Annotated in this window: 38 protein-coding genes and 1 tRNA gene; 9 read left to right on the top strand and 30 right to left on the bottom strand. The window is 69.0% G+C overall.

Annotated elements, in window-relative coordinates:
• Positions 1–12: 12 nt before the first annotated feature.
• Positions 13–1,055, bottom strand: a protein-coding gene (locus ABSF49_RS03875; RefSeq protein WP_424111317.1) for an IS630 family transposase whose coding sequence is annotated in 2 segments (ribosomal slippage) — positions 13–573 and positions 576–1,055 — 1,041 coding nt in all. Because the reading frame shifts where the segments join, the coding sequence is not laid out codon by codon here.
• A 401-nt stretch (positions 1,056–1,456) separates the two neighbouring features.
• Between ABSF49_RS03875 and ABSF49_RS03870 the strand changes: the two genes are divergently transcribed.
• Entirely contained in the window at positions 1,457–1,858 is a 402-nt protein-coding gene (locus ABSF49_RS03870) for a hypothetical protein (RefSeq protein ID WP_424111316.1), read from the top strand.
• A 59-nt stretch (positions 1,859–1,917) separates the two neighbouring features.
• On the opposite strand, the gene ABSF49_RS03865 is transcribed toward ABSF49_RS03870, so the two are convergent.
• From ABSF49_RS03865 to ABSF49_RS03840, 6 genes are all read right to left on the bottom strand, one after another.
• Positions 1,918–4,002, bottom strand: coding sequence for an FUSC family protein (locus ABSF49_RS03865; protein WP_424111315.1), 2,085 nt, complete (start codon positions 4,000–4,002; stop codon positions 1,918–1,920).
• 27 nt (positions 4,003–4,029) lie between these two features.
• Positions 4,030–4,155 (bottom strand): hypothetical protein, encoded by a 126-nt coding sequence (locus ABSF49_RS03860; RefSeq protein WP_424111314.1) that lies wholly within the window; start codon positions 4,153–4,155, stop codon positions 4,030–4,032.
• A 109-nt stretch (positions 4,156–4,264) separates the two neighbouring features.
• On the bottom strand, positions 4,265–4,756 hold the full coding sequence (locus ABSF49_RS03855) for a MarR family winged helix-turn-helix transcriptional regulator (RefSeq protein ID WP_424111313.1): 492 nt from the start codon (positions 4,754–4,756) through the stop codon (positions 4,265–4,267).
• Positions 4,746–5,198, bottom strand: a complete 453-nt coding sequence (locus tag ABSF49_RS03850) for an acyl-CoA thioesterase (protein WP_424111312.1) — start codon at positions 5,196–5,198, stop codon at positions 4,746–4,748. Before ABSF49_RS03850 ends, ABSF49_RS03855 begins: the two co-directional genes overlap by 11 nt.
• 10 nt (positions 5,199–5,208) lie before the next feature.
• A complete protein-coding gene (locus ABSF49_RS03845; protein ID WP_424111311.1) occupies positions 5,209–5,970 on the bottom strand; it encodes an SDR family NAD(P)-dependent oxidoreductase in 762 nt (253 codons plus the stop codon).
• Between the two features lie 31 nt (positions 5,971–6,001).
• Positions 6,002–6,826 (bottom strand): crotonase/enoyl-CoA hydratase family protein, encoded by an 825-nt coding sequence (locus ABSF49_RS03840; protein WP_424111310.1) that lies wholly within the window; start codon positions 6,824–6,826, stop codon positions 6,002–6,004.
• Positions 6,827–7,116: 290 nt separating this feature from the next.
• On the opposite strand from ABSF49_RS03840, the gene ABSF49_RS03835 reads away from it, so the two are divergent.
• On the top strand, positions 7,117–7,479 hold the full coding sequence (locus tag ABSF49_RS03835) for an endonuclease domain-containing protein (RefSeq protein ID WP_424111309.1): 363 nt from the start codon (positions 7,117–7,119) through the stop codon (positions 7,477–7,479).
• A gap of 152 nt (positions 7,480–7,631) precedes the next feature.
• Here ABSF49_RS03835 and cobT read toward each other — a convergent pair whose 3' ends face one another.
• From cobT to ABSF49_RS03815, 4 genes are all read right to left on the bottom strand, one after another.
• Complete coding sequence (gene cobT, locus ABSF49_RS03830; RefSeq protein WP_424111308.1) at positions 7,632–9,554, bottom strand: cobaltochelatase subunit CobT; 1,923 nt, start codon at positions 9,552–9,554, stop codon at positions 7,632–7,634.
• A 40-nt stretch (positions 9,555–9,594) separates the two neighbouring features.
• Positions 9,595–10,533 (bottom strand): DMT family transporter, encoded by a 939-nt coding sequence (locus ABSF49_RS03825; protein WP_424111307.1) that lies wholly within the window; start codon positions 10,531–10,533, stop codon positions 9,595–9,597.
• Between the two features lie 149 nt (positions 10,534–10,682).
• Positions 10,683–11,693: a cobaltochelatase subunit CobS gene (gene cobS, locus ABSF49_RS03820; RefSeq protein WP_424111306.1), complete on the bottom strand. Its 1,011-nt coding sequence runs from the start codon at positions 11,691–11,693 to the stop codon at positions 10,683–10,685.
• Between the two features lie 130 nt (positions 11,694–11,823).
• The gene (locus ABSF49_RS03815; protein ID WP_424111305.1) at positions 11,824–12,423 is read right to left on the bottom strand and encodes a J domain-containing protein; all 600 of its coding nucleotides are present in this window, start codon (positions 12,421–12,423) and stop codon (positions 11,824–11,826) included.
• 109 nt (positions 12,424–12,532) lie between these two features.
• Here ABSF49_RS03815 and ABSF49_RS03810 point away from each other — a divergent pair, with 109 nt between their 5' ends.
• The 3 genes from ABSF49_RS03810 to ABSF49_RS03800 are packed head-to-tail and all read left to right on the top strand — an operon-like array spanning position 12,533 to position 14,717.
• Complete coding sequence (locus tag ABSF49_RS03810) at positions 12,533–12,802, top strand: BolA family protein (RefSeq protein WP_424111304.1); 270 nt, start codon at positions 12,533–12,535, stop codon at positions 12,800–12,802.
• A complete protein-coding gene (locus tag ABSF49_RS03805) occupies positions 12,799–13,377 on the top strand; it encodes a hypothetical protein (RefSeq protein ID WP_424111303.1) in 579 nt (192 codons plus the stop codon). The genes ABSF49_RS03810 and ABSF49_RS03805 overlap by 4 nt, the downstream gene beginning before the upstream one ends.
• 32 nt (positions 13,378–13,409) lie before the next feature.
• A complete protein-coding gene (locus tag ABSF49_RS03800) occupies positions 13,410–14,717 on the top strand; it encodes a UDP-glucose dehydrogenase family protein (protein WP_424111302.1) in 1,308 nt (435 codons plus the stop codon).
• Positions 14,718–14,738: 21 nt separating this feature from the next.
• Here ABSF49_RS03800 and ABSF49_RS03795 read toward each other — a convergent pair whose 3' ends face one another.
• A complete protein-coding gene (locus ABSF49_RS03795) occupies positions 14,739–16,145 on the bottom strand; it encodes a glycosyltransferase family 2 protein (RefSeq protein ID WP_424111301.1) in 1,407 nt (468 codons plus the stop codon).
• Between the two features lie 206 nt (positions 16,146–16,351).
• Positions 16,352–19,393 carry a toll/interleukin-1 receptor domain-containing protein gene (locus ABSF49_RS03790; RefSeq protein ID WP_424111300.1) on the bottom strand — a complete coding sequence of 1,014 codons (3,042 nt, stop codon included), beginning with the start codon at positions 19,391–19,393 and terminating at the stop codon, positions 16,352–16,354.
• 409 nt (positions 19,394–19,802) lie between these two features.
• Between ABSF49_RS03790 and ffh the strand changes: the two genes are divergently transcribed.
• The 3 genes from ffh (at position 19,803) to rimM (ending at position 22,362) form a co-directional block, all read left to right on the top strand.
• A complete protein-coding gene (ffh, locus tag ABSF49_RS03785; RefSeq protein WP_424111299.1) occupies positions 19,803–21,356 on the top strand; it encodes a signal recognition particle protein in 1,554 nt (517 codons plus the stop codon).
• Between the two features lie 81 nt (positions 21,357–21,437).
• Entirely contained in the window at positions 21,438–21,815 is a 378-nt protein-coding gene (rpsP, locus tag ABSF49_RS03780; RefSeq protein WP_424111298.1) for a 30S ribosomal protein S16, read from the top strand.
• A gap of 7 nt (positions 21,816–21,822) precedes the next feature.
• Positions 21,823–22,362: a ribosome maturation factor RimM gene (gene rimM / locus ABSF49_RS03775; protein WP_424111297.1), complete on the top strand. Its 540-nt coding sequence runs from the start codon at positions 21,823–21,825 to the stop codon at positions 22,360–22,362.
• On the opposite strand, the gene ABSF49_RS03770 is transcribed toward rimM, so the two are convergent.
• The 10 genes from ABSF49_RS03770 to ABSF49_RS03725 form a co-directional block, all read right to left on the bottom strand.
• Positions 22,359–23,768 carry a porin gene (locus ABSF49_RS03770; RefSeq protein WP_424111296.1) on the bottom strand — a complete coding sequence of 470 codons (1,410 nt, stop codon included), beginning with the start codon at positions 23,766–23,768 and terminating at the stop codon, positions 22,359–22,361. The genes rimM and ABSF49_RS03770 overlap by 4 nt on opposite strands.
• A 34-nt stretch (positions 23,769–23,802) precedes the next feature.
• Positions 23,803–24,258, bottom strand: coding sequence for a hypothetical protein (locus tag ABSF49_RS03765; protein ID WP_424111295.1), 456 nt, complete (start codon positions 24,256–24,258; stop codon positions 23,803–23,805).
• 30 nt (positions 24,259–24,288) lie between these two features.
• Positions 24,289–24,615 (bottom strand): hypothetical protein, encoded by a 327-nt coding sequence (locus ABSF49_RS03760; protein ID WP_424111294.1) that lies wholly within the window; start codon positions 24,613–24,615, stop codon positions 24,289–24,291.
• A gap of 131 nt (positions 24,616–24,746) precedes the next feature.
• On the bottom strand, positions 24,747–25,019 hold the full coding sequence (locus ABSF49_RS03755) for a hypothetical protein (protein ID WP_424111293.1): 273 nt from the start codon (positions 25,017–25,019) through the stop codon (positions 24,747–24,749).
• A gap of 497 nt (positions 25,020–25,516) precedes the next feature.
• Entirely contained in the window at positions 25,517–26,158 is a 642-nt protein-coding gene (locus tag ABSF49_RS03750) for an NADPH-dependent F420 reductase (protein WP_424111292.1), read from the bottom strand.
• Positions 26,159–26,238: 80 nt separating this feature from the next.
• Positions 26,239–27,309 (bottom strand): branched-chain amino acid ABC transporter permease, encoded by a 1,071-nt coding sequence (locus ABSF49_RS03745; RefSeq protein WP_424111291.1) that lies wholly within the window; start codon positions 27,307–27,309, stop codon positions 26,239–26,241.
• Entirely contained in the window at positions 27,306–28,316 is a 1,011-nt protein-coding gene (locus ABSF49_RS03740; protein ID WP_424111290.1) for a branched-chain amino acid ABC transporter permease, read from the bottom strand. The genes ABSF49_RS03745 and ABSF49_RS03740 overlap by 4 nt, the downstream gene beginning before the upstream one ends.
• Entirely contained in the window at positions 28,313–29,035 is a 723-nt protein-coding gene (locus ABSF49_RS03735; RefSeq protein ID WP_424111289.1) for an ABC transporter ATP-binding protein, read from the bottom strand. Before ABSF49_RS03735 ends, ABSF49_RS03740 begins: the two co-directional genes overlap by 4 nt.
• The gene (locus ABSF49_RS03730; RefSeq protein ID WP_424111288.1) at positions 29,032–29,796 is read right to left on the bottom strand and encodes an ABC transporter ATP-binding protein; all 765 of its coding nucleotides are present in this window, start codon (positions 29,794–29,796) and stop codon (positions 29,032–29,034) included. Before ABSF49_RS03730 ends, ABSF49_RS03735 begins: the two co-directional genes overlap by 4 nt.
• An 82-nt stretch (positions 29,797–29,878) precedes the next feature.
• A complete protein-coding gene (locus ABSF49_RS03725; RefSeq protein ID WP_424111287.1) occupies positions 29,879–31,066 on the bottom strand; it encodes a substrate-binding domain-containing protein in 1,188 nt (395 codons plus the stop codon).
• 236 nt (positions 31,067–31,302) lie between these two features.
• Here ABSF49_RS03725 and ABSF49_RS03720 point away from each other — a divergent pair.
• Positions 31,303–31,379 (top strand) — tRNA-Pro (locus tag ABSF49_RS03720).
• Between the two features lie 44 nt (positions 31,380–31,423).
• On the opposite strand, the gene ABSF49_RS03715 is transcribed toward ABSF49_RS03720, so the two are convergent.
• The 7 genes from ABSF49_RS03715 to ABSF49_RS03685 form a co-directional block, all read right to left on the bottom strand.
• On the bottom strand, positions 31,424–32,932 hold the full coding sequence (locus ABSF49_RS03715) for an FGGY-family carbohydrate kinase (RefSeq protein WP_424111286.1): 1,509 nt from the start codon (positions 32,930–32,932) through the stop codon (positions 31,424–31,426).
• A 31-nt stretch (positions 32,933–32,963) separates the two neighbouring features.
• Positions 32,964–33,632, bottom strand: coding sequence for a D-lyxose/D-mannose family sugar isomerase (locus ABSF49_RS03710; RefSeq protein ID WP_424111285.1), 669 nt, complete (start codon positions 33,630–33,632; stop codon positions 32,964–32,966).
• Positions 33,633–33,797: 165 nt separating this feature from the next.
• Positions 33,798–36,731: a bifunctional [glutamine synthetase] adenylyltransferase/[glutamine synthetase]-adenylyl-L-tyrosine phosphorylase gene (locus ABSF49_RS03705; protein WP_424111284.1), complete on the bottom strand. Its 2,934-nt coding sequence runs from the start codon at positions 36,729–36,731 to the stop codon at positions 33,798–33,800.
• Positions 36,728–38,152: a sensor histidine kinase gene (locus ABSF49_RS03700; protein WP_424111283.1), complete on the bottom strand. Its 1,425-nt coding sequence runs from the start codon at positions 38,150–38,152 to the stop codon at positions 36,728–36,730. Before ABSF49_RS03700 ends, ABSF49_RS03705 begins: the two co-directional genes overlap by 4 nt.
• Complete coding sequence (locus ABSF49_RS03695; RefSeq protein WP_424111318.1) at positions 38,136–38,819, bottom strand: response regulator transcription factor; 684 nt, start codon at positions 38,817–38,819, stop codon at positions 38,136–38,138. Before ABSF49_RS03695 ends, ABSF49_RS03700 begins: the two co-directional genes overlap by 17 nt.
• Positions 38,820–38,985: 166 nt before the next feature.
• Positions 38,986–40,497: a Do family serine endopeptidase gene (locus tag ABSF49_RS03690; protein ID WP_424111282.1), complete on the bottom strand. Its 1,512-nt coding sequence runs from the start codon at positions 40,495–40,497 to the stop codon at positions 38,986–38,988.
• Between the two features lie 209 nt (positions 40,498–40,706).
• Positions 40,707–41,627, bottom strand: a 921-nt coding sequence (locus ABSF49_RS03685; RefSeq protein ID WP_424111281.1) for a methyl-accepting chemotaxis protein, incomplete at its 5' end; no start/stop codon positions are given.

The following is a 41,627-nucleotide window of genomic DNA, read 5'->3' as shown; positions in this document are numbered from 1 at the left end:
AAGACTCTCTGATCACGACCTGTAGGCCCAATCTCGCAGGCCGATGGACATGATCTTCCAGGGTTGATCGACGAGCTTGTTCCAGGCGTCGCAGCAATGGTCGACGATGTCGTCGAAGGATTTGAAGATCCGGTTCGAGAGCCAGTTTTCGCGCATGAACTGCCAGATGTTTTCCTGCGGGTTCAGCTCCGGGCATTTGGCCGGCAGCGGGATCAACGTGATGTTGGGCGGGACGATCAGGCCAGCCGAGAGATGCCATCCGGCCTGATCGACCAGGATCGCGGCGTGCGCGCCCGGCGCGATCTGCGTGGCGATCTCGGCCAGGTGAAGGTTCATCGCTTCGGTGTCGCATCGAGGCATGACGAGCGCCGCGCCCTTGCCGTCCTTGGGACAGATCGCGCCGAAGATATAGGCCGAGGCGGTTCGTTGGTCTTTCGGCGCGCTCGGGCGCGTGCCGCGCTTAGCCCAGCGACGGGTGATCTTGTTCTTCTGGCCGACGCGCGCCTCGTCGGCAAACCAGATCTCTATGGCGTCGGGCTCGACGCCTTTTTCGTCCCCGATCTGCGCCAGGCGCTCGGGCAGACTTTTTTAAAATCCTCAATGGCGCCGGCGGCTTGCGCGTGATGACGGGGACGCGCCGAGAGCTTGCGGTAACCCATGGCGCGCAGTTCGCGGCTCAATGTCTGTTTGGCGACGACGACGCGGAATTCCTCCCAAATCCATTGGCAGAGATCGACGATCCGCCAGCGTACGACGCCGTGAACCGCGGGGATCGGACCGCTCTCAATGATCGAGGCCAGCGCGGCCCGATGCGCATCGTTCAGCCGAGGCGCTTGCCCGGGCGGCTTTCGGTCGATCAAGCCGTCCGGCCCATGAGCGTTGAACTTGAGAACCCAATCACGAATGATCTGAAGCGTCACGCCGCCAATCTTGGCCGCCTCGGTGCGCGAGGCGCCTTCGTAAATCGCCGCCAGAGCCAAAAGTCGCCGCGCCTGCGGTCCATCCTTCGAGCGTTTGGTCGGAGCATCAAAATCATCCCGGAGCGGAAGAGCCATGGCAAACCTCCTGGGTTCGCCACCTTGAATCAGCTCGCCGATGATTTGGGAAGCCGAGAGTCACGCCCTTCGGGACTTGGTATAATTGCCCATTATGCAGCAACGCTAGAACAAAGCAAGAACGATCTGCCAATTTTGTAACGCCTTCGCTGCGCCACAGCTCTTGAGGTGATGACATCCGGGCGATCGCAATGGGCGCGAGATTCCCGCGTTATTTCAATGGCCTTGGCATTCCGCTTTCTGAAAATCAAAAATCGTGCTATTCTACCCACATCGCCCCACTTGCTCCCCAGACGCCCCCGATGCCCAAGCCCCGCAAGCCCTCCCGCCCCGCCGAAGTCCCGCCGCCGCCTCCGCCGCCCCGCCGCACCGCCATGCGGCGGGCGACGGCGGAGCGGAAGTTGCGCATCCTGGAGCGGCTGACGGCGGGCGTCTCGGTCGCCCATATCGCGCGGACGGAAGACCTCACCATCCGCCGCGTGCGGCAGATCATCGCCGAGATGCTGGCCAAGCGTGAGGTCGATCCGCCCGCCGGCTTCGTCCAGTTGCAGATCGCGCGGCTCGGCGACGCGATGCAGGTCGCGCACACGCTGATGATGGAGGGCGACCTCAAGGCGATGGACCGGGTGATCAAGCTCGCCGGCGAACTCGACCGCTATCACGGCTACGGCCGCGCCGAGATCGCCGCCGCCCCGGCGCCCGCGCCGCCGCCTCGGCTCAGTGCGCCGACGCGCGAGCTGCTGCTCGCCAAGCCGGCGCCCGAGAAAGACGAAGCGGAAATTTTCCGCCCCGCAACCCGCTGACAAGTCTCGAAACGCGGCAGGAAACGCGGCGGCGGGCGTCGCCCGACGGCAAGCGCGTCTCAGCTTGCCGCCGCAGCTTTCCGATAAGCCTGCGCCGCCGCCGTCAACCGTCGCGTCGCGCGCTTCAGGTCCGAGAACGGCTCGGCGCGATCAATCTCCGTCTGCGCCGCCGCCGCGCCGCCGGCGGCGAGTTCGCCGCTCAGCCAGCGCTGCGCCGCCGCCGCTTCGACGCGCGCCTGGTCGGCTTCGGCGGGGTCGGCGGCCTGCAGCGCGATGCGCGCCGCCGAGAGCTGCGCGACGACGCCGTGGGCGGCGATCAGCATCGTCGCCAGCTCTTCGAGCCCGCGCTGGGCGGCGGCCGGTTCGCCGCCCATTCGCGCCGCCGAGTCGGACAGCGCCGCGATCGCCTCGATCAGCGCCATGCGCGCCAGGCGGTAATCCTGCGCCGTCGCGTCGGGCCGCAGCGCGACCGCGGCGAAGGCGTCGATCCGCTTGAGCAGGCCGGTCGCCAGCCGCGGCGCTTCGGCGAATTCCCAGCGCGGCCAGAGGTGGCTGAAGAGATGGGCGATCGCCGCGCCGACCAGCGTGTCGGCGAGCCGGGCGATCGCCGGCGCCGCCTCGGCCGGGTTGACCAGATGCAGCGAGACGAGCGCCATCACCGAGGCGCCGACCGAGGCGAGGCGGTAGTTCGAGCGAATGAAGCCGTGGGTCAGCGCCAGCGCCGCGCCCTGGACCAGCACCAGCGCGCCGACCGGCAGATGGCCGACCAGCAGCGAAGCGACGACGCAGCCGATCAACGTTCCGGCGACGCGGTCGTCGCGCCGCTGGCGGGTCCAGCCGTAGCTCGCGCGCATGATCACGGCGATGGTCAGCAGGATCCAATTGCCATGGCCGGCGCCGCCGCCGAAGGTCTCAGCGATCACGGCGCCGGCGACCATCGCCGCGGTCAGCCGCACGGCGTAACGCAGCACCGGCGAACCGGCGCGAAAGTGCTGGGCGAGCTGGCGCGGATCGTAGTTGCGGCGCGGCGCGAAAGCGGAAAGGTCGACCTCGCCAATCGCCGCCGCAGCCGCGTCGTCGTCGGTGAGCGCGCGTTCGAGCCGGCCGATATGGCGGCGCGCGTCGAGCAGGCGCGCCACTGTCGCCGCCGCGGCCGCGCGCCGCTCCGGCCCGAGTTCGTCGCTCGTGGCGAGCCGCGCCGCCTCGCGCCGCATCGCATCGGTCGCCACCGCATGTCCGGGCGGCAGCCGCGGCTTGGCGCTGGTCAGCAGTTCGAGGCTCAGGAACTGCAGGTCGAGCGCGGCGGCGCGCAGCGCGACGCCGATGCGCGCGCTCAACGTCTGCGCCCCCGGCCAGTCGCGTAGGGCGGGCAGGTCGCATTGCGCCGCCACCACCGCATCGAACGAATCGAGCAGCACGCCGATCGTTGCGGCGAGCCGCACCCGCTCCGGCGTCGCGCGCGGCCGTTCGAGCAGCAGCGCGCGCGCCGCCTGCAATTGGTCGGCGAGCGCCGCCTGTTGGCGGATCGCCGCACCGTAGACTTCCTGCACGTCGATGGCGGGATCGGTGAAACGGGCGATCGCGCGCAAATAGGCGGCGTGCTCGCGGATCGACTCGCTCGCCATCAGGCGTCGGTCGTTGCGGCTGACCAGCCTTGTGGCGACGATCGCCAGCGCGATATAGGCGAGGCCGCCGCCGATCAGCAGCAATTCAGCTTGCAACGCGCGCGCCGGATCCAACGGCGGCAGGCCAAGCACGAACACCATCGGCACCAGCAGTTGCGCGCTCAGCGCCAGCGCCCAGCGGCCATAGCCGGTGATCATGCCGGCGGCGAAGGCGGCCAGACCGATGACCGCGACCAGCGCCGTCGGCGAGGGGCTGGCGAGGAGGGTCAGCGTCGTCGAAACGATCGCCAGCCCGAAGCCGGTCAACAGCATGCGCAGTTTGGCGCGCCACGGCGCGGGAAAGTCGCTGATGCTGGCCGAGATGGCGCCGAGCGTCGCCGGCTGGCCGGCGGCGAAACCGAACAAAGCCGAAGCGATCGCCGCCACCGCCATCACGCCGAGGGCGACGCTCAGCCCGTTGAGGACGTGCTGGCCGACGAACAGCTTCAGCAGCGTCGGCGACCGCAGCCAGTTACGCATGGCCACGCGCGCCGCCGGCGCCTGGGTTCACGCCTTGACGAATGGGCATCCGCCTTTGTCGAGAGGCCGCCACGCGTCCTCCGGTTTGATCGTCGCGACGAGCTTGAAATAATCCCAGTCGCCCTTCGATTCGGCAAGCGTCTTCGTCGTCATCAGGCGCCTCGGGCGCCGCTTGCGCCCGTCGATGCGGATTGAACCCCTGCCGAGCGGCGGATCGTCGGCGAAGTTCCGGCAGAACGGCGTTCAGCCGCTCCGCGCGGCTTCATGTTCCTAGCTCGGCGAGTCGCGCCAGCGCGGCGAGCAACTGCTGCCGGCCTTCGCGGCCGATGAGCCGTTCGACTTCCTGTTCCTGCTCGGCCTGGACGCGGCGCGCGCGCGCGACCAGGGTCGCGCCGGCCGCGGTCAGCGCCAAAGCGCGCGAGCGGCGGTCGACGGGCGTGCGCAGCCGTTCGGCGAGGCCGCGGCGCTCGAGTTCGTCCATCATCGCAACGAAGTTCGGCCGCTGGATGCCGAGCGCGCCGGCGATCTCCGACTGCTTGCGGCCGGGATTGGCGGCGATGACCACCAATGCGGAATATTGCGCCGGCGACAGCTTGAGCGCGAGGAAGCGGCGGTTGAAATCCTCGAACACCGCCAGCTGGGCGCGCCGCAGCGGATAGCCGACGATCGAAGTCAGCGCCGAGAGGTCGAGCGGCAGAGGTTCGTCGGCCGGGTTTGACCCGCGCGACGGCGCCTTCGTATTCTTAGCCGCCATGCTTGGCCTCGTTTGAACCCAGCAGCCGCGCCGCCACCAGCGGCGGGATCGGCCGTGACTTGAGCCGGGCGGGGTCGTGCGGATGCCGGCCGACCCATACCCGCGTCTCCCACGCTTCGATCGCCAGTTGCTCGCCTTCGGGCGCGGGCTTGAACACTTTGTGCTCGATGTCGAAACTCGAATTGCGGATCGCGGCGACGTGGGTCTCGATGACGATGTCGTCGCCGAATCCGGACGGGATGATGAACCGCGCGCGGGTGTCGACCATCGGATAGCCGAGAATGTCGAATTCGCTCAGCAGGTCGCGCTTCTTCCATCCCGCCGCCTCGAACAGATGGTGCGTCGCGGTGTCGAACATGGCGAAATAGCGCGGGTAATAGACGATGCCGGCCGGATCGCAATCGGCCCATTCGATCCGCACGCGATGACGGTTGACGAACATCGGCTTGCCTTTAGCGCGGCGGCAGGCGCAGCGCGCCGTCGATACGGATCGTCTCGCCGTTGAGATAGGGATTCTCGACGATGAAGGCGGCGAGCGCGGCGTATTCGGCCGGGTCGCCGAGCCGCGCCGGATACGGGACCGAGCGGCCGAGCGAATCCTGCGCTTCCTGCGGCAGGTCGAGCAGCATCGGCGTCAGGAACAGGCCCGGCGCGATGGAATTGACCCGCACGCCAAACTGCGCGAGCTCGCGCGCGATCGGCAGCGTCATCGCGACGACGCCGCCCTTGGAGGCCGAATAGGCGGCCTGGCCGATCTGACCTTCATAGGCGGCGACCGAAGCGGTGTTGACGACGATTCCGCGCTCGCCGTCCTCGAGCGGCTCGAGCCGGCTCGCCGCCGCGGCGAACAGCCGGATCATGTTGAACGTGCCGATCAGGTTGACGCGGATCACCGTCTCGAAATCGCCGAGCGGCTGCGGTCCGTCGCGGCCGACGACGCGCTTGGCGACGCCGATGCCGGCGCAATTGACCAGGATGCGTGCCGGCCCATGCGCCGCCGCGGCGCGAGCGAGGGCCGCTTCGGCCGAGGCCGAATCGGCGACGTCGCCGGCGAGCGCGAGGCCGCCGATCGCCTTGGCCACAGATTCGGCCGCCTCGGCGTTGCGGTCGAGAACCGCGACGCGCGCGCCTTTGGCGGCGAAGGCCTCGGCCGTCGCCTTGCCCAGTCCGGAACCGCCGCCGGTGACGATCGCCGCCGCGCTCGCCAATTTCATCGCCCTTCCCCTTTTTCAGTTCGATTTCGGCTTAGGCCTCGCCGCGACGGGCCCGCTCCGGCCGCGTCTTGGCGGCGCGTTTGTCGAGGAAGGCGCGCACCCGCGCCTTCGCTTCGCCGTCGCTCTGGGCGGCGGCGGCCATCAGCGATTCCATCAGATAACCGACGCGCGGATCGCTGTCGGCGATGCGCGGCAGCGCCTGGATCACGGCGAAATTGGATAGCGGCGCGTTGCCGGCGATCGCCTCGGCGAGCGACAGCGCCCTGGCGAAGCCTTCGCCTTCGCCGACCAGATATTGAGCCAAGCCGATTTGCGCGCCTTCCTCCGCCCGATAGACGCGGCCGGTCAGCATCATGTCGGTCATGCGGGCGACGCCGATCAGCCGCGGCAGCCGCACCGAGCCGCCGCCGCCGACGAAGATGCCGCGCTGGCCTTCCGGCAGCGCGTAATAGGCGGAAGGCTCCGAGACGCGGATATGGGCGGCGGCGGCGAGTTCGAGCCCGCCGCCGATCACCGCGCCCTTGAGCACGGCGACGACCGGGGTCGGGCCGAACTCGATCTTTTCGAAGCAACGCTGCCAGGCGCGCGAGTGGTTCACCGCCGCCGCCATGTCGCGGTCGCCGATTCCGTTGAGATCGAGGCCGGCGGAGAAATTGGGGCCGAGCCCGTGCAGCACCATTGCGCGCACGTCGTCGGCGATATCGGAGACAACCCGCTCGAGCGCGTCGATCGTCGCCTCGTTGATCGCGTTGCGCTTATGGGGACGGTCGAGGCCGATCGTCAGCACTGCGCCCCGCCGCTCGACGACCAGCGATTCGAACGCGCGCGCTTTTGCTTCCGCCCTGGATTTGGCCACGCCCGTCCTCCCCGCGCCATCGAGCGCGGAGATAGTTATATGGAATAACGATTATCGGCGTCAAGCGCGGGATCGACCTCCTTCCCCAGCGAAGCTGGGGAAGGTGTCTCGCGAAGCGAGACAGATGGGGTGCGGGCCGTCGCGCAGACGTCGGCCGGACTGCGCGATCATTTCCGCGAATCCCCCCAGGTTTCGAACGGCCTTCCTCTTTCAACTGGCCGTTCCCGTGCCGCCTGCGCGAACTCTGAGCTCGATACGACTCACACAGCAGCCCGTGCTCTGTGTCGAACATGGGGGAGCCGCGCTCCTTACCTCAGTCCTCGCGCAAGTTCGCGCGCGGACAGCGTCGCCAGATGACAAGGGCGGAAGCCACGCTTTGGCGCGCGCTGCGCGGTCATCGACTCGAAGGCCACAAGTTTCGCCGGCAGACGCCGATCGGACCTTACTTCGCCGACTTTGTTTGCCTTGAAAGGAAGGTCATCGTCGAAGCGGACGGCCGAACGCGCGAAAGCGAGGACGCCATATTGAGGGACGCTGAGAGAGATGCGTGGCTTCGTCGTCAGGGCTACCGCGTCCTGCGGTTCGCTGACGATTTGATCATCGGCGGCTTGCCGATCGTGATCGAACGCATACGCGCCGCTCTCGCCGCGTGACGCCTTAGCTTCTTCTCCGGCGATGCCGGGGACGGCGCTTCAGACAAATAGATCATCGATCGGCGCGCCGACACTGTGGCCGCCATTATTGTTCGCCACACCCCATCCGGCTGCTCACGCGGCCACCTTCCCCAGCTTCGCTGGGGAAGGGCCTAAGCCGCTCGCTTCTTCCGCTGACCCCGCGTCGGCTTGGGCGGCGCCGCCTTCTCGTCGAACAGCTCGGCGAGCTTCTCGGTCATCGCCCCGCCGAGTTCCTCGGCGTCGACGATCGTCACCGCGCGGCGATAGTAGCGGGTGACGTCGTGGCCGATGCCGATCGCGATCAGCTCGATCGGCGAGCGGGTCTCGATCTCCTCGATCACGTAGCGCAGGTGGCGCTCGAGGTAGTTGCCGGCGTTGACCGACAGGGTCGAATCGTCGACCGGCGCGCCGTCGGAGATCATCATCAGGATGCGCCGCTGCTCGGCTCGTCCGAGCAGGCGCTTGTAGGCCCAGTCGAGCGCCTCGCCGTCGATGTTCTCCTTCAGCAGGCCCTCGCGCATCATCAGGCCGAGGTTCTTGCGCGCGCGCCGCCACGGCGCGTCGGCGGCCTTGTAGACGAGGTGGCGCAGATCGTTGAGCCGGCCGGGGTTGGCCGGCTTGCCCGCCTGCAGCCACGCCTCGCGCGCCTGCCCGCCCTTCCAGGCGCGGGTGGTGAAGCCGAGGATCTCGACCTTGACCCCGCAGCGTTCGAGCGTGCGGGCGAGGATGTCGGCGCAGGTCGCAGCGACCGTGATCGGTCGGCCGCGCATCGAGCCGGAATTGTCGATCAGCATCGTCACCACCGTGTCGCGGAAGTCCATCTCCTTCTCGCGCTTGAACGACAGCGGCTGTTGGGAGTCGATGACGACGCGCGACAGGCGGGCGGCGTCGAGGACGCCTTCCTCGAGGTCGAACTCCCACGACCGATTCTGTTGCGCCATCAGCCGCCGCTGCAGCCGGTTGGCGAGCCGGCCGACGACGCTGGAGAGGTTCTGCAACTGCTTGTCGAGATAGTCGCGCAGCCGCTGCAATTCCTCAGGCTCGCACAGGTCCTCGGCGTTGACGATCTCGTCGAACTTGGTCGTGTAGGCCTTGTAGTCCGGTCCGCGCCGCTCGCCGGTCGGCTGCGGCGGGCGGTTCTCCGCCGCTTCGTCCGATTCGCCGGCCGAAGCCTCGTCGGGGAAGTCGGTCGAGGGCGCTTCGTCGGCTTCGGTCGCGCCTTCCTCGAGTTCGTCGGTGGAGTCTTCCGACGCCTCCTTTTCCATCGCGTCGGCCGATTCCTCGCGCTCGCCTTCGCCCTCCGCGTCCTCGGCGCGCTCGGGGGGCGTATCTTCTTCAGACGATTCCGAGTCGTCTTCCTCGTCGGCCTCGGAGTCGCTCGGCAGGTCGAGCGACTGCAGCAGGCGGTGCAGCGAGCGGGCGAAGGCGCGCTGGTCGTGGATCGACGCGCCGAGCCCGTCGAGCGCGGCGGCGGCCTTGCCTTCGACGACCGGACGCCACAGTTCGACCACCCGCGCCGCGCCGCTCGGCGGCTTCAGGCCGGTCAGGCGTTCGCGCACCAGCATCGCCACCGCGTCTTCGAGCGGCGCGTCGTCGCGCTCGCGCGCTTCGGAATAGGGAGCGCGATGATAGCGGTCGTCGAGCATCGCCGTCAGGTTGGCGGCGACGCCTTCCATCCGCCGCGCGCCGATCGCCTCGACCCGCGCCTGCTCGGCGGCGTCGAACAGCGCGCGCGCGGCCGGATTGTGTGGCGCGTGGCGACGATGGATGGCGTCGCTGTGGCAAGCGAGGCGCAGCGCCATCGAATCGGCGACGCCGCGCAGGATCGCCGCCTCGCGCGCGTTGGGCTTGCGCGGCGGCTCCGGCAGCCGCGCGCGCGCGCCCTCCGGTCCGCTGACCAGGGCCGGCTTGTCGGCGGCGAAGGCGACCTCGAGGTCGGGCCGGCGCGCCATCGCGCGCGTGCAGGAGGCGAGCGCGCGCTTGAACGGCTCGGCGGGCGACTCGGCCTTGCCGGACGGTTTGCGATTGGTCGGTTTGACGTCGACGGTCGACATGAGGCCTGGGTTCGGGCGTCGTAAGGGGGGCGAGCGTCCTCTATAGGCTCGGCCCGACTTTGCCGGCAAGGCGCTCGTTGGCGGTCGGGCGCCCGAGCGAATTCACAATCACGACGCCGAGAATAGCGATTGCGCCGCCGACCAGCGTCAGCGCGCTCAGGCTTTCGCCGAGCGCGGAATATCCGACCAGCGCCGCGACCGGCGGCACGAGGTAGAGGAAATTGGCGGCGCGCGCCGCGCCGAAGCGGCCGAGCGCGTAGGTCCAGGCGGCATAGCCGATCGCCGCCGGAAAGACGCCGAGCGCGACCACTGTCGCCGCCGCGCGCGTGGCCCCGGGCGCGACGAGAATCGGCAGCGCGCCGGGCAGGAACGGCGAAAGAAACAACGCCCCGGCAAGCAGCGTGTAGGCGGTGCAGGCGAGCGCGCCGTAGCGGGGGACGAGCGGGCGCTGCAAGACGAAGTAGCTCGCGGTGCATAGCGCCGCGCCGGCGACGAGGCTCGCGCCGCCGCCGAACGCCAGCCCGCCCGGCTGGCCGAGCGCGATCAGGCCGACGCCGGCGAAGCTCACCAGCGCGCCGCCCCAGCCCCAGGCCGAAAACCGTTCGCGCAGAAAGACGGTGGCGAGAATGGCGGTCAGGATCGGCGCGACGTTGACGATGAACGCCGCCGCGCCGGCGCTGACGGTGAGCTCGCCCTGATTGAGCAGGCCGTTGTAAAGCGAAATGCCGATCAGGCCGCAGACGAGGAAGCGGCCGGCGTCGGCGCGGGTCGGCGGCGGCGGGCGGCGGAACGCCAGCCAGGCGAGCGCCAGCGCGCTGGCGACCGCGAACCGCGCCGCCGCCAGTTCGAGCGCGCCGAAATCGCGCATGGCGACGCGAATCATCGGGAAGGCCGAGCCCCAGGAGAGAACCGTGACGGCGACGGCGAAGATCGCGGCCGCATTGGCGCGGCGGACGGCGGCCGAAGAAAGGGAGGTCATGGCGCCTTATCGCCGAGTTGAGGCGATCGCCATAGCGGCAAGTTGACGCCGCGGCGGTTCCGCCCGCTTTCGCCAAGGTCGAGAGGCCGTTCGGCCGCCGAGACGCTGCGGCCTGATCGTCGCCCAGCTGTCGGGTCGTCGCCCGGGCTTCAGGTCAGCGCGACGTTCAGCGCGCTTTCCGGCAGTTCCTGGCCGAAGCAGCGTTGGTAGAACTCGGCGACCAGCGTGCGCTCGAGTTCGTCGCACTTGTTGAGGAAAGTGAGGCGGAAGGCGAAGCCGATATCCTTGAAGATGTCGGCGTTCTCCGCCCAGGTGATCACCGTGCGCGGGCTCATCACCGTCGACAGGTCGCCGTTGACGAAGGCGTTGCGGGTGAGGTCGGCGACGCGCACCATCTTGTTGACGATGTCGCGGCCTTCCTTGCCGCCGCGATAATGCGGCGCCTTGGCCAGCACGATGTCGACTTCCTTGTCGTGCGGCAGGTAGTTGAGCGTGGCGACGATCGACCAGCGGTCCATCTGGCCCTGGTTGATCTGTTGCGTGCCGTGATAGAGGCCCGACGTGTCGCCGAGGCCGATCGTATTCGCCGTGGCGAACAGGCGGAAGCCCGGATGCGGGCGGATGACGCGACGCTGGTCGAGCAGCGTCAGCCGCCCCGAAACCTCGAGCACGCGCTGGATGACGAACATCACGTCGGGGCGGCCGGCGTCGTATTCGTCGAAGCAGATGGCAATGTTGTTCTGCAGCGCCCATGGCAGCATGCCGTCGCGAAATTCGGTGATCTGCTTGCCGTCCTTGAGCACGATCGCGTCCTTGCCGACGAGGTCGATGCGCGAGACGTGGCTGTCGAGATTGATGCGCACCAGCGGCCAGTTCAGCCGGGCGGCGACCTGTTCGATGTGGGTCGACTTGCCGGTGCCGTGGTAGCCGGTGATCATCACCCGGCGGTTGAAGGCGAAGCCGGCCAGGACCGCGAGCGTGGTGTCGCGGTCGAACAAATAATCGGGATCGAGGTCCGGCACGTGCTCGTCGGGCGCCAGATAGCCCGGCGCCCTCATGTCCGAATCGATGCGGAACGCCTCGCGCACGGAAATCAGCGCGTCCGGGGCGCCGGGGGCGGCGGGCGTCACGGTCGAAGGCGGAACAGGCGCGGGTCTCATTGGTCCTCCATGCCCCGGCGCGGCGGGCGGCGGGGTGACGCTTCACACTATAGGCGCGCCCGCGGACAGGCGAAACGCCGATCGGCCCATGCAATTAACGTGAAAATCGCCCGGGGGCCGCGGCGGGCGGTCAAACCAGCTTGTTGGCCCTGAGGTAATTATAGGCCTGAATGATTTCGCGCAATTTGTCTTCCGAGGAGCGGTCGCCGCCATTGGCGTCGGGGTGGTGGCGTTTGACCAGCTCCTTGTAGCGCGCCTTGATCCCGGCCTCGGTGGCGTTGGCGTCGAGGTCGAGGACGAACAACGCCTTCAACGCCAGCGCGTTGTAGCGCGGGGCAGGGGCCTGGCCGTCGGCGCGGCGCGCGCCGCGCCGGCGCATATTCCGCGCCTCGGCGTAGATCGTCTCGTCGATATGGCGCCCGCCGGCCCCGCCGCGCGGCCCCATCTTCCAGGTCGGGCGGTGGCCGATCACCTCCGCCTGGCGGAACTTGGCCAGCGATTCGTCGTCCATGCCGCGGAAATAATCGTAGGTCGCGTTGTATTCGCGGACGTGCTCCATGCAGAAGCAGAAGTACTCGCCTTCGCGCTCGCGCCCTTTGGGCGCGCGGAACACGCCTTCGTTGGCGCAGCCGGGAAACTCGCAGCGAATCGTCGTCGTCGTCGCCGGCGCCTCGCTGGCGCGGCGCGGTTTGATCCGAATGCGGTCGAAAAGGCGTGAATTGAGATCCATCGACGAACCTTAGGCGCCGACTCGCCCAAGCGGCAAGAGTCGAGTCGACGATCGTGTCTTTGACAACTCGCGCGCCGCGAGGCAAGTCGGGCGCGCAAGGAACGCGACAATGACCAGAAAAGACCGCATCGCCGCCGCTCTGACAGAAGCGCTGCGCCCGACCCGACTGGACGTCGTCGACGAATCAGACCGCCATGCCGGCCATGCCGGCGCCCGCCCCGGCGGCGAAACCCATTACCGCCTCCATATCGTCAGTCCGGCCTTCGTCGGCAAGACCCGGGTCGAGCGCCATCGCATGGTCAACGCGCTGCTCGCGGCGGAATTCGCCAGCGGGCTCCATGCGTTGGCGATCGCCGTGGCGGCGCCCGACGAAGCATGAGCGCGCCGGAGACGAGCGATTTCGGCCCCTATTCCTTCGCCCTCACCGCTGACGAAGCGCGAATCGCCGCGGCGCGCGCGGGCCTCAGGCGCGCGCTCGCCGGCGGGCTGACCGCGGCCCATTTCGCGCCGCTCGCCGCCTTCGTTCTGGCGATCCTGTTCGTCGCCATTCTGGCGCTGACCGGGCTCCTCGGCCGCCGCCCGGCCGAGGCGGCGCTGCTCGTCTGCGCTGCCGCCTTTCTCGTCCAACGACTGGCGACGCGGCGACGCTTCTTCGTCAGCCGCCGTCTCGCCGAGGCGGAAATCGAGCGCTTGCGCGCCGCCGGGCCGCTCGTCCTCAGCGTCGAAGCCAACGGGCTCAGACTCGACGGCGGCCCCGCGCCGACGCGCTGGCGCTTCGATGATTGCCTCGATGCCGAGGACGCCGGCGGCCTCGTCTATCTATGGCCGCGCCAGGGCGCGCCGGCGATCGCGCCGACCCGCATTTTTCGCGACGAGGCCGAAGCGTCACGCTTCGCGCAATTCCTGCGATCGCGGCTGCCGCGTCGCCTTGCCGGGTCGCCGACGGACGACTAGAACGCTGCAGCAAGGCTTGGGGGCCGGGATCGATGCGCATCGCGATGATCGGCGCGGGTTACGTCGGCTTGGTCTCGGGGGCCTGTTTCGCCGACTTCGGTCACGACGTCGTCTGCGTCGACAAGGACGAAGGCAAGGTCGCGGCGCTCAAGGCCGGCCGGTCGCCGATCTACGAGCCGGGCCTGAGCGAGCTCGTCGCCGCCAACCAGCGCGCCGGCCGACTGTCGTTCACCGGCGACATCAGCGAAGGGATCCGCGGCGCGCAGGCGGTCTTCATCTGCGTCGGCACGCCGACGCTGCCGGGCGACGGCGGCGCCGACATGCGTTCCGTCTATCAGGCGGCGCGCGAGATCGGCGAAGCGATCGAAGGCTTCGTCGTCGTCGTCAACAAGTCGACCTCGCCGATCGGCGCCTGCGACGAAATTCAACGCATCCTCGCCGAATGCGCGCCGCGCGATTCGTTCGCGGTCGCCTGCAATCCGGAATTCCTGCGCGAAGGCGCGGCGATCGACGATTTCAAGCAGCCCGACCGGGTGGTGATCGGCGTCGAGGACGACGCGTCGCGGCGCGTGATGCGCGAGATCTACCAGCCGCTCGAGCGCAACGGCAGCCCGATCGTCTACACGACGCGCCGCACCGCCGAGCTGATCAAATACGCCGCCAATGTCTTTCTGGCGATGAAGGTCACCTTCATCAACGAGATGGCCGACCTGTGCGAGAAGGTCGGCGGCGACGTGATGGACGTCGCCCACGGCGTCGGCCTCGACAAACGCATCGGCCGCCGCTTCCTCAACCCCGGTCCCGGCTTCGGCGGCTCGTGCTTCCCGAAGGACACGCTGGCGCTGACCAAGCTGGCGATCGACGCGCGCTCGCCGATGCGGCTGGTGGAGACGCTGGTCGACGTCAACGACAAGCGCAAGGTGGCGATGGCCGGCAAGATCGTGCGCGCCTGCGGCGGCTCGGTGAAGGGCAAGCGCATCGCCGTGCTCGGCCTGACCTACAAGCCCAACACCGACGACATGCGCGACGCGCCGAGCCTGGTGATCGTGCCGCTGCTGCAGCAGGCGGGAGCGACGATCGTCGCCTTCGATCCGGAAGGGGCGAAGCAGGCCGCCAGGCTGCTGCCCGGCGTCGAGTTCGCCAGCGGCCCCTACGCCTGCCTCGAGGGCGCGGACGCCTTGGTGGTCGTCACCGAATGGGACGCCTTCCGCGCCCTCGATCTCGCCCGCGTCAAGGCGGCGCTGCGCGACCCCGTGGTGGTCGACCTGCGCAACATCTACCCCCAGGGCGCGATGCGGGCGATGGGGTTCAAATACCAGGGGATCGGACGAGGAGCGTAGCTCGGAGCGCGCCGCCGCCGCCTATTTTTTCACGACCTCGAACCCATTCGCCTGACTGGCCAGTCCCCACAACACGCCGAGCCCTTCCAAGGCGCAAAACACCGGCAGCAGAAGTATCTGCAACAGCGTAAGCTGGACGCGTTTCCAGAAGTCCTTGATGCCGTGTTCGTCCATATTCGCTTTCAGTCCCGTGACGTACCACACGGCAAACGTCGCGAACGAGTAGCTCGAGAAGATCCGCACGGCGGACGGGATTTCAACGCCGTAGAAGAGCTTGCAGACCGTATAGACCACGGCGAACGGCGCCAGCGCCCAAAGCGTCGTGTTCACCCCGAGGCCAAGGCGCCAACGCAGCTTGACCGGGGCGTAGAGGACGGTTTTCACCAGTCCGTGAAACCAACGCCGCCGCTGGCGCAGAAAATCAATGACGGACATACAGGACTGTTCTTCCAAGAAACCCTCGACCCAGGCGCAACGCAGGCCGTCCTGCATCGCCTTTACCGCCCAGAACGCGTCCTCGGTGATGTCGCCGTGCGGGCCAAAATCAAAACCGCCGGTCGCCTTCTCGACGTCGTTGCGAACGACGATGAAAGAACCATGAAGGCCGAATATGGTGACGCCCAGGCGATGCTGCAGATGAAACCTGGCGAAATCGTCTCCCGTTCGGACATTGTCGGCCAATGTGAGAAAGGGGTGCCGCTCCCATTCGCGATGATAAAGCAACGCCCCCTGGCCGATGCGCAAACGCCTTGACGCTTCCTCTTGACCTATGAATTTGCAAACGCCCTTGATCGCCGATTGCGTCGGCTGTGTTTCTTCGTCGAGATGCACGATCCAGGCCGTCGCGGATATTTGCGAATTCAAAAGGGCGTAATGCAGCGCCCTCGCCTTGAAACGAGAATTGTTCGGCGTCAGATATTCCCGCGGGACGACGATGACGCGCAGGTCGACATCCTCGACCGGCAGCAGGGCGACATTCCTGCACTCGTCGATCACGACCTCGATAATGTATGGCGCCAAAGGCGTCTTGGCCATTTCGGCTTGGCAGCGGCGAATCGTGCTCAGGACGACGTCGATGTTCTTTCCCGCCGTGACGATGCGCCAGCAGATCATACTGTTGATCGGCTGTATGTCGTCGAGGTCGGACGGGAAACGATAGAGAAGCGTGCCGATCAAGCCGAGAGAGCCGGGCAGCAAGGCGCCGAGCCAAAGGACGCTCGCCCATGAGACGACTTCCTCGGCAAGGGTCTGAGGCGGTGCGCCGGCCGGCGACAGTGAATGCGACGCGAGCAGAATCGCGATCGTGGACACCGTAAAAACGATCACGCGCGCTCGATGCCCGGTCATCCAGCCCAAGCTCCAGTCCCGAACCGGTTCGCGCGGGATTGCCGTGCAGCCGTGTTGTCGCCTGAAGTTGGGGTCGCGCACGGACGGCTCCGGGATTGCGCACGAAGCAGCGCTGACGTCGGCCTGCGATTTCGCTCCGGGCCGGGACCCCTCCTTCCTAATCACAAAACCGTTGATCGGAAAGACGGCCCGCTCGGGATTAGCGGATTGCGATGACGGTCCGATAATTCCCCCAATCGGCGTCGTTGCCGACGGCGGCCCCGGTTCGCGCGGCCGCTCCGCCGCCTTCACTTCTTGACGGTCACCGCCTGGCCGGTCAGCCGCTTCACCGCTTCGGCGGCGCCGGTGTTGCCCTGCTCGGCGGCGCGGCGGTACCAGCTCACGGCCTGGTTGACGTCGACGGCGGTTCCCTGGCCGTGCTCGAGCAGCGAAGCGAGGTTGAACTGGCCGTCGGGGTTTCCCTGCTCGGCGGCGTTGCGATACCAGTTGAGCGCCTGGGCGTAGTCCTGCGCCACGCCATGGCCGTCGCGGTAGAGGTCGCCGATGTCGACCGCCGCCAGCGCGTTGCCCTGGTCGGCGGCTTTGCGATACCAGGTCATCGCCTGGGCGTAATCCTGCGCGACGCCGTGGCCCATGGCGTAGAGATAGCCGATGTTGTCCTGCGCCGCGGAATTGCCCTGCGCGGCCGCCTTCTGGAACCAGGTCATCGCCTCGGCGTAGTCCTGCTGGACGCCCTGGCCGTTCATCAGCAGGACGCCGAGATTGTTCTCGGCGATGGATTGGCCCTGTTCGGCCGCCTTGCGGTACCAGACGGCGGCCTGACCGTAGTCCTGCGCGACGGCGCGGCCTTTCTCGTAATAGTAGCCGAGGTTGTTCTCGGCCGAAGCGTTGCCCTGGTCGGCGGCCTTGCGATACCACGACAGCGCCTGGGCGAAGTCCTGCGCAACGCCCTGGCCGTTGGCGTAGAGGTCGCCGACGTCGGCCTGGGCGACCGCGTTGCCGAGGTCGGCGGCCTTGCGATACCAGGTCATCGCCTGGGTCCAGCTCTGCTGCACGCCGAGGCCGTTGGCGTAGAGATAGCCGACGTTGTCGACCGCCGAAGAATCGTTCTGGTCGGCGGACTTCTTGAACAACGTCATCGCCTGCGCGTAATCGCGCGTCACGCCCTGGCCGTTCATGGTGAGCAGGCCGAGATTGTTCTCGGCGATCGCGTTGCCCTGGTTGGCGGCCTTCTGGTACCACGCGACCGCCTGCGCATAGTCCTGCGCGACGCCGCGGCCGCGCTCGTAGAAATAGGCGACGCTGGTCTCGGCCGGCGCGTAGCCCTGGTCGGCCGATTTGCGGTACCACGCCAGCGCCTGGACGTCGTCCTGCGGCACGCTTTGGCCGTTGGCGTAGAGATCGCCAAGATTGTTCTGAGCCGTCGCATCGCCCTGATCGGCCGCCTTGCGATACCAGTCGGCGGCAAGGGCGAAGTCCTGCGCCACGCCGCCGCGGCCGTTGGCGTAGAACAGGCCGAGGTTGATCTCAGCGGCGGCGAGGCCCTGGTCGGCCGCCTTGCGGTACCAGCTCAACGCCTGCGCGTCGTCGCGCGTCACGCCCTGGCCGTTGGCGTAGAGATCGCCGACGGCGCTCTGCGCGAGCGCGAAGCCCTGGTCGGCGGCGCGGCGATACCAGCTCATCGCCTGCGTGTAATCGCGCGTCACGCCGCGGCCGTCGGCGTAGAGCTTGCCGAGGTTGTTCTGGGCCGCCAGATTGCCCTGGTCGGCGGCGCGCCGGTACCAGGTCACCGCCTGGATATAGTCCTGCGCCACGCCGTGGCCGTCGGCGTAGAGCTTGCCGAGGTCGTTCTCAGCGCCCGGGTTGCCCTGGTCGGCGGCCTTGCGAAGCCACTCGGCCGCCAGCGCGTAGTCCTGCGGGACGCCCTGGCCATGCTCGTAGAGCGAGCCGATGTTGGCCTGCGCCACGGCATAGTTCTGATCGGCCGCCTTGCGGTACCAGGTCATCGCCTGGGCGAAGTCCTGCGCCACGCCGAGACCGTTGGCGTAGAGGTAGCCGATGTTGTTCTGCGCCACCGCGTAGTTCTGATCGGCGGCCTTGCGGTACCAGCTCATCGCCTGCGCGGTGTCGCGCGTCACGCCGCGGCCGTAGGCGTAGAGATAGCCGACGCCGGTTTCGCCGGCCGGGTTGCCCTGATCGGCGGCCTTGTGGAACCAGGTCATCGCTTCGGCGTAATCCTGCGGCACGCCGCGCCCGGTGACGTAGAGATTGGCGAGGCTCGCCTGCGCCGGCGCATAGCCCTGATCGGCGGCCTTGCGATACCACACCAGCGCCTGCGCCAGATCGAGCGCGACGCCCTGGCCGTTGGCGTAGAGATTGCCGAGGTTGTTCTCGGCCGCCGGATAGCCCTGATCGGCCGACTTGCGATACCAGATCATCGCCTCGACCGGATCGCGGCCGACGCCAAGACCGTTGGCGTAGAGATCGCCGACCGCGTTCTGCCCCACTGCGTCGCCCGCATCGGCCGCCTTGCGGTACCAGGTCATCGCTTGGCCGTAGTCTTGCGCCGCGCCCTGGCCGGTGCGGTAGCGGTCGCCGGCGGCCACCGCGCTCGCCGCGACGTCCTGCGGCGACGGAAACATCTTGTCCTTGAAGGCGAAAAAGCCGCCGCCGAGCGCAAGCAGCAGCACGATCGCCGCCGCTGCGGCGACGAGCTTGGTCCGATTCGCCGCCGTCGGGCTCACGACTGTGGCGCCGGCGGTCTGAGCCGGACCGCGCGCTTCGGCGGGCGGCGGCAGAGGCGGCGGCTTGGGCGGCTCGGCCGATGCGCCGGCGTTGATCGGACGGAGGGTCGCGTCGCCCGCTTCGCTGGCTTGGCCGTCGTCGGCGCCGCGCCGCGGCTCCGGCGCCAACGGCTGGACGAATTTGGACGCGAGCAGCCGCTTCACCGCGTCCGCCAGTCGTTCGAGATGGTGCTCGAGCGGCGGCGGGAAGGCGTCGAGCCAATGCGTCTCGCTGATAAAATATTCGAGCGTCGCGCTCGGGGCGACGTCCTCGACGCGGAACGGCACCACCGGCAGGCCCTTGTTGATCGCGCGCTCGACCTCGCGCTCGATCTGCGGCGAGTGGTTGGCGTTGCTGGAATAGACCAGCACCATCACCCGCGCGTTGTTGATCCCGCCGATGAGCGATTCCGCCCAGCCGACGCCCGGCAGGATGTCGCGCGGCGCGATCCAAACGCGCACGCCGTTGCGTTCGAGGACGTTGCAGGCGGCGTCGGCCGCCGCCTTGTCCTTCGAGGAATAGCTGATGAAGACGTCGTGAGCCACGGACCTGACAATAACCAAGGCGCTGCCGCTGGCAATATACTTAGCGCGCATGACAGTCGCTGTTCGCCCAAGATTTCGCCGAGGCGTCGCTTGGGCGCGGCGCCGACTGGAACGGCTGAAAAAGCCGGATTCGCCTCGCCGCGATTGACTTCTGCGCCCGGCGCGCTTAATTGCCGCCTGTTTTCGTCAGGTCTTGACCTCGTCGAGCAGCCGTCCGTCCCTTGAGAGGCCGGCGGTCAACGTCCGGCAGCGCGATGCGCCCCCGGGCGAGATGGGCGTTTGGTCGAGGAAGGCAGTCGGCAATGGGCAGTCGGCAGTAGGCAAGTCGAACGGGCGCGTCGGCGGACGGGCGGCCTCTCGTTCGCCCACCGCCTGCTGCCGACTGCCCGACGCCCCACAGGAGCTCGCCATGTTCGAGAGCCTTTCCGAAAAGCTCTCCGGCATATTGGATCGACTGACCGGCCGCGGCGCTCTTTCCGAGGAGGACGTCAACGCGGCGATGCGCGAAGTGCGCCGCGCTCTGCTCGAGGCCGACGTTTCGCTCGACGTCGTGCGTTCGTTCATCGATCGCGCCCGTTCGAGGGCGATCGGCGCCGCCGTGGTCAAGTCGGTCACGCCCGGCCAGATGGTGGTCAAGATTGTCCACGATTCGCTGATCGAGACCCTCGGCGGCGAAGGGGAGGCGATCGACCTCAATGCGCCGGCGCCGGTGGCGATCATGCTGGTCGGCCTGCAGGGCGCCGGCAAGACGACGACCGCCGCCAAGATTGCGCTGCGTCTCGCCGAGCGCAGCAAGGCCAAAGTGTTGATGGCGTCGCTCGACGTCAAGCGTCCGGCGGCGCAGGAGCAGCTCGCCGTGCTCGGCCGACAGGTCGGCGTCGACACGCTGCCGATCGTCGCCGGCCAAGACCCGGTGGCGATCGCCAGGCGCGCCGAGAGCGTCGCCCGCCTGCAGGGCTACGACGTCGTGCTGCTCGACACCGCCGGCCGCACCCATATCGACGAGCCGCTGATGGCGGAGATGGCTCAGATCCGCGACGCCGCCCACCCGCACGAGATCCTGCTCGTCGCCGACGCGCTGACCGGCCAGGACGCGGTCAATCTCGCCAAGTCGTTCAACGAGCGGGTCGGCGTCACCGGCATCGTGCTCACCCGCATGGACGGCGATGGGCGCGGCGGCGCGGCTTTGTCGATGCGCGCGGTCACCGGCCGGCCGATCAAGCTCATCGGCGTCGGCGAGAAGATGGACGCGCTGGAGGAGTTCCATCCCCGCCGTCTCGCCGACCGCATCCTCGGCATGGGCGACATCGTCAGCCTGGTCGAAAAGGCGGCGCAGGCGATCGACGCCGAACAAGCGGCCAAGATGGCCGAGAAGATGCGCAAAGGCGTCTTCGACCTCAGCGACCTTTCCGATCAGCTCGCCCAGATCGAGAAGCTCGGCGGCCTCGGCGGCGTCATGGGCATGCTGCCCGGCGTCGCCAAGATGAAGGACCAGCTCGCCGCCTCCCATCTCGACGAAAAGCTCATCCCCCGCCAGCGCGCGATCATCTCCTCGATGACGCCGATGGAGCGCCGCAACCCCGACATCCTCAAGGCGTCGCGCAAGAAGCGCATCGCGGCGGGCGCCGGCGTGACCGTCGAGCTGGTCAACCGCCTGCTCAAGCAGCACCGTCAGATGGCCGACATGATGAAGGCGATGGGCGCCTCGGCGGGCAAGCGCGGCCTGATGGGCCAGCTCGGCCAGATGATGGGGTTCGGCGGCGGCGCGGCCATGCCGACCCCGGAGCAGATCGCCGAGATGCAGAAGTCAGCGGGCGCGGCGGCGCCGACGGGCGGCATACCCAGCGCGCCGCCGCCCGGCGCTTTCAACCTGCCGCCGCAGTTCCCCGGTCTGCCGGGGCTCGGCGCGCCTAAGTTTCCCGGCCTCGGCGGCGGCCTTCCGTTCGGCGGGAAGAAGAAGTGATTCCCCTCTCCGGCAAGCGCGAGAAGGGCGTGATCTGGATTTTGAACCCAACGCAAACGTCAATCTGAAAGGAACCTGCCCATGTCTCTGAAAATTCGTCTCTCCCGCGGCGGCGCCAAGAAGCGGCCGTTCTATCGCATCGTCGTCGCCGACGCGCGCATGCCGCGCGACGGCCGCTTCGTCGAGCGGATCGGCGCCTTCGATCCGCTGAAGGCCAAGGACGACGCGACCCGCCTGGTGGTCGACCTCGAGAAGGCCAAAGCCTGGCTCGCCAAGGGCGCGCAGCCGACCGATCGCGTGCTGCGGTTGTTCGACGGCCTCGGCATCGCCAAGCGCGAGGCGCACAACAATCCGGTCAAGGCGCTGCCGAAGAAGAAGGCGCAGGAGCGCACCGCCGCCGCGGCCGCCGCGGCCGAGAAGGCTGCTGCGGCCGAGAAGGCGGAAACCGCCCCGGCTTGATCGAGCCATGGCTTCGTCGGCGCGCCTCGTCCAGCTCGGCGTCTTCGGCGCCGCGCAGGGCGTGCGCGGTGAAGTGCGGGTCAAATCCTTCACCGCCGATCCGAAGGCGATCGGCGGCTACGGCGTTCTGACCGACGAGAGCGGCGCGCGCGCGTTCCGCTTCGAATCGGTGCGGCCGCTGCGCGACGACATGCTGGTCGTCCGCGTCGCCGGCGTGACGACGCGCAATGCGGCCGAGGCGCTGACCGGGGTCCAAATCTTCGCCCGCCGCGACCAGCTGCCGCCGCCGGCGGCGGACGAGTTCTATTACGACGATCTCGTCGGCCTGACGGCGGTGACGACCGACGGCGCGCCGCTCGGGCGCGTCGTGGCCTTGCGCAATTACGGCGGCGGCGACATCCTTGAGATCGCGCCGGTCGCCGGCGGCGAGACGCTGCTGCTGCCGTTCAGCAAGACGGTGGCGCCGGAGATCGACTTCGCCGGCGGCCGCATCGTCGTCGCGCCGCCGCGCGAGATCGACGGCGAAGCGCCGCCGCCCTCTCCTTAGAAGAACTTGCGCACGTAGGCGGCGACGTCGGGGAAGCTGACGCTCAGCGGCGCCGAGGACGCGCCGGCGTAATTACCGGTCGCCGTGGTCCAGGTGTAGCCGGCCTCGGCGCCGAGGACCAGGCCGGGCTGAATCATGTCCTCGATCCCGCCCTGCAACAGCGCGCCGCGCACCTTGACGTCGAACCACATTGGCTCGTTCGGACCGAGCAGCTCCATGTCCGAGGCTTCCGAGGTGCCGAAGATCGAGTAAGTGATCGAGCTCTTCACCGTCGGCGTCCACAGATGCTCGTAGGAGGCAACCGCGGAATAGCCGGTCGTTTCTTTGAGGTCGCCGTCGCCGCCGACGACGTAGTCGGTGGCGAAGAACGGAATGCCGAGATAGCCGATCGCGCCGCGCGCCGCCGCGACTTGCAGCAGCAGGCGGCCGTAGGTGTCGCCCGCCGCCGGTCCGAATACGTTGCTCCACTTGAAGCGATATTCGCCGCCCGCGGTCGCCGCGGCCCCCCACAACGTGTGATCAGGCGAATAACAGCAGTCCCAGGCGGCGACGTCGTGGATCTCGTGCAGCGCGCCGCCGACGTGCAGCAGCAGGTTCGGCGTCCCGAACCGCGCCTGCGCGACCACGTCCGGCCGGTAGGTCTCGCCGTAGTCGGCGAGCACGCCGTCGCCCATGTCGCGTCGGCTGGGATCCTCGAGCGCGATGCTGGCCGAGACCGAATTGTTCGAGCCGGCGACATTGTCGACGCGATAGGTGTAGGAGACCGCCGGCGTGTTCACCAGCGACGAATAGCCGGGGGAGATCGAATAGCCCCAACGCGCGAAGCCGAACATCGACGGCTGAACGCCGACCTCGAGCCCGTCGAGGCGGACCCAGGCTTGATCGACCAGGCCTTGCAGGACCGAGCCGTTGACCGCGTTGTTGGCGACGTATCTCATGTCGCCGCTTTCGTCGTCCTGCAGCTGCCCCGCGGCGCGCAGGTTCACGTAGCCGATCAGCAGGCCGTAGTCGGTCTGGCGCATGGCGACAAAATTGACTTGCGCGTCGACGCCCGGATAGGGGTCACGCGTCTGTTTCGAGAAGTTCTTGTCGTAATAGTAGAGGATCGGCACGCCGGCGGCGTAGACGCTCGACGGCAGTCGCTGCCCGACCAGGCCGATGTCATGGCTCGCGAAATCCTTGGCGGCGAATCCCATGACGTCGTAGCCGGCCCTGCCGCAGAAGCCCGAGTCGCCGAGCTTGAAGAATCCCGTGCCGTAGTCGGAGCACTCGGACGCCGGCTTGCTCTCCTTCTGCGTCGCGGCGGCCTTCTTGGCCGCCGCGGGCGTATCCGCCGCGAAGCTCGCCGCCGGCGCGATCGCGCAGATCGCTCCGATTGCCCCCAGTAGCGCCCTTGCCCCTCTCATCGCCCGCCCCGCTTCAGCCTGATGGCTTCGAAATTCAGTGCGTCCTGCCGAAGCTGCTGATCAGCGTGTTGCCCGGACCGGTCAGCGCGAGGATGCTCACGCCGCCGCTGTTGAACTCGGACAGGAAGCCGACATTGGTCTGCTGCCCGGTGTAGCCGGGCGTCGCGCCGGGAATGCCGCCGAAGTTGTATTGCTGCGTCACCGCAGCGATGTTGATGACGCCGTCCTGATTGACGTCGGAGGTGTTGCCGCTCTTGGCGCGCTGGTTGACTTCGGCGACGTTGATGTCGCCCGACTGGTCGACGACCGTGTTGTTGTCGGCGCCGGTCTGGTCGACGGTGATTTCCGTCGAGACGCTTCCGGGCGCGATCAGCGCATAATTGTGGACATTGGTCTGCGTCAGCGTCGTCGACTGGATCTGGAGCGGATCGGCGCTCGCGGCGCCGCTCGCGCCGGCGACCAGCCCGACCAGGATCAACTTGCGCAACATCGTCGAACTCCTTGCTGTCGAACCGTCGTCTCAGTGATGGCGCGACGCGAAGCCGGCGCGCTCGCTCGAAGGCAGAAAAGACGGGATGCTGTCGCCGCAGATGAAGACGCGGCGTACGCCGGCGGCCAGCGCGGCGAAGGCTGGATAGTCGGCGACGGTGAGGTAGTCGCCGGTCGCGCCCTCATTCAGCACGCCGCCCAGGCATACGACCGAGCGGGCTTGAGCGGGCGTTTCCGCGTGAGGGTTGTGAACGTTGGTCCACGCATTGTTTGCCGCCGCGGCCGAGCCGCCGGCGATTGCAACGGAGGCGACCACAACACCGGCGACTGCGCGGAGGCCGTCGAGAAAGCGTCGCATCCGGGTCTCCTGAAACCGGTCGCTCGCCGCTGCGCGCAGGCTCAGGGCCCGCACGCAGCGGTGGATTCCTCAAGCGCCACAAGGTCGGCGAAACGCCGCCCCGGCCCCCCGCGGCAAAGCTCCGCCGCCGATCAGGGCGGCGTAGTTTCGGTCCAGGAGAACGAGCTGCCGATCGGCGCGTGGGCGTCGCCCGTGTTGATGACGACGGTCGGCGAGGATGTCGGGGCCTGAACGGTCGCCAATGCGCCCTGGGCGACGAGCGCGACGTCGGCGCTACCGTTTCTGCCGCCCTGGGAGACGAACGACGTGTTCTTCAGCACGACGTTCACGTTGATATGGTCGGACGCGAGCGCCGGCGTCGCCAACGCGGCGCTGGCGACCGCGACGAGAGCAAGTTTCTTCATTGCGTTCCCCATGTATAACCTTGAAGGGCAGGCTGAGCCGCCGTTAGCGAAGCGCGCTAACGCATAACGGGTATCGGTGGCCGCAATACGCGTCAAGATTGCATTCGCCGTAATACGTCACAAATCCTGCAGACCTGGGCAAGGCCGCGCCCGCTGTTCGCAGTTTCACAGCAATATCATCGAGATGTCGCGGGTGTCGCAAATCGGCCACACCCGCATGCAATTCACTCGCGATGCGCGTTCGGGCGCCGTTTCAGCGGTTGCAACCCAGGCGCGAATCAGCGGCGCGACGGTCTCGATCTCGTCGTAGGGCTTGAGCCGGCGGACGACGGCCGACGCCAGTCAGGCAAGGATGAAGACGCCGACGGCCATTTCGCCGAGGACGCCGAAATCGAGCGCGCCGCCGGCGCCCCGCAAGCCGACGCTTCCGGTCACGGAAGTCACCCCCCTTGGACGGGGCTAACCGACCGGCGCCCCCTGCCGTCCCGGCGGTTCCTTCAGCGCAGCAGCTTGAAGGCGTGCGGCGACCAGTCGCCGCGGGCGACGCCGGGGATGCACCACAACATGCACAAGGGCTCGATCGCCCGCGCCGCCTCGACCGCGCCCATGTCGGCGACCTCCCAGCCGAAGTCTTCGACCAGCTTGGCGACGGTTTTCTTGGCGCCGTCGTTATCGCCGCAGACGAACATCGTCGGCTTGCCGCCGGCGAACAGTGGATCGACCATCTGCCCCGCCCCGACCGAGTTGAACGCCTTGACGAAATGCGCCTTCGGGTAGGCCTTCTGCAGCCGCTCCATCAGCGAGTCGGTCAGGTTGGTGAAGTACGACAGCACGCCATGGACCGGCGGGCCGCCGCCGATCGGGTTGGCCGTGTCGATCACCGGCTTGCCGTCGATATTGGCGGCGCCGATCAGCTTCAGCGCGTCGAGCGCCGCCGCGCCGGCGACGGCGAGAACGACGACCTCGCCGAAGGCCGCGGTCTCGGCGAAGTCGGCGACTTTCGCGCCTTTGTGTTGGGCCGCCCAATCCTTCAGCTTGCCCGCCTCGCGCGTGCCGATCGTCACCGCGTGGCCGTGCTTCAGGAATCCGGCCGCGAGGGTCTTGCCGACCACGCCGGAGCCGATGACGCCGATCTTCATGCGTTCCTCCTTCGCCTTTTGGGACAGTCGCGCCCCGCTTCCGCCGATGTGGGGCGCGGCGCGCGCGCCGACAAGGCGCGCTAGGGCGTCGCCTCGTCCTTGGACCGAAGCGCGCCGACCAGGCCGGCGGGGGCGAAATAGACCGCGAGCACAAACAGCAGGCCGAGCCACAGCAACCAGCGGTCGGGGTGGAACAGGCCGGTGAGCAACGGCAGGCCGGCGTCGGCCGCCCCAGCCGAAAGCGCGCCGAGCAGCGCCTGCAGATAATTCTGCGCGACGACGAACACGGCGGCGCCGAGCACGGCGCCGTAGAGCGTGCCCATGCCGCCGATGACGACGACGACGAGAATGGCGATCTGGATTGAGCCGGCGAGCGCCGTGTCGGGGCCGACGTAGCGCAGCCACACTGCGTTGAGCGCGCCGGCCGCCGTCGCGCCGGCTGCGGCGAGGCAGGTCGCGAGCGTGCGGTGGAAAACGATGCGGTAGCCGAGCGCCTCGGCGCGCAGCGGATTCTCGCGGATCGCCTCCAGCACCCGGCCGAACGGCGAGTTGACGACGCGCAGCAGCGCCAGAAACAGCGCGAGGCTGACGAAGAAGACGAGATAGTAGCTGATCAGTCGGCCATTGAACGCGACGCCGAAGAGCGGCCCGCCGAACAGTCTGAAGCCCGGTTGCAGAACCTCGGGGACCCGGAACGAGCGGCCGTCCTCGCCGCCGGTCAGCCAGTCGAGCTGCGAAGCGAGCACGCCGAACGCATAGCTGACCGCCAGCGTCACCATGGTGAAGAAGATCGCCTGCACGCGCAGCGACAGCAGGCCGATCGCCAGCGCCAGCACGGTCGAGACGCCGAGCGCCGCGGCGAGGCCGAGCGCCGCCGCGCCCCAGCTCGGCCCGAGCCCGTAAAGCGCCAACCCGACGCCATAGGAGCCGACGCCGAAGAACATCACATGGGCAAAGGAGACCATGCCGGCGTAGCCGAGCAGCAGATCGTAGGACGCGCCGAGCAGGGCGTAGACGCAGACCTTGGCGGCGACGTTGAGCGGCTTGGCGCCGGGGAAGAGCAACGGCGCCAGCGCCAGCGCGAGCGTGACGACGACGATCAGCGTCTGCAGCGTCCGCCCGCGCGGCGGCGGACCGGAGAGGATCATCATCGCCCGCCGACCGGATAGAGGCCGCGCGGCCGCCACAGCAGAATGGCGACCATCAGCAGGATGTTGGCGACGAGCGCGAGCTTCGGCGCGAGGAAGCCGGCGTAATTGTCGATCAGCGCCACGAGGATCGCGCCGATGAAGCAGCCGCCGACCGAGCCGAGGCCGCCGATGATGATGACGATGAAACAGAGCACCAGCAGCTCGCCGCCCATCGAGGCGTGCACCTGCTGGCGATAGAGCGCCCACAGCACGCCGCCGATCCCGGCGAGCGCGGCGCCGGCCATGAACACGCCGACGAACAATCGGTCGATGCGGTAGCCGAGCGCCTCGACCATCTCGCGGTCCTGCACCCCGGCGCGGATCAGCAGGCCGATCCTGGTGCGGTTGAGCGCCAGCGTCAGGCCGACGAAGACGACGAGGCCGACCAGCGTCGCGACGACGCGGTATTTCTCGATCGCCGCATCGCCGATCACGAACGAACCGCGGAAGCTGGCCGGCGGCGCGAGCGCGATCACGTCGGGGCCGAACAGGGCGTAGAGCAATTGCTCGGCGACGATCGAGCCGCCGATTGTCGCCAGGATCTGCTTCAGATGCTGGCCGTAGACCGGCACGATCACCAGCCGCTCGAACACGAGCCCGAAGAGGCCGCAGACGACGACCGCCGCGGCGAGCGCCAACGCGAGCAGCGCCAGATTGAGCGGCCACGAATCGGCCTGCGCCCAGCTCGCCAGCGGCGTGAACACCAGCGTCGCGACATAGGCGCCGAGCGAGATGAAGGCGCCGTGGCCAAAGTTCAGCACGTCCATCATGCCGAAAGCGAGCGTCAGGCCGGAGGCCATGGTGAAGATCATCATCCCCATCGCCACGCCGGCGGCGGTGAGGGTGACGAAGCTCGAGGCCGAGCCGATGAACGGCGCGGCGATCGCCGCGACGATCAGCGGCGCGAAGATCGGCAGAAGGTCGCGTTTGGGCCGCGGCAGCGCGGCGCCGAAATCGCTGGCGGTCATTGGCGCCCATCCAGCGAAAGGCCGAGCAGCCGCGCCTGCAACGCCGCGTCCTCGGCGAATTCGGCCATCGGCCCGGCGTGGACGATGCGGCCGTTGTCCATCACCCGCACCCAGTCGCCGACTTCGCGCGCGACGCGGAAGTTCTGCTCGACAACCACCAGCGTCGCGCCGATGCGCTTGATCTCCTTCAGGCAGTCGATCAGGCCGCCGACGATCGCCGGCGCCAGTCCCTTGGTCGGCTCGTCGATCAGCAGCAACCGGCGCGGCTCGACGATCGCGCGGGCAATCGACACCATCTGCTTCTGGCCGCCCGACAGGCTGCCGGCGCGCGACAACCAGAACCGCTTCAGCGTCGGGAAGAAACCGAAGATCCATTGCAGGCGCGCTTCGTCGAGCGGCCCCTCGCGCGCGGCGAGCAACAGGTTCTCGCGCACGGTGAGGTCGGCGAACACCGCCATCGTCTCGGGCACGTAGGCGACGCCGGCGCGCGCGATCGCGCTCGCGCGCAGGCCGGAGATCGCGGAATCGCCGAGCGCGATCCGGCCGCGCGAGGGCCGCCACAGACCCATGATCGTGCGCAGGCAGGTGGTCTTGCCGGCGCCGTTGCGGCCGAGCAACATCGTCGTCGCGCCGGCGGGCGCGTCGAAATCGACGCCTTGCAAGATGTGATAGCGGCCGATGTGGGTATGGACGCCGTCGAGCGCGAGCCGGGCGGTCATGCGGCCGTCCCCCGCGCCACGCCGAGATAGGCCTCCTGCACGATCGGCGAGGCGATTACCGCCGCAGGCTCGCCGTCGGCGGCGAGCCGCCCCTGGTGCAGCACGACGATGCGGTCGGCGAGCGAGCGCACGACGTCCATCTTGTGCTCGACCAGCAGGATCGTCTTGGTCGCGTCGCGCTTCAGCCGCGCGATCAGGTCGAGCACGAGCGGAACCTCGTCGACGCTCATGCCGGCGGTCGGCTCGTCGAACATGAAGACGCTCGGCTCGAGCGCCATCATCATCGCCACCTCGAGCTTGCGCTGGTCGCCGTGCGACAGCGCCGCGGCGCGCCGGTCGCGCTTCGCTTCGAGGCCGACGCTCTCCAGCGCGGAATAGGCGCGTTCGATCAGCGCGCGGCGCAGCGTCCAGGGGCGCGTGAACTCGTAATGAACGCCCGCCGCCGCTTGGGTCGCCAGCCGCACGTTCTCGAATACGCTCAGCGCGGGGAAGAGATTGGTGAGCTGGAACGCGCGCCCGAGGCCGAGCCGCGCGCGCCGCGGCGCGCCGAGCGCGGTGACGTCGGCGCCGTTGACGAAGACTTCGCCGCTGGTCGCGCGCAACTGGCCCGACATCAGGTTGAAATAGGTCGTCTTGCCGGCGCCGTTGGGCCCGACGATCGCCGTCAGCTCGCCCGGCCGGAACGCGAGGCTCACTGCGTCGACCGCGACGTGCCCGCCGAAGCGGATGGTGAGATTGCGGGTTTCGAGCGAGGGGGTCATTGGGACTCGAAGCCGATAACGAAAGTCGACGGCGCCGCGTGTCCCCTCTCCCCGCAAGCGGGGAGAGGGGACACGCCGCCCCTCACCGCTTGTTGCGGATCGGGATCTGCATGTCGTCGATCTTCATTTCGCTGACGAGATCGAGCGCGGCCCAGGCGAGAGCGGGGTCGACGCGCACCTTGAAGTGGTACATCGACTGCAGCGCCTGGTGGTCCTCCTTGCGGAAGATCATCTCGCCTTTGGGCGTGTCGAAGCTCATGCCCTCCATCGCAGCGATCAGCGCTTCCGAATCGGTCGACTTCGCCTTCTCGACTGCGGCGACGACCGCCATCGCGGCGGTGAAGCCGCCGGCGGTGAACATGTCGGGCGGGCCGCCGAAGCGCTTCTGGTGCTCGGCGACGAACCAGTCGTTCACCGGGTTCTTGGGGATGCCGTAGTAATAGTAGGTCGCGCCTTCCATGCCGGGGAAGCGCTTGTAGGCGGTCAGCGCCGCGAAGATGTTGCCGCCGGTCGACAGCTCGACGCCGTAGCGGCCGGGGTCGAGGTCCATGAGCTTGTCCATCGGATCGCCGCCGCCGGCCCACAGCACCCAGATGATCTTGCGGTCCGGCTTGTCCTTGAGCGCGTCGAACAGGCGCTGGGCGACGGCGGTGAAGTCGGCGGTGTTGGCGGGGGCGTATTCCTCGTCGTCGAGAGTGGCGCCGGTCTTGGCCAGCGCCTCCCTGAACGCGGCGACGCCGTCGCGGCCGAAGGCGTAGTCCTGCGCCAGCGTCGCGACATGGACGCCCGGCTTGCCGATCGCCACCGCGTTCGAGATCGCGTCCTGCGACGAGTTGCGGCCGGTGCGGAAGATGTAGCGGTTCCACTTGTCGCCGGTGATCTGGTCGGCCACCGCCGGCTCGACGATCAGGATCTTCTTGTGTTCTTCGGCGACCGGCAGCATGGCGATCGCCGCCGCCGATGAGGTGCTGCCGATCGCGATGTCGGCATGGTCGTCCTCGTAGGCCTCGGCCAAGGCCGATTTGGCGAGGTCGGGCTTGCTCTGGTCGTCCTTGACGACGATGACGATCTTGCGTCCGTCGACCGTCATCGTCCCCTTGGTCGCGTATTCGAAGCCGAGCCTGAGACCGGTCTCGGTCTGCTTGGCGTAGGCTTCGAGCGGGCCGGTGCGGCCGTAGATCAGGGCGACAGTGAGGTCGTCGGCGCGGGCGCCAGCCGTCGCGCCGGCGACAATCGCGGCCGCCACGGCGACTTTCAGCAACGGATGCATCGTTTCTCCCTCGGCGCCGCAGGCGGCCGGGCGGACCCCGCGTCGACGGGGTCGTTCGGCCGGGGAAGGCGGGCGCGCCGCCGCGTTTCCTCGTTATGGGGCGAGCTAAACATCGCGCGCCCGGACCGGCAAGCGCGAAAATCGGGCGCCGGACGCCAGCCGGCGTCATCCTTCGTCGCGCTTGCGCCGGCGCCGTGGGGCCACTATAAAGCCGGCGGCGCCGGAGACGGGGCCGTCGGAGTGTAGCGCAGCCTGGTAGCGCACCTCGTTCGGGACGAGGGGGTCGGAGGTTCGAATCCTCTCACTCCGACCAATTTTCCAAAGAATCGTTGAAGCCGACGATCGCGAGCGGCGCGCTCACAGCTTCGCCCACGTCGGCCTGAGCGCCTCGCACAATTCGCCGTAGACCGCGCGCCGCCGCGCCAGCGCCTCGACCAGGGCGCGATCCGGTTCGATCCGGCCGCGCACGCGCGTCATCGCCGCCACCGCCGTCTCCAGATCGGGATGGAGGCCGACGCCGACGGCGGCGACGATCGCGGCGCCGAGCGCGCCGAGTTCGCTGGCGGCGGCGAGCTCGAGCGGCAGGTCGATCGCGGCGGCGAAGACTTCGAGCCAAGGTCGGCTGCGCGCCGCGCCGCCGGCGAACCGCGCCGTGCGCGGCCGCGTCCGGCCTTTCAGCAGCCGGTCGATGTGCCAGCGATGCTCGAACGCGACGCCTTCGAAGATCGCGCGGATCATCTCGGGCAGGCCGTGCCATGAGGCGAGGCCGATGAAGCCGCCGCGCGCCTCGGGCTGATCGAGCCGCCCGTTCAGATAGGGCAGGAAATAGAGGGCGCCGTCGCCGCGCGCGCGCGCCGCCAGTTCATCGCAGAACGCGAACAGCGCCGCGTGGTCGCGAGGCGCGGGGTCGGCGGCGGCGACGACCGAATCGACGAACCATTCGAACGCGCTCGCCGAGGTCGGGCCGGCGTCGGTCAGGACGAACTCGCCCGGCCGCACGCCGACGATCGGCGCCGAAATCGAGCCGTCGGCGACCGGCGTGCGGCTGACGAGCTGGTTGAGGCCCCAGGTGCCGGCGATGACGCTGATCACGCTCTCGTCGATTGCGCCCAGACCGAGCGCCATCGCCGGGCCGTCGGCGTAGCCGGCCGAAACCGGCGTTCCGGCGGCGAGCCCGGTTTCGGCCGCCGCCTCGCTGGTGACCGCGCCGAAGATCGTCAGCGGCTCGACGCCGTCGCCATAGAGCCGCGCGTAGCGGCCGAGGCCGAAATGCTCCAGCACCTTCGGCTCGAAGCGGCGGCGGCCCTGGTCGGTCAGCCCGCCCGAAGACAGTTCGCTGATTTCGAGGCCGATCGCGCCGGTGAGGCGGAAGCGCAGATAGTCTTTGCAGAACATCGCATGCGCGGCGCGCGCCAGCGCTTCCGGCTCGTGCGCTTCGAGCCAGGCGAGCAGCGGCGCCGGCTTGCCCGGCCATTGCCGCTGGTAGGTCAGCGGAATGGCGGCGTCCTCGAGCCCCGAGGCGCGCCAGCGGGCGACGATCGCCTGGGCGCGCAGGTCGGGCGACAGCACGCCGTTGCGCACCGGCTTGCCGCGCGGATCGAGAAGATAGAGCCCGTTGCCGTAGCCGGTCAGGCCGACCGCGGCGATCGACGACGGCGCGACCCCGGCCTTCTCGACAACCTTGCGCGAGACGGCGCAGATCGCCGCCCACATCGCCTGCGGATCACGCTCCAGGCAGCCTGGCGCAGGATGCAGCGGCGCCATCGTTGCGCCGGCGACCGCGAGCTCCGCGCCGCGTTCGTCGTAGAGCGCCGCCTTCACCGCCGTTCCGCCGGCGTCGAACGCGATGATGTGCTGGTGTGACATCGCTCCTCCGGCGCTTCGGCGCCGGGGCCCCTCAATATTCGTTGCAGAGAAGATGGGTCGGCGGCGCGTCCTCGACGATTGCGGGAAAACGCGCCGGCGCATCGAGAAAGAGATTGTCGGAGGCGTCGTCGTTGACCGACGAGACTTCGCCGATGATCGCGGTTCCCGAGCCCGGCTCGGCGTAGAACTCGTGATAGAGGAACGGCGTCAGCCGGATCGATTCGCCGGGGCGGACGACGAAGCGATGCCCCGCCGGCACGCGGCGCGCGATCCCGTCGAGCGACACGCCAACCTCCCGGTCGTCGAGGCGGCCGTCGGCGCCGCGGTTGTAGACCTGGCAGATCAGCGCGCCGCCGGCGCGGCAAATGATGTCCTCCTGCTTGGCCGCGTGACAATGCATCGGCGTGCGCTGGCCCTCGCCGACGATCATCGCCTTTTCGCAATAGACGGTGCGCGCGTAGGGCGCTGCGGCGCCGCCATTGCGAAGGGTGAACGCGGTGAGACCGACGCGGGCGAAATCGCCGGAAGCGAAATCGGTGACGTCCCAGCCGAGTTTGCAGGCGCGGATCTCGTCGCATTCCGCGCCCTTGCGCCGCCATTCTTCAGGCGTCCAGAAGGCGAACGGCGGCAGATGGAAGCCGTGGACGCGCAAGACCGACTTTGCGTGTTCGATGGCGGCGTTGATCTGCGAACGCAGCATCGCGTTTCCTCCTTGCTTCCTTGCGACGTTCTCGAGCCCGCCCGAAACCGCTCGGCGCGGCGTCGCGTCGCGCCCGCGTCGATCTCGTCGCCGCTTCCGTTTGGTTGTCGGCGATTGTTGCACCGGTGCGCCGGCGCTGTCCACACGCGATCGCCGCGCCAGCGCTCAGGAGCGGTCGCCGAGCGCGTGCGCATAGGCGCGGCGGACGGCTTCGCGCGCTTCGCCGACTGCGCCTTGCAGCGATTCGAAATCGGGCAGCGCCGCTGCGGCGGCGATCCGGCGCTTGACGCCGCTCGCCGCGCTCGCCGGGTCAAATGGCCCGGCGACGGCGACGCGCATCACCTGGGTCGCGTCGGTATAGAGCCGGTGGGCGGCGATCAGCGCCTCGGCGTCGTCGCGCGCGATCACGCCGGCTTCGGCCGCGGCGGCGAGCGTCGCGCGGGTCGAGACGTCGAGCAGTTCCGGAACGCGGCTCGCTTCGGCCAGGGTCAGAAATTGGGCGACGAATTCGATGTCGATCAGCCCGCCGGAGACGAGCTTGAGATCCCACGGGTCTTGGTCGCCCTTCTCGCGCGCGATCAGGTCGCGCATCGCGCTCACCTCCTTGGCGAGTTTCGCCTGGTCGCGCCGCCTGGTGAGAACGGCGGCGATCGTCGCGGCGATTTCCTCGCCGAGCCGCTTGTCGCCGGCGACGACGCGGGCGCGCGTCAGCGCCATGCGCTCCCAGGTCTCGGCCTCGTTGGCCTGGTAGAGGCGGAAGGCCGAGAACTGGGTCGCGAGCGGGCCCTTGCCCCCGGACGGGCGCAGCCTCAGATCGACTTCGTAGAGCTTGCCGGCCCGGGTCGGCGCGGTCAGCGCGGCGAGCAGGCGCTGGGTCAGCCGCGCGTAATAGAGCCCCGCCGGCAGCGGCCGCGCGCCGTCGGAATCGCCGGCGTCGTCGGGAAAGTCGTAAATGACGATCAGGTCGAGATCGGAGGCGGCGGTCATCTCGCGCGAGCCGAGCTTGCCCATCGCCAGCACCGCGACGCGGCCGCCGCTGACCGCGCCGTGGTCGCGCGCGAAGGCGGCGGCGACCCGCTGCAGCAGCGCATGGAGCAGCGCTTGCGCCAGCGCGCTATAGGCTTGGCCGGCGCGTTCGGGGTCGAGCGCGCCGGAAAGCAGCCGGACGCCGATCAGGAACATTTCCTCGGCGGCGAAGTCGCGCGCGCGGTCGAGCGTGTCCTCGACGCTCTTCGCCGACGCCAGAAAGGCGTCGACCCGCGCCGCCATGTGCGCTTCGTTGAGGCTTTCGCCGATCGCCGCGATGCGGCCGGGGTCGATCGCCGCGTCGAGCACGTGCGGCCGCCGTGCGACGACTTCGGCGAGCCGCGGCGCGCCGCCGAGGAGGTCGCCGAACAACTCGCGCACCGGCGCGTTGGAGCGCAGGATCGACAACAATTCGACCGCGCCGAGCATGTGCGAGAGCGCCGCGTCGAAGGCGGCGAGCGCCGCGTCCGGGTCGCCGGAGCCGCCGAAAGCGACCAGCAGCGCCGGCGTCAGCTCGGTCAACACCTCGCGCGCGCGCGCGCTCTGCACCGCCGAGCGGCGGCCGAAATGCCAGCCGCGGATCGTCTCGGCGGCGGTTTCCGGTCGTTGGAAGCCGAGCCGGCGCAGGGTCGTCAGCGTTTCGGGGTCGTCGACGACGCCGGTGAAGACGAGACTGCCCGCCTCGACGTCGAGCTTGGGCGCGTCCTCGAACAGCCGCGCGTAATGACGCTCGACCCGCTTGAGATGTCCGGTCAGCTCGCTGGAAAATCGTCCGAGCCGCGCGTAGCCGCAGAACTTGGCGAAGCGCGCGAGCGGCGCGGTCTCGAACGGCAGGCGTTGCGTCTGCTCGTCGGCGATCATCTGCAATCGATGCTCGAGCCGGCGCAGGAAGACATAGGCGGCCGAGAGGTCGGCGACCGCCTCGGCGGACACCCACTGCTCGGCGTGGAGCTGACCGAGCATGTCGAGCGTGCGCGCGCCGCGCATCGACGGGCGGCGACCGCCGAAGATGAGCTGCTGGGTCTGGACGAAGAACTCGATCTCGCGGATGCCGCCGCGGCCGAGCTTGAGGTCGTGGCCCGCCACCGTCACCTCTTCGTGGCCGCGCGCGGCGTGGATTTGCCGCTTCATCGCGTGGATGTCGGCGATCGCGGCGTAGTCGAAATATTTGCGCCAGATGAAGGGCGCGAGCTCGTCGAGGAAGCGCGCGCCGAGCGCCAGGTCGCCGGCGGCGGGCCGCGCCTTGATCATCGCCGCGCGTTCCCAGTTCTGCCCGAGCGTCTCGTAATAGGCGATGGCGCTGGCGATCGACAGCGCCACCGGCATCGCCGACGGGTCGGGCCTGAGGCGCAGATCGACGCGGAAGACATAGCCGTCGGACGTGCGTTCGTTCAACAGCCGGGTCAGCGCCTGGACCAGGCGCACGAACAGCGGCGTCGGCTCGACGTCGGCGGGAATCGCCGGCGACTGCGCGTCGAACAGCGCGATCAGGTCGATGTCGCTCGAATAGTTGAGCTCACGCGCGCCGTGCTTGCCGAGCGCGAGCACGACGAAGCCGCTGCCGGCGGCGATGTCGGCGGCGTCGGCGTCGAGCGCGAGCCGTCCCGCGCGCGCCTCGCGCCGCAGCAGAAAGCGGACGCCAGCGCCGACCGCCGCGTCGGCGAAGCGGGTCAGCGCCTCGGTCGTCGCGACGACGTCCCACACGCCGCCGAGGTCGGCGAGCGCGATCAGCAGCGCCGCCTCGTGCTTGGCCCGCCGCAGCGCGCGTTTGAGCGCGTTCTCGTCGTCGTCGCGGCGCGTCGCGATCTGTTCGATCAGCGCCGCCAAGTCGTCTTCGGGCGGCGCGGCGAGGATGCGAGCGAGCCGGCCGGGGTCCTCGGCGACCAGCGACCAGAGAAAACGCGAGTGGTCGGCGATTCCGAGCAGCAGCGCGCGCGTCGCCTCGCTCCCGGCGAGCGACGCCAGCGCTTCGGCGCGCGGATCGCGCAACAAGGAGTCGAGCTTCTTGGCCGCCATGGCCGGCGCGGCGAGCCGCGGCGCGTCGCGCAGGCGCCCGGCGAGCGCGCCGCTCACGCCGCCGCCTGCGCGACGGGCAGGCGCGGCGCCTCGGCGGCCGCCGGCAGGGTGGCAGTCACTTTGAGCCCGGGGCTGTTGTCGTCGAGCCGCAACGCGCCGCCGTGCATGCGCATCACCGCGGCGACGAGCGACAGGCCGAGACCGGAGCCCGGCCGCGAGCGCGCGCCTTCCAGCCGCACGAAACGTTCGAGCGCTCGGGCGCGGTCGTCGGCGGGGATGCCGGGGCCGTGGTCGGCGACCTCGATCGCCACCGACGCGCCGTCACGCCGCGCGACAACCGAGATCTCCGTCTTCGCCGCCGCCTCGTCCTCGGGCGCGCCGTGCTTGACCGCATTGTCGATCAGGTTGGCGACCGCCTGGCCGATCAGCTCGCGATTGCCGACGACCATCAGGCCGCGCGTCGCTTCGACCTTCAACGTCGCGCCATTTTCCTCGGCGACCGGCGCGTAGAGCTCGGCGACGCTCTCGACCGCCTCGCCGATGTCGAATGCGCCGACGCCGGCGGACTCGGCGCCCGCCTCGGCGCGCGCGATCGCCAGCAGCGCGTTGAAGACGCGGATCAGGCCGTCCGATTCCTCGATCGTGCGTTCGAGCGCGGCGCGATAGGCGGCCGGATCGTCGGCGCTGCGCAACGCCGCCTCGGCGTGATTGCGCAGCCGGGTCAGCGGCGTGCGCAGGTCGTGGGCGATGTTGTCGGAGACTTCGCGCAGGCCGGTCATCAGCTCGGCGATGCGGGCGAGCATGTCGTTGAGGCCGGCGGCGAGCCGGTCGAGTTCGTCGCCGGAGCCCGAGACCGGCAGGCGCAGGGTGAGATCGCCGGCCATGATCGCGCGCGCCGAGCGGTTCATCGCGTCGATGCGGTTGAGCACGCGACGGGCGACGAACAGAGCGCCGAGCGCCGCCAGCGCGGCGAAAAAGATCAGCGACACCGCCATCGCGCGGACCATCACCGCGCCGATGCGGGCGCGATCGCCGAGGTCGCGCCCGACCAGCAGGCGGAAGCCGCCGGGCAGGGCGAAGATGCGCGCCAGGGCGCGCCGGCCCGGCGCCGATTCGTCGACAGTCTCGTAGGGCGTATCGACCACGCCGACCTGGTCGAGCACGCCGGGCGGCAGTTGCGCGACGTTGCCGGCGAGCGGCTCGCCGGCGTTGTTGGTCAGGAGGTAGAGCGACGAGCCCGGCTGGTGCGATCGCTTGTCGATAACCTCGCCGAGACGGCGCACGCCGCCGGCGTCGTATTGCTCGGCGAGGCCCTTGGCCTGTTCCGCGATCGTCTGCTGCGTCTCGGCGTCGACCAGCTTGATCACCTGCCAGGCGACGACGCCGAGCACCACAGCCGAACCGACGACGCTGAGGCCGAAGATGACCAGCGTCAGTTTGAACGCCGTGGCGCGGAAGAGCTTATTGAGGATCGTCACGCAGCATGTATCCGGCGCCGCGCACGGTGTGCAGCAGCGGCGCGTCGAAATCGCGGTCGATCTTGGCCCGCAGCCGCGACATGTGGACGTCGATGACGTTGGTCTGCGGATCGAAGTGGTAGTCCCAGACGTGCTCGAGCAGCATGGTGCGGGTGACGACCTTGCCGGCGTTCTGCATCAGATATTCGAGCAGGCGGAACTCGCGCGGCTGCAGCGCGATCTCTTCGCCGGCGCGCGCGACCTTGCGCGACAGGCGGTCGAGCGTCAGGTCGCCGACGCGGTAGGCGGTCTCCTCCGGCGCGCCCTTGGGGCGGCGGCGCGCCAGCGCCTCGACCCGCGCCAGCAGCTCGGAGAACGAATAGGGCTTGGCGAGATAGTCGTCGCCGCCGGCGCGCAGGCCTTTGACGCGGTCGTCGACCTGGCCGAGCGCGGAGAGGATCAGCACCGGCGTCTCGCCCCCTTGCGCGCGCAGCGCGCCGATCAGCGACAGGCCGTCCATCTTCGGCAGCATGCGGTCGACGATGGCGACGTCGTAGCCGCCTTCCTGGGCGAGGTCGTAGCCGCTGACGCCGTCGGCGGCATGGTCGATCGCGTGCCCGGCTTCACGGAACGCCTTGACGAGATAGGCGGCCGCCTCGCGGTCGTCCTCGATGATCAGAATCCGCATGGGAGACATATAGCGATTCCCGGCCGACGGAGGCAAAAAAGCGGCGGCAGGCCGGGGATGGGGCCTGCCGCCGGACTCGCCGGACCGACGCGGGAGCGGGGGGCGATCGTCGCGCGGGTTCCGGCGTCAACGGCCTCGCAAGGGGCGGCGAGGCCGATCTTTTGGCTCAGGACGCCGCCTGGGCCGGCAGGGCGACGAAGCGGATGGTGTCGCCCGTCTTCACCCTGAGCAGCACCGACTTGCGTCCGTCGGCGCGGGCCGCGTCGAACGCCTGGGCGATCTCGGTCGGCCGCTCGACGGCCTTGCCGCTCGCTTCGAGAATGACGTCGCCCTGCTGCAGGCCCTTGTCGGCGGCGACGCTGTTGGGGTCGACGTCGGTGATCGTCACGCCGTCGCGGCCGCGTTCGAGGGTCAGGCCGAGCTTGGCGACCGACGTGTCCGCCGCATCCGGCTTGTTGGTCCCCTGGTCGTTCATCGCCTCCTTGTCGTTCGGCATCGCGCCGAGCGTCACCGAGACCGTCTGCTGCGCGCCGTTGCGCCAGATCGTCAGCTCGGCGGATTTCTTCGGGCCGAGGTCGGCGATGCGGCGGGCGAGCTCGCGCGGGTCGGCGACCGACTGGCCGTTGACCGCGGTGACGACGTCGCCGATCTTCACCCCCGCCGCGGCGGCCGGCGCGTCCTTGTTCTCCTTGGCGACCAGCGCGCCCGAGGCGGTCTTGAGGCCGAGGCTGTCGGCGATGTCCTGCGTCACCGGCTGGATCTCGACGCCGAGCCAACCGCGCTCGACCACGCCGCCGGTCTTGAGCTGGTCGACGACCTTCTCCACCACGTCGCCGGCGATGGCGAAGCCGATGCCGACGCTGCCGCCCGACGGCGAGAAGATCGCCGTGTTGACGCCGACGACGTCGCCGTCGGTGTTGAAGGTCGGGCCGCCGGAGTTGCCGTGATTGACCGGCGCATCGATCTGGATGAAGTCGTCATAGGGGCCCGAGCCGATGTCGCGGCCGCGCGCCGAGACGATGCCGGCGGTGACCGTGCCGCCGAGGCCGAACGGGTTGCCGACCGCGATCACCCAGTCGCCGACGCGCGGCGTGTGGGGCGCGAACTTCACGAACGGAAAGGTTCCCGAGTCGTTGACCTTCAGCAGCGCGAGATCGGTCTTGGCGTCGGTTCCGATCACCTTGGCGGCGAGCGTCTTGCCGTCGGAGGTGGTCACCGTCACCTCGGTCGCGTGATCGACGACGTGGTTGTTGGTGACGATATAGCCGTCGGACGAGATGAAGAAGCCGGAGCCCTGCGCCATGGTCATGTGGCGCTGCGGATGGCGCGGCGTCGGCGCGTCGCCTTCGTCCTGGTCGTCAGGCATGCCGAACTGCTTGAAGAAGCGGTCGAACGGGCTGCCGGGCGGGAAGTGCGGCATGGTCTGGAGATCGCTCTCGGCGTCGGCCGCCTCGGACATCTTGACCTTGACCGAAACGACCGAGGACTTCACCCGGTCGACGACGTCGGCGAACGAGGCGGGGCCGGCCGAGGGCTGCTGCGTGTCGGCGACGGCGTAGCCCGGCGCGAGGGCGCCGGTCTCGACGACGGCGGCGCCGATCGCGACCGCGGCGACGGCGCCGAGCAGGGCGGCGCGCAATTGACGGCGGGGGCGAAGGGGGGAGGGGGCGAGGGACATGTCGGCTCCTGCGAAGGGTTGCGGCGCCGGGTTCTCCCCGACGGCTCGCGGCGGACAATCGCTTCGCTCGCCTAACGCCGTGATGGCGCCGGCATGAAAGCTTGGTAACCTTCGAATCTGTTTTTGATTTCAGAGATTTGGCGCGCGCCAAGCCCCCTCTCCCGCTTGCGTGGGAAGGTTGGGGCGAGGGCGAGCTGCGCCGATCGCGGTCAGGCCGCCGCCGACTTCGGCCTGGCCTTTGCGGGGAAGGCGCTCGGGGCCGCCTCCGCGTCGGCGCCGGCGACGCGGAACTGCCGGATCAGTCCTGAAAGCTTGGTCGATTCGTCGAACAGCGTGCGGCTGGCCGCGGTCGTTTCCTCGACCATCGCCGCGTTCTCTTGCGTCACGCGGTTCATCTGTTCGATCGTCGTGTTGATCGCCTGAAGGGCGCCTGATTGTTCCTGCGCCCCGGCGGCCATCTGGCGAATAGCGGCGCTGATCTCGGCCACGCGCGCCAGGATGCGCTCCAGCGACAGGCCGGTCTGGGCGACGAGCGCGACGCCGCCGTTGACCTGCGCGGTCGAGGCGGAAATGAGCGCCTTGATCTCCTTGGCCGCCTCGGCCGAGCGCTGCGCCAGCGCGCGAACTTCCGACGCGACGACGGCGAAGCCGCGACCGGCGTCTCCGGCCCGCGCCGCCTCGACGCCGGCGTTGAGCGCCAGCAGGTTGGTCTGGAAGGCGATCTCGTCGATGACGCCGATGATCTGGCTGATCTGGCGCGCCGAGCCGGCGATGGCGTTCATCGCCTCGACCGCCTGGCCGACCACGGCGGCGCTCTTTTGCGCTTCCTCGTCGGCGGCGGCCGCGACCGCGCGCGCGTGATCGGCGCCCTCCGCCGACTTTCGCACCGTGCCGGTGACCTGACTCAGCGTCGCGGCGGTCTCCTCGAGGCTCGCCGCCTGTTGTTCGGTGCGGCGGGAAAGATCGTCGGCGGCGGAAGCGATCGACTGCGATCCGTCGCGCATCCCACCGGCGCTCGCCATGACCACCTCGATCGCCGCGCTGAGCTTGCCGATCGCCGCGTTGAAATCGTCGCGGATCTGCGCGTAGGTCGGCGAAAAGCCGTCGCGCAGCCGCACCATCAGATCGCC

The sequence above is a fragment of the Roseiarcus sp. genome (assembly GCF_049514155.1).
Taxonomy (GTDB): Bacteria; Pseudomonadota; Alphaproteobacteria; order Rhizobiales; family Beijerinckiaceae; genus Roseiarcus.
The sequence above is the reverse complement of the archived record's forward strand: the minus strand, read 5'-3'. Positions and strand labels throughout refer to the sequence as shown.

Coding starts and splice junctions, on each gene's coding strand:
- ABSF49_RS03710 (WP_424111285.1), bottom strand. CDS start 33,632: ATGCTGCGTTCGCAGATCAACGCCGCCATCGAACACGCAAAGTCGGTC.
- ABSF49_RS03825 (WP_424111307.1), bottom strand. CDS start 10,533: ATGACCTCCCTTTCTTCGGCCGCCGTCCGCCGCGCCAATGCGGCCGCG.
- ABSF49_RS03810 (WP_424111304.1), top strand. CDS start 12,533: ATGACCAGAAAAGACCGCATCGCCGCCGCTCTGACAGAAGCGCTGCGC.
- ABSF49_RS03800 (WP_424111302.1), top strand. CDS start 13,410: ATGCGCATCGCGATGATCGGCGCGGGTTACGTCGGCTTGGTCTCGGGG.
- cobS (WP_424111306.1), bottom strand. CDS start 11,693: ATGAGACCCGCGCCTGTTCCGCCTTCGACCGTGACGCCCGCCGCCCCC.
- ABSF49_RS03760 (WP_424111294.1), bottom strand. CDS start 24,615: ATGCGACGCTTTCTCGACGGCCTCCGCGCAGTCGCCGGTGTTGTGGTC.
- ffh (WP_424111299.1), top strand. CDS start 19,803: ATGTTCGAGAGCCTTTCCGAAAAGCTCTCCGGCATATTGGATCGACTG.
- rpsP (WP_424111298.1), top strand. CDS start 21,438: ATGTCTCTGAAAATTCGTCTCTCCCGCGGCGGCGCCAAGAAGCGGCCG.
- ABSF49_RS03725 (WP_424111287.1), bottom strand. CDS start 31,066: ATGCATCCGTTGCTGAAAGTCGCCGTGGCGGCCGCGATTGTCGCCGGC.
- cobT (WP_424111308.1), bottom strand. CDS start 9,554: ATGTCGACCGTCGACGTCAAACCGACCAATCGCAAACCGTCCGGCAAG.
- ABSF49_RS03845 (WP_424111311.1), bottom strand. CDS start 5,970: ATGAAATTGGCGAGCGCGGCGGCGATCGTCACCGGCGGCGGTTCCGGA.
- ABSF49_RS03860 (WP_424111314.1), bottom strand. CDS start 4,155: ATGACGACGAAGACGCTTGCCGAATCGAAGGGCGACTGGGATTATTTC.
- ABSF49_RS03855 (WP_424111313.1), bottom strand. CDS start 4,756: ATGGCGGCTAAGAATACGAAGGCGCCGTCGCGCGGGTCAAACCCGGCC.
- ABSF49_RS03755 (WP_424111293.1), bottom strand. CDS start 25,019: ATGAAGAAACTTGCTCTCGTCGCGGTCGCCAGCGCCGCGTTGGCGACG.
- ABSF49_RS03805 (WP_424111303.1), top strand. CDS start 12,799: ATGAGCGCGCCGGAGACGAGCGATTTCGGCCCCTATTCCTTCGCCCTC.
- ABSF49_RS03730 (WP_424111288.1), bottom strand. CDS start 29,796: ATGACCCCCTCGCTCGAAACCCGCAATCTCACCATCCGCTTCGGCGGG.
- ABSF49_RS03740 (WP_424111290.1), bottom strand. CDS start 28,316: ATGACCGCCAGCGATTTCGGCGCCGCGCTGCCGCGGCCCAAACGCGAC.
- ABSF49_RS03745 (WP_424111291.1), bottom strand. CDS start 27,309: ATGATGATCCTCTCCGGTCCGCCGCCGCGCGGGCGGACGCTGCAGACG.
- rimM (WP_424111297.1), top strand. CDS start 21,823: ATGGCTTCGTCGGCGCGCCTCGTCCAGCTCGGCGTCTTCGGCGCCGCG.
- ABSF49_RS03735 (WP_424111289.1), bottom strand. CDS start 29,035: ATGACCGCCCGGCTCGCGCTCGACGGCGTCCATACCCACATCGGCCGC.
- ABSF49_RS03815 (WP_424111305.1), bottom strand. CDS start 12,423: ATGGATCTCAATTCACGCCTTTTCGACCGCATTCGGATCAAACCGCGC.
- ABSF49_RS03770 (WP_424111296.1), bottom strand. CDS start 23,768: ATGAGAGGGGCAAGGGCGCTACTGGGGGCAATCGGAGCGATCTGCGCG.
- ABSF49_RS03865 (WP_424111315.1), bottom strand. CDS start 4,002: ATGCGTAACTGGCTGCGGTCGCCGACGCTGCTGAAGCTGTTCGTCGGC.
- ABSF49_RS03695 (WP_424111318.1), bottom strand. CDS start 38,819: ATGCGGATTCTGATCATCGAGGACGACCGCGAGGCGGCCGCCTATCTC.
- ABSF49_RS03835 (WP_424111309.1), top strand. CDS start 7,117: ATGGGGGAGCCGCGCTCCTTACCTCAGTCCTCGCGCAAGTTCGCGCGC.
- ABSF49_RS03690 (WP_424111282.1), bottom strand. CDS start 40,497: ATGTCCCTCGCCCCCTCCCCCCTTCGCCCCCGCCGTCAATTGCGCGCC.
- ABSF49_RS03715 (WP_424111286.1), bottom strand. CDS start 32,932: ATGTCACACCAGCACATCATCGCGTTCGACGCCGGCGGAACGGCGGTG.
- ABSF49_RS03750 (WP_424111292.1), bottom strand. CDS start 26,158: ATGAAGATCGGCGTCATCGGCTCCGGCGTGGTCGGCAAGACCCTCGCG.
- ABSF49_RS03765 (WP_424111295.1), bottom strand. CDS start 24,258: ATGTTGCGCAAGTTGATCCTGGTCGGGCTGGTCGCCGGCGCGAGCGGC.
- ABSF49_RS03850 (WP_424111312.1), bottom strand. CDS start 5,198: ATGTTCGTCAACCGTCATCGCGTGCGGATCGAATGGGCCGATTGCGAT.